General features: G+C 71.4%; 56 protein-coding genes (1 of these 56 cut by a window edge). 17 read left to right on the top strand and 39 right to left on the bottom strand.

Going from position 1 to position 54,829, the window contains the following annotated elements; genetic code table 11:
- The 6 genes from AB0D85_RS43110 to AB0D85_RS43085 all read right to left on the bottom strand — a co-directional run.
- Positions 1–1,104, bottom strand: partial view of a SpoIIE family protein phosphatase gene (locus tag AB0D85_RS43110; RefSeq protein WP_362333637.1) — the start only. It extends 1,260 nt beyond the left edge of the window; only the first 1,104 of its 2,364 coding nucleotides appear in the window; its start codon is at positions 1,102–1,104; its stop codon lies off the left edge, out of view.
- Positions 1,105–1,165: 61 nt separating this feature from the next.
- Positions 1,166–1,633, bottom strand: a complete 468-nt coding sequence (locus AB0D85_RS43105; RefSeq protein WP_362333634.1) for a redoxin domain-containing protein — start codon at positions 1,631–1,633, stop codon at positions 1,166–1,168.
- Complete coding sequence (locus AB0D85_RS43100; RefSeq protein WP_362333631.1) at positions 1,634–2,011, bottom strand: hypothetical protein; 378 nt, start codon at positions 2,009–2,011, stop codon at positions 1,634–1,636.
- Positions 2,012–2,078: 67 nt separating this feature from the next.
- Entirely contained in the window at positions 2,079–3,521 is a 1,443-nt protein-coding gene (locus AB0D85_RS43095; protein ID WP_362333628.1) for a family 43 glycosylhydrolase, read from the bottom strand.
- Between the two features lie 37 nt (positions 3,522–3,558).
- On the bottom strand, positions 3,559–5,043 hold the full coding sequence (locus tag AB0D85_RS43090; protein WP_362333625.1) for a family 43 glycosylhydrolase: 1,485 nt from the start codon (positions 5,041–5,043) through the stop codon (positions 3,559–3,561).
- A gap of 171 nt (positions 5,044–5,214) precedes the next feature.
- A complete protein-coding gene (locus tag AB0D85_RS43085; protein ID WP_362333622.1) occupies positions 5,215–5,739 on the bottom strand; it encodes a MarR family transcriptional regulator in 525 nt (174 codons plus the stop codon).
- Between the two features lie 92 nt (positions 5,740–5,831).
- On the opposite strand from AB0D85_RS43085, the gene AB0D85_RS43080 reads away from it, so the two are divergent.
- The gene (locus tag AB0D85_RS43080; RefSeq protein ID WP_362333619.1) at positions 5,832–6,770 is read left to right on the top strand and encodes an alpha/beta hydrolase fold domain-containing protein; all 939 of its coding nucleotides are present in this window, start codon (positions 5,832–5,834) and stop codon (positions 6,768–6,770) included.
- 102 nt (positions 6,771–6,872) lie between these two features.
- On the opposite strand, the gene AB0D85_RS43075 is transcribed toward AB0D85_RS43080, so the two are convergent.
- From AB0D85_RS43075 to AB0D85_RS43055, 5 genes are all read right to left on the bottom strand, one after another.
- Entirely contained in the window at positions 6,873–7,925 is a 1,053-nt protein-coding gene (locus AB0D85_RS43075; RefSeq protein WP_362333616.1) for an Ldh family oxidoreductase, read from the bottom strand.
- Positions 7,926–7,944: 19 nt separating this feature from the next.
- Entirely contained in the window at positions 7,945–9,654 is a 1,710-nt protein-coding gene (locus AB0D85_RS43070; protein ID WP_362333613.1) for a thiamine pyrophosphate-dependent enzyme, read from the bottom strand.
- A gap of 13 nt (positions 9,655–9,667) precedes the next feature.
- Complete coding sequence (locus tag AB0D85_RS43065) at positions 9,668–10,528, bottom strand: amidohydrolase family protein (protein ID WP_362333610.1); 861 nt, start codon at positions 10,526–10,528, stop codon at positions 9,668–9,670.
- 152 nt (positions 10,529–10,680) lie between these two features.
- The gene (gene lhgO / locus AB0D85_RS43060) at positions 10,681–11,880 is read right to left on the bottom strand and encodes an L-2-hydroxyglutarate oxidase (protein ID WP_362333607.1); all 1,200 of its coding nucleotides are present in this window, start codon (positions 11,878–11,880) and stop codon (positions 10,681–10,683) included.
- Positions 11,873–13,333: an aldehyde dehydrogenase family protein gene (locus AB0D85_RS43055; protein WP_362333604.1), complete on the bottom strand. Its 1,461-nt coding sequence runs from the start codon at positions 13,331–13,333 to the stop codon at positions 11,873–11,875. The genes lhgO and AB0D85_RS43055 overlap by 8 nt, the downstream gene beginning before the upstream one ends.
- A gap of 188 nt (positions 13,334–13,521) precedes the next feature.
- On the opposite strand from AB0D85_RS43055, the gene AB0D85_RS43050 reads away from it, so the two are divergent.
- Positions 13,522–13,809, top strand: coding sequence for an antibiotic biosynthesis monooxygenase (locus AB0D85_RS43050; RefSeq protein WP_362333601.1), 288 nt, complete (start codon positions 13,522–13,524; stop codon positions 13,807–13,809).
- Between the two features lie 86 nt (positions 13,810–13,895).
- Here the strand turns inward: AB0D85_RS43050 and AB0D85_RS43045 are convergent, their stop codons facing one another.
- The 9 genes from AB0D85_RS43045 to AB0D85_RS43005 form a co-directional block, all read right to left on the bottom strand.
- Positions 13,896–14,891, bottom strand: a complete 996-nt coding sequence (locus AB0D85_RS43045) for a methionine synthase II (cobalamin-independent)-like protein (RefSeq protein WP_362333598.1) — start codon at positions 14,889–14,891, stop codon at positions 13,896–13,898.
- Positions 14,892–14,895: 4 nt separating this feature from the next.
- Positions 14,896–15,372: a heme-binding protein gene (locus AB0D85_RS43040; RefSeq protein WP_362333594.1), complete on the bottom strand. Its 477-nt coding sequence runs from the start codon at positions 15,370–15,372 to the stop codon at positions 14,896–14,898.
- Positions 15,369–16,154, bottom strand: coding sequence for an alpha/beta hydrolase (locus AB0D85_RS43035; protein ID WP_362333592.1), 786 nt, complete (start codon positions 16,152–16,154; stop codon positions 15,369–15,371). Before AB0D85_RS43035 ends, AB0D85_RS43040 begins: the two co-directional genes overlap by 4 nt.
- A 25-nt stretch (positions 16,155–16,179) precedes the next feature.
- Positions 16,180–16,551: a VOC family protein gene (locus AB0D85_RS43030; RefSeq protein WP_362333590.1), complete on the bottom strand. Its 372-nt coding sequence runs from the start codon at positions 16,549–16,551 to the stop codon at positions 16,180–16,182.
- Positions 16,548–17,318, bottom strand: a complete 771-nt coding sequence (locus AB0D85_RS43025) for a fumarylacetoacetate hydrolase family protein (RefSeq protein WP_362333587.1) — start codon at positions 17,316–17,318, stop codon at positions 16,548–16,550. The genes AB0D85_RS43030 and AB0D85_RS43025 overlap by 4 nt, the downstream gene beginning before the upstream one ends.
- Positions 17,315–18,763 (bottom strand): NAD-dependent succinate-semialdehyde dehydrogenase, encoded by a 1,449-nt coding sequence (locus AB0D85_RS43020; RefSeq protein ID WP_362333584.1) that lies wholly within the window; start codon positions 18,761–18,763, stop codon positions 17,315–17,317. Before AB0D85_RS43020 ends, AB0D85_RS43025 begins: the two co-directional genes overlap by 4 nt.
- A 20-nt stretch (positions 18,764–18,783) precedes the next feature.
- On the bottom strand, positions 18,784–19,704 hold the full coding sequence (locus AB0D85_RS43015; protein WP_362333581.1) for a VOC family protein: 921 nt from the start codon (positions 19,702–19,704) through the stop codon (positions 18,784–18,786).
- Between the two features lie 103 nt (positions 19,705–19,807).
- A complete protein-coding gene (locus AB0D85_RS43010) occupies positions 19,808–20,719 on the bottom strand; it encodes a LysR family transcriptional regulator (protein WP_362333578.1) in 912 nt (303 codons plus the stop codon).
- Between the two features lie 108 nt (positions 20,720–20,827).
- Positions 20,828–21,391 (bottom strand): carboxymuconolactone decarboxylase family protein, encoded by a 564-nt coding sequence (locus AB0D85_RS43005; RefSeq protein ID WP_362333862.1) that lies wholly within the window; start codon positions 21,389–21,391, stop codon positions 20,828–20,830.
- A gap of 211 nt (positions 21,392–21,602) precedes the next feature.
- Between AB0D85_RS43005 and AB0D85_RS43000 the strand changes: the two genes are divergently transcribed.
- The 3 genes from AB0D85_RS43000 (at position 21,603) to AB0D85_RS42990 (ending at position 23,531) form a co-directional block, all read left to right on the top strand.
- Complete coding sequence (locus AB0D85_RS43000; protein ID WP_362333575.1) at positions 21,603–22,007, top strand: cupin domain-containing protein; 405 nt, start codon at positions 21,603–21,605, stop codon at positions 22,005–22,007.
- A 128-nt stretch (positions 22,008–22,135) separates the two neighbouring features.
- Positions 22,136–22,579 (top strand): SH3 domain-containing protein, encoded by a 444-nt coding sequence (locus AB0D85_RS42995; RefSeq protein WP_362333572.1) that lies wholly within the window; start codon positions 22,136–22,138, stop codon positions 22,577–22,579.
- Positions 22,580–22,772: 193 nt separating this feature from the next.
- Positions 22,773–23,531 (top strand): DUF2690 domain-containing protein, encoded by a 759-nt coding sequence (locus AB0D85_RS42990; RefSeq protein WP_362333569.1) that lies wholly within the window; start codon positions 22,773–22,775, stop codon positions 23,529–23,531.
- 58 nt (positions 23,532–23,589) lie between these two features.
- Here AB0D85_RS42990 and AB0D85_RS42985 read toward each other — a convergent pair whose 3' ends face one another.
- From AB0D85_RS42985 to AB0D85_RS42955, 7 genes are all read right to left on the bottom strand, one after another.
- Positions 23,590–24,915, bottom strand: coding sequence for an aromatic acid/H+ symport family MFS transporter (locus AB0D85_RS42985; protein WP_362333566.1), 1,326 nt, complete (start codon positions 24,913–24,915; stop codon positions 23,590–23,592).
- A gap of 261 nt (positions 24,916–25,176) precedes the next feature.
- The gene (locus tag AB0D85_RS42980; protein WP_362333563.1) at positions 25,177–26,127 is read right to left on the bottom strand and encodes a catechol 2,3-dioxygenase; all 951 of its coding nucleotides are present in this window, start codon (positions 26,125–26,127) and stop codon (positions 25,177–25,179) included.
- Positions 26,108–27,238 carry a 4-oxalomesaconate tautomerase gene (locus AB0D85_RS42975; RefSeq protein ID WP_362333560.1) on the bottom strand — a complete coding sequence of 377 codons (1,131 nt, stop codon included), beginning with the start codon at positions 27,236–27,238 and terminating at the stop codon, positions 26,108–26,110. The genes AB0D85_RS42980 and AB0D85_RS42975 overlap by 20 nt, the downstream gene beginning before the upstream one ends.
- Positions 27,235–27,948, bottom strand: a complete 714-nt coding sequence (locus AB0D85_RS42970) for a 4-carboxy-4-hydroxy-2-oxoadipate aldolase/oxaloacetate decarboxylase (RefSeq protein ID WP_362333557.1) — start codon at positions 27,946–27,948, stop codon at positions 27,235–27,237. The genes AB0D85_RS42975 and AB0D85_RS42970 overlap by 4 nt, the downstream gene beginning before the upstream one ends.
- Positions 27,945–28,733, bottom strand: a complete 789-nt coding sequence (locus tag AB0D85_RS42965; protein ID WP_362333554.1) for a PIG-L deacetylase family protein — start codon at positions 28,731–28,733, stop codon at positions 27,945–27,947. The genes AB0D85_RS42970 and AB0D85_RS42965 overlap by 4 nt, the downstream gene beginning before the upstream one ends.
- 65 nt (positions 28,734–28,798) lie before the next feature.
- Positions 28,799–29,449 carry a GntR family transcriptional regulator gene (locus AB0D85_RS42960; RefSeq protein WP_362333552.1) on the bottom strand — a complete coding sequence of 217 codons (651 nt, stop codon included), beginning with the start codon at positions 29,447–29,449 and terminating at the stop codon, positions 28,799–28,801.
- A 118-nt stretch (positions 29,450–29,567) separates the two neighbouring features.
- Positions 29,568–30,425: a LysR family transcriptional regulator gene (locus tag AB0D85_RS42955; protein ID WP_362333549.1), complete on the bottom strand. Its 858-nt coding sequence runs from the start codon at positions 30,423–30,425 to the stop codon at positions 29,568–29,570.
- 146 nt (positions 30,426–30,571) lie between these two features.
- Here AB0D85_RS42955 and AB0D85_RS42950 point away from each other — a divergent pair, with 146 nt between their 5' ends.
- Positions 30,572–31,378: an EamA family transporter gene (locus AB0D85_RS42950; RefSeq protein WP_362333859.1), complete on the top strand. Its 807-nt coding sequence runs from the start codon at positions 30,572–30,574 to the stop codon at positions 31,376–31,378.
- A 99-nt stretch (positions 31,379–31,477) separates the two neighbouring features.
- On the opposite strand, the gene AB0D85_RS42945 is transcribed toward AB0D85_RS42950, so the two are convergent.
- The 4 genes from AB0D85_RS42945 to AB0D85_RS42930 all read right to left on the bottom strand — a co-directional run bounded on the left by AB0D85_RS42945 (position 31,478) and on the right by AB0D85_RS42930 (position 35,164).
- Positions 31,478–32,638 (bottom strand): FAD-dependent oxidoreductase, encoded by a 1,161-nt coding sequence (locus AB0D85_RS42945; protein WP_362333547.1) that lies wholly within the window; start codon positions 32,636–32,638, stop codon positions 31,478–31,480.
- Complete coding sequence (locus tag AB0D85_RS42940; RefSeq protein WP_362333544.1) at positions 32,635–32,832, bottom strand: ferredoxin; 198 nt, start codon at positions 32,830–32,832, stop codon at positions 32,635–32,637. The genes AB0D85_RS42945 and AB0D85_RS42940 overlap by 4 nt, the downstream gene beginning before the upstream one ends.
- A gap of 32 nt (positions 32,833–32,864) precedes the next feature.
- Positions 32,865–34,091 (bottom strand): cytochrome P450, encoded by a 1,227-nt coding sequence (locus AB0D85_RS42935; RefSeq protein ID WP_362333541.1) that lies wholly within the window; start codon positions 34,089–34,091, stop codon positions 32,865–32,867.
- Between the two features lie 347 nt (positions 34,092–34,438).
- Positions 34,439–35,164 carry a response regulator transcription factor gene (locus tag AB0D85_RS42930; protein WP_362333538.1) on the bottom strand — a complete coding sequence of 242 codons (726 nt, stop codon included), beginning with the start codon at positions 35,162–35,164 and terminating at the stop codon, positions 34,439–34,441.
- Between the two features lie 298 nt (positions 35,165–35,462).
- On the opposite strand from AB0D85_RS42930, the gene AB0D85_RS42925 reads away from it, so the two are divergent.
- Positions 35,463–36,503 (top strand): zinc-binding dehydrogenase, encoded by a 1,041-nt coding sequence (locus tag AB0D85_RS42925; protein WP_362333535.1) that lies wholly within the window; start codon positions 35,463–35,465, stop codon positions 36,501–36,503.
- On the opposite strand, the gene AB0D85_RS42920 is transcribed toward AB0D85_RS42925, so the two are convergent.
- Entirely contained in the window at positions 36,487–37,143 is a 657-nt protein-coding gene (locus AB0D85_RS42920) for a TetR family transcriptional regulator (RefSeq protein ID WP_362333532.1), read from the bottom strand. The genes AB0D85_RS42925 and AB0D85_RS42920 overlap by 17 nt on opposite strands.
- 211 nt (positions 37,144–37,354) lie before the next feature.
- On the opposite strand from AB0D85_RS42920, the gene AB0D85_RS42915 reads away from it, so the two are divergent.
- The 6 genes from AB0D85_RS42915 (at position 37,355) to hemC (ending at position 45,384) form a co-directional block, all read left to right on the top strand.
- A complete protein-coding gene (locus tag AB0D85_RS42915; RefSeq protein ID WP_362333529.1) occupies positions 37,355–38,833 on the top strand; it encodes an MFS transporter in 1,479 nt (492 codons plus the stop codon).
- Positions 38,834–39,078: 245 nt separating this feature from the next.
- Entirely contained in the window at positions 39,079–41,280 is a 2,202-nt protein-coding gene (locus AB0D85_RS42910) for an MMPL family transporter (RefSeq protein ID WP_362333526.1), read from the top strand.
- Between the two features lie 131 nt (positions 41,281–41,411).
- The gene (locus tag AB0D85_RS42905) at positions 41,412–42,623 is read left to right on the top strand and encodes a sensor histidine kinase (RefSeq protein WP_362333522.1); all 1,212 of its coding nucleotides are present in this window, start codon (positions 41,412–41,414) and stop codon (positions 42,621–42,623) included.
- The gene (locus AB0D85_RS42900) at positions 42,620–43,306 is read left to right on the top strand and encodes a response regulator transcription factor (protein WP_362333519.1); all 687 of its coding nucleotides are present in this window, start codon (positions 42,620–42,622) and stop codon (positions 43,304–43,306) included. Before AB0D85_RS42905 ends, AB0D85_RS42900 begins: the two co-directional genes overlap by 4 nt.
- A gap of 93 nt (positions 43,307–43,399) precedes the next feature.
- On the top strand, positions 43,400–44,359 hold the full coding sequence (locus tag AB0D85_RS42895; protein ID WP_362333856.1) for an ATP-dependent DNA ligase: 960 nt from the start codon (positions 43,400–43,402) through the stop codon (positions 44,357–44,359).
- A gap of 89 nt (positions 44,360–44,448) precedes the next feature.
- Complete coding sequence (gene hemC / locus AB0D85_RS42890; RefSeq protein WP_362333515.1) at positions 44,449–45,384, top strand: hydroxymethylbilane synthase; 936 nt, start codon at positions 44,449–44,451, stop codon at positions 45,382–45,384.
- A gap of 97 nt (positions 45,385–45,481) precedes the next feature.
- Here hemC and AB0D85_RS42885 read toward each other — a convergent pair whose 3' ends face one another.
- From AB0D85_RS42885 to AB0D85_RS42870, 4 genes are all read right to left on the bottom strand, one after another.
- Positions 45,482–46,012, bottom strand: a complete 531-nt coding sequence (locus AB0D85_RS42885) for a hypothetical protein (protein WP_362333512.1) — start codon at positions 46,010–46,012, stop codon at positions 45,482–45,484.
- A gap of 195 nt (positions 46,013–46,207) precedes the next feature.
- Complete coding sequence (locus tag AB0D85_RS42880) at positions 46,208–47,059, bottom strand: ABC transporter permease (RefSeq protein ID WP_362333509.1); 852 nt, start codon at positions 47,057–47,059, stop codon at positions 46,208–46,210.
- Positions 47,019–47,846 (bottom strand): ATP-binding cassette domain-containing protein, encoded by an 828-nt coding sequence (locus tag AB0D85_RS42875; RefSeq protein ID WP_362333505.1) that lies wholly within the window; start codon positions 47,844–47,846, stop codon positions 47,019–47,021. Before AB0D85_RS42875 ends, AB0D85_RS42880 begins: the two co-directional genes overlap by 41 nt.
- The gene (locus AB0D85_RS42870; protein WP_362333501.1) at positions 47,843–48,298 is read right to left on the bottom strand and encodes a MarR family transcriptional regulator; all 456 of its coding nucleotides are present in this window, start codon (positions 48,296–48,298) and stop codon (positions 47,843–47,845) included. The genes AB0D85_RS42875 and AB0D85_RS42870 overlap by 4 nt, the downstream gene beginning before the upstream one ends.
- A 278-nt stretch (positions 48,299–48,576) precedes the next feature.
- Here AB0D85_RS42870 and AB0D85_RS42865 point away from each other — a divergent pair, with 278 nt between their 5' ends.
- Entirely contained in the window at positions 48,577–49,371 is a 795-nt protein-coding gene (locus tag AB0D85_RS42865) for an RNA polymerase sigma factor SigF (RefSeq protein WP_362333498.1), read from the top strand.
- Positions 49,372–49,378: 7 nt separating this feature from the next.
- Here the strand turns inward: AB0D85_RS42865 and AB0D85_RS42860 are convergent, their stop codons facing one another.
- The gene (locus tag AB0D85_RS42860; RefSeq protein WP_362333495.1) at positions 49,379–49,696 is read right to left on the bottom strand and encodes an ANTAR domain-containing protein; all 318 of its coding nucleotides are present in this window, start codon (positions 49,694–49,696) and stop codon (positions 49,379–49,381) included.
- A 128-nt stretch (positions 49,697–49,824) separates the two neighbouring features.
- Between AB0D85_RS42860 and AB0D85_RS42855 the strand changes: the two genes are divergently transcribed.
- On the top strand, positions 49,825–50,637 hold the full coding sequence (locus AB0D85_RS42855) for a VOC family protein (protein WP_362333492.1): 813 nt from the start codon (positions 49,825–49,827) through the stop codon (positions 50,635–50,637).
- On the opposite strand, the gene glgX is transcribed toward AB0D85_RS42855, so the two are convergent.
- Positions 50,606–52,780, bottom strand: a complete 2,175-nt coding sequence (glgX, locus tag AB0D85_RS42850; RefSeq protein WP_362333489.1) for a glycogen debranching protein GlgX — start codon at positions 52,778–52,780, stop codon at positions 50,606–50,608. The two genes, AB0D85_RS42855 and glgX, sit on opposite strands and share 32 nt — an antisense overlap.
- 23 nt (positions 52,781–52,803) lie before the next feature.
- Positions 52,804–53,307, bottom strand: a complete 504-nt coding sequence (locus AB0D85_RS42845) for a pep a2 (protein WP_362333486.1) — start codon at positions 53,305–53,307, stop codon at positions 52,804–52,806.
- A 302-nt stretch (positions 53,308–53,609) separates the two neighbouring features.
- Between AB0D85_RS42845 and AB0D85_RS42840 the strand changes: the two genes are divergently transcribed.
- Together AB0D85_RS42840 and AB0D85_RS42835 are read left to right on the top strand one after the other, a co-directional pair.
- The gene (locus AB0D85_RS42840) at positions 53,610–53,903 is read left to right on the top strand and encodes a DUF5133 domain-containing protein (protein WP_362333483.1); all 294 of its coding nucleotides are present in this window, start codon (positions 53,610–53,612) and stop codon (positions 53,901–53,903) included.
- A gap of 102 nt (positions 53,904–54,005) precedes the next feature.
- On the top strand, positions 54,006–54,829 hold an 824-nt coding region (locus tag AB0D85_RS42835; RefSeq protein ID WP_362333480.1), incomplete at its 3' end, for a maltotransferase domain-containing protein.

The following is a 54,829-nucleotide window of genomic DNA, read 5'->3' as shown; positions in this document are numbered from 1 at the left end:
CAGCGTGCCCCGGGCCTGCAGGGGTACGGCGATCATGGAGTGGACGCCCCGGCGGTGGTCCCGGCCCTGGGGCGCACGGGCGTTGCGCTCCTCGACCCAGCGGCGGAACTCGGGCTCGCCGGCCTGGCTGACCACCGCCCGCCTTTCCCGCAGCGCCCGCGCCGGCGGTGACTCCGCCAGGTGCACCTCGGTCTCCCCCAGCCGTACGGCGGCCTCGGGGGTGCCGTCGGTCACGGAGCCGTGGGCGACCCGGCGCAGCATGATGTCGCCCTCCGGGACGGTGGGCAGTTCCTCGGTGCCGAGGACCCAGTCGAGGAGGTCGACGCTGGCGAAGTCGGCGTACCTGGGGACGAGGAGTTCGACGAGTTCCTCGGCGGTGCGCACCACGTCGAGGGTGGTGCCGATGGAGGTGGCGGCCTCGTTGAGGAGGGCGAGCCGCAGCCTGGCCAGGTACTGGTCGGTGCTGTCGAAGGCGGCGAGGGCGACGGCGGTCAGTTCGCCGGCGGGGTCGCGCAGGGGCCACATCTCGATGCTCCAGGCGTGGTCCCGGTTGAGGGCGGGGGCGCCGGTGAAGCTCTCGTAGCGGACGGGCCGGCCGGTCTCGACGACCTGGCGCAGATGGCGCAGGAAGCCCTCGCTGTGCGGGGCCTCCTCGACGGTGTCCGGGAAGTAGCGGCCGAGCAGGGCTTCCTCGGGGACGCCCATGACATGGCAGGCCGCGTCGTTGGAGCGGAGGTAGTGCTGGCGGGTGTCGAAGACCGACATGGACATGGAGGCCTGCTGGAAGGCCTGTCCGGCCAGGGTGGGGTCGGCCTGCCAGGGCGGGTCGGCGGTGAGCACGTATCCGGTGGTCCCGCCGTCGGGGCCGAGGACCGGGCAGGCGGTCAGGGCGAGCTCCATCCGGCGCCCGTCGGCGTGGCGCAGGGTGACGGTCCCGGAGCACGCGGCGAGCGCCGCCGCGGGGACCTCGTCGGCGAGGAGGTCGGCGGCGGGCCGGCCCACGACCTCCTCGGCCGTCCGTCCGGTGAGCACCCGCGCGCCCTCGCTCCACCCCGTCACCCTGCCGAGGGCATCAATGATCGCCGCCGCCGCGACACGCTCCATACGCCCCAGGATGGGACCTATGTCCCGGAGCATCAAGCGCGCGGGCGGGGGACCGGTCCCTTCAGCCCTGGTGGTCCCGCAGCGCTGCCAGCGCCCGGTCGGCGTGGGTGTTCATGCGCAGTTCGCTGCGGACGACCTCCAGGACGGTGCGGTCCTGGGCGATGACGAAGGTGGCCCGCTTGGTGGGGACGAGCGCGATACCGCGCTTGACGCCGAACCGCTCACGGACGGCGCCGTCGGGGTCGGAGAGCAGCGGCATGCCGAGCCCGTGCTTCCCGGAGAACTCCTGCTGGCGCTCGACGCTGTCCCCGCTGATCCCGACGGGCCGGGCGCCGGCGGCCGCGAACTCGGCGGCGAGGTCCCGGAAGTGGCAGGCCTCGGCGGTGCAGCCCGGCGACAGGGCGGCCGGGTAGAAGAACAGCACCACCGGTCCGTCGGTGAGCAGCTCCGTGAGCGTGCGGGTCGTACCGGTCTCGTCCGGCAGTGCGAAGTCCTCGACCTTGCTTCCGACCTCGATGGATCCCGCCATCTATCGGCCCTCCTCGTTGCGTGCGACACCACGCGCCCACAGCACCAGGGGGATCTGGAGCGGCAGACGGGCGAGCGCCGCGGTCCTGAGCGGCTCGGGCCGCTTCTGCCAGTCGACGGCCATCTTCACATTGGCCGGGAACACGCCGACGAAGAAGGCGGTGGCGGCGCGTGCCGCCACCGCGCGGGTGCGCGGCAGGGCGATCCCCGCGGCCAGCGCCAGCTCCACGGCCCCGCTCCCGTACGTCCACGCCCTCGGCGGCCCCGGGAGCGCCCCGGGGATCGTGGCGTCGAACGACTTCGGCGCCGCGAAGTGCGCGACCCCGGCGGCGGCCAGCAGCCCCGCCAGCAGCAGGGGTGAACGTTCGGACCGGGACACGAAGCCTCCTCTGACGACCTGCCGCCGGATATTACCCGGCGGTACAGGCCGTCTCCCTCACCGGGTCCTACTCCAGGTAGTAGGTGGCGTCCTGCTGGTCCAGTGCGGTGCTGATCGTCCGGACGTAGAGGAGGTTGTCGTAGTGCCGTACGTACCGGCCCGGGTAGTTGTACGACTCCAGGGAGACCCCGGCCGGGTCGGCGAGGCCCGCCCGCTGGTAGAAGGAGGCGTCGCTGCGGAAGCCGGCGGTGCCGTCGTCCTTCTCCACCCACACCTCGAAGTTCTTGTGGCGCAGGTAGTAGCCGGGGTAGTTCGCCGACTCCAGGGAGACCGTGCCGGTGCCGGCGAGTCCGGTGACGATCCGGAACTGGGAGTCGGCGAGGTTGGTGACGTTCGCCTCGGTCTTCGCGCGGAAGTCGTAGTGGCGGATGTAGCGGTCCGGGTAGTTGTACGAGGAGAGGCGGACCGGGGTGACGCCGTCGGCGACCGGGATGCCGAAGTTCGGGGTGCCGTCCGCGTTCCAGTAGATCTTCTGCAGACGGGTGCGGCGGTTGGGGTCGTTCAGCGGGTCGCCGGTGATGTCCTTGTAGCTGCGGTCGTGGTAGACGAGGATGTCGGACTTTCCGTCCTCGGAGACGGTGAACGAGTTGTGGCCGGGCCCGTACTGCGAGGTCGAGGCGTTGGTCTTGAAGACGGGCGTCTGGCTCTTGCTCCAGGAGGCGGCGTCGAGCAGGTCCGCGGAGGCGGACGCGGTGAGCATGCCGAGGCAGTAGTTGGCGTCGGTGGCGCTGGCGGAGTAGGTCAGGAAGACCTTGCCGCCGTGCTGGATGACGGCCGGACCCTCGTTGACCTTGTAGCCGATCGTCTCCCAGGAGAGCGTGGGCCGGGAGATCTCCACCGGGGTGCCGCTGATGGTCCAGGGGTTGGCCATCCTGGCGATGAACAGGCTGGTGTTGTTGTCCTCGGCGGGGTTGCGCTGCGCCCAGGCCAGATAGCGCACGCCGTTCACGACGAAGGTCGTGGCGTCCAGCGAGAAGCTCTCCCAGGTGGTGGTGATCTGGCCCTTCTCTGTCCAGGTCCCGGTGAGCGGGTTGGCGGCGTCGGTCTCCAGGACGTACATCCGGATCGCCCACACGTCACTCGTCGAGCCCGCGGCGAAGTACACGTACCACTTGCCGTCGATGTAGTGGATCTCCGGCGCCCAGATGTGGGCGCCCATGACGCCGCTGGCGTGCTTGGTCCAGATGGTGGTCTCCGGGGCGGTGGAAAGGCCCTGGAGGGTGGTGGCCCGGCGCAGCACGATGCGGTCGTACGCGGGGACGGTGGCGGTGAAGTAGTAGTAGCCGTCGGTGTGCTTGTAGATCTGCGGGTCGGCCCGCTGTTCGGCGATCGGGTTGGTGAAGGTCACGGCGGGAGAGGCGGGGACGGCCGCGTGCGCGGGGGTGACGGTCAGGACGAGGGCGAGGACGGCGAGGACGGCGGTCAGCGTCCGGCCGACGATACGTCTCACGGTGCGGGTGGTTCCTCTCGGTGTCGGCTGGCGGGGGTCAGGTCGTGGGAGTGAGGCGCCACTGCTGGCAGCTGTTGTCCAGCCAGGTCCACTGGCGTACGTCGGTGCCGTCGGCGGTCCCGCAGTTCGCGACATCGGCGACCTTGCCGCTGTTGGCGTTGGCGATCCGGACGTGGTCACCGCCCGTGTAGATCAGCCGGAACTTCTGGCAGGAGTTGTTCAGCCAGGACCACTGGCGCAGGTCGGCACCGTCGGCGGTGGAGCAGTCGGCGGTGTCCAGGACCTTGCCGGTGGCGACGTTGACGAGCCGGCTGGTGTCGTCGCCCTGGTCCTCCACCCGCCACTTCTGGTTGGCACCGCCGTTGCAGGTCCACTGGAACACGTTGGTGCCGTCGGCGGTGTTGCCGCCTTGCACGTCAAGGCACTTGCCGCTGTTGCGGTTGACCAGGGTGTACGCGGTCGGGGTGGTCGCCGTCTCCCCGGCGGGCCCGGCCAGCGTGGTCCCCGTCGCGACGGGTGTGCCGAAGTTGGGAGTTCCGTCGGCGTTCCAGGTGAACTTCTGCGCCCGGGTCGTACGGGCGTTGCCGCAGCCGCCGCTCGCCGAGCTGTTGGCGTGGTAGACGATCCAGTTCTCGGTGCCGTCCGGCGAGCTGAAGAAGCCGTTGTGGCCGGGGCCGTACACGCCGTTGGCGTCACTGCGCTGGAAGACCGGGGACGGCGACTTGGTCCAGGAGGCGGGGTCGAGCGGGTCGGTGCCGGTGAGTTCGAGCAGGCCCAGTTTGTAGTCGGCGGTCTGGCAGTAGCTCGCGGAGAAGGTGAGGAACGTTCTGCCGTTGTGGTACAGCGGTTCCGGGCCCTCGTTGACCGCGGCGCCGGAGGTCTCCCAGCTCAGCGTGGGCTGCGAGATGACGGTGAAGGTGGCACCGCTGACCGTGTACGGGTTGCTCATCGGCGCGATGACCAGGCTCTGCGCGCTGCCGCCGACGAAGCCGCTGCCGACCAGGTACGGCTTGCCGCCGTACGTCAGCACGCTCGGGTCGATGAGCCAGCCGCCCGGGGTGAGGTTGGAGCCGGTGAGCTCATTCTTGTAGGTGTACGGGCCCATGGGGTCGCTGCCGGCGCTCTCCAGCACATGGGTCCGCTGGGTGTCGCAGCAGGCGGCGCCGGACCGGCCGGCCACGTAGTACAGGTACCAGTGGCCGTCGAAGTAGTGGAACTCCGGCGCCCACATGTTGGCGTTGCGCCCCGCGATGGTGTCGGACCACACCTGGACGCTCGGCGCGGTCGCCAGGCCCGCGAGCGTGGGCGACCTGCGCATCAGGAGTTCGTTGGTGAACGTCGTACTGATCAGGTAGTAGTTGCCGTTGTAGTACTCCAGCCAGGGGTCGGCGCCTTTCTGCGCCTTGACCGGGTTGGTGAACGGGCGGCCGTCGGCCGCCGCTGCGGGCTGCGTGGTCACGAAGGACGCGAGTACGGCGAGCAGCGCCACGACGAGCACGAGCCAGGGGCGGGTGCGGATCACGGGAGTCCCTTCCGGCGGCCATATCGTTCGGAATCCCGAACAACGTACGGAACTTCGACCAGAAGGTAAGCGTGTGGCAATGACACGTCAATGGTTTGGACGTGTTGGGCTGAGTTTCAAGAGGCTTGAGGGGGCGGTGCGTTGACGTCGCCGCACACGACCGCCCGCGACTCAGGCCGAGGTCACCGTCTCGCCGGCCTCCTGGCCGGACTCGTCCTCGGCCGCGTGCGTCAGGAAGTCGTCGACCATGCGGTGGAAGAGCGTGGCCAGTTGGCGCAGCTCCTCGGGCTTCCACTCGCCCAGCGCCAGCTGCATCCCGCGCGCCCCGGCGTCCCGGACGCGGTGGACGGCCTCCCGGCCGGCGTCGGTGAGCTCGATCCGCTGGGCGCGGCGATCGTCGGGATCGGGGACGCGGGTGACGTAACCCGACCTCTGCAGCTGCTGCACCGTACGCGTCACATGGGACGCCTCGACGCCGAGCCGCTGCGCGAGCTCCCCCGGACGCAGCGGCTCGGAGTCGGCGACCTGGCGTAGCAGGGCCACCGCGGCACGGTCCAGCGGGACGCCCGCGAGGGCCATCAGCCGCTCGTGCTGCCGGGCCCGGGTGCTCAGATAGGTGATGCGCGTCAGGGCACGCTCGATCTCGATGACCTCGGAGGTGGCGGCAGGGACGGCGGGCAGCGGTTCTGTGGACATACCGGCCAGTTTACCATATCGTTGCGTAACTCAAGTAAGTTACTGCGTGGGTTTACGCACACTACTGCTCAGCGACCACCGATCGGAGCCGTATGTCCCTCCTGGCCCGCCCTTCGATCGCCGCTCTCGGCGCGAAGACCCTGCAGCGGCTCACCCTCCTGGCGAGCAGGCGCCCGAGCGGTCCGGGCTCCGACGCCTCCTACCACGCCCGGTTTCCGGAGGTTCCGCGCAGAGTACGGCAGGTGACCGTCCCGACGTCCGTCGCCCCGGCCCGCGCCACGGTGTATCTGCCTCCCTCCGCGGATCCCGCGCCCCCGGTGCACGTCAACTTCCACGGCGGCGGGTACGTCATGTCGCTCACCGAACTCGACGACCCGCTCTGCCGCTGCCTCGCGGCCGAGGCCGGGGTGGTCGTGGTGAACGTCGACTATGTCGTCGCCCCGCAGCACCCCTTCCCGGCCCCGCCCCGGCAGGCCTACGAGGTGGTCCGCTGGGTCGCCGAGCACGCCGCCGAGCAGGGCTGGGACGGCTCCCGGCTGACCGTGGGCGGACAGAGCGCGGGGGGCGGACTCGCCGCGGCGGTGGCCCGGCAGGCACTGACGGAGGGCGGCCCCTCGATCGCGCTCCAGGTGCTGCACTATCCGCCGCTGGACCTGGTGACGAACGCGGCGGACAAACAGGCCGCCGTCGCCAGGCCGATGCTGCGGCCCTGGATGGCGGAGGTGTTCGACACGGCGTACGTGCCGGAGCCGAAGAGGCGTGCCGATCCCCTGGTCTCCCCCGCGCACCCGTCGGACACGGCCGACCTGACGGGGATCGCCCCGGCACTGGTGATCACCGCCGAGTACGACCTCCTGAGGGCGGAGGGCGAGCGGTACGCCTCACGGCTGGGGGCGGTGGGCGCGCTGGTCGAGCATCACGAGGTGGCGGGGGCGGACCACGGGTACGACGGGAAGGACGAGGTGAGGGCGCGGGAGGTCTATGCGCTCATCGCGCGTCATCTGCGGGCGATACAGGGGCCGGGCGCCTGAGAGCTCGGGGTGTGCTGTGTGTGGGCGACCGACCGTTGTCTGTGGCTGGTCGCGCAGTTCCCCGCGCCCCCAAGAGGCGCGGACGAACCGTCGCTCGCACAGCTAGCCGCCGAGCTTCGGCGCAGTTACGCCCAACTTGTCGGCATGCTCGGTGAGTTCGCGCCACACCTTCGGTGCCACCGGAATCCCTGTCTCCCCCCGCTCCTCGGCCACCGTCGCGCTCCGCTCCCCCGGGTAGAACACGCCCTCCGCGTTCTCGGCGGCCGGCAGATGCTTGAGAGTGGCCAGGGTGTCGTCGACCGCGGCGACGAAAGCCTCCGGGGCGCCGAAGGCCGCCGGGTCCACGGCGATGAGCAGGGCGTTCTGGCGGTGTGTGCGGTCGCCCGTGTGGAAGGACGTGAAGATCGGTGCGCCGACGAGGACGCTGGTCAGCAGTTCGAAGGCGAGGGACATGCCGGAGCCCTTCGCGCCGCCCAGCGGCAGGGGCATCACCGCCTGTTCCGGGTCGGTCGTCGGCGTGCCGTCCTCCGTCGCGGCCGCGCCCTCCGGCAGCGGGGTGCCGGTCGCCCTGGCCTGGCGGATCTTCCCGAGGGCGATCGTGGCGGTGGCCATGTCGAGGAGGAGGGGGGCGTGTTCACGGGCCGGTACGGCGATGGCGAGGGGGCTGGTGGCGACGGCCGCGCCCTTGACGCCGGTGTAGCCCATGTTGGGCATGCCGGCCACGAACGCGAGCCCGACCAGGCCCTGTTCGGCGATCCGGGACACGTAGTAGCCGATGGCGCCCGTGTGGACCGTGCGCCGTACGCCCACCGAGGCGATACCGGTGGCGCGGGCCCGGCGTACCGCCTCGTCGGCCGCCGCGGTCAGGGCCACCGGGCCGGGGGCGCGGTCGGCGTCGAGGACGGCCGCGGCCGGGGTCGTCGACTCGATCCTGATCTCCGGCGCCGCATTGGCGACGCCCTTGGCGAGCAGGTCCAGGTACGCGGGGACGCGGGCGGTGCCGTGCGAGTCGACGCCGCGCCGCGCGGCCCAGACGAACACGTCGGCGGTGGTACGGGCGTGCTCGGCGCTCAGGCCGCCCTTCTCCAGGAGGGCGGCGGAGAAGGCACGCAGATCGTCGGCGGGCACCAGGATCCTGGTCGGGGTGTCGGGCATGGTGGTGGGCTCTCCTGGGCTAGCGGGTGACGAGGACGTCGACCACGGCGGTGGTGCCCTCTTCGACGGACTTGAGGGCCCGTCGGAGGGCGGGCGCGAGCTCGTCCGCGGTGTCGACGGTCTCGGTGTGCATGCCGAACGGCTCGGCGAACGCGGCGAGCCGGGGCAGCCGGTGCAGATCGGTGCCCAGCCACTCGCCGGTCTCGGCGGCGGCGCCGTCCGGGTAGAAGCGGCGGTGGTTGAGGTTCATCGATTTGTAGACACGGTTGTTGAACACCACGATCAGCAGCGGCAGTTCGTACGCCTTCGAGGCGTCGTACGAGGGGATCACCGGGTTGTAGGCGAAGGCGCCGTCGCCGATGGTGAGGACCACGGGCCGTTCCGGGGCGGCGAGTTTGACGCCGAGGGCGACCGCGATGCCCTGGCCGAGGCCGCCCTGGACGTAGAAGTAGGAGTCCGGTTCGGCGGTGCGCAGATGGCGTCGGACGGCCTGGCTGTGGGTGATGGTCTCGTCGACGACGACGCCGCTGTGGCCGTCGAGCAGCCCCCGCAGGGTGGCGGCGACCAGCACCGGGTCGACGCCCGGGGAACCGGGGTCCTCGCAGGCCTTGGTCTCGGCCCGGGCGAGGGCGCCGGTCTCCTCGGAGTACCGCGTGTGCTGGGCCGCGCGGCGCTCGGCGACGGCCGTCTCGTCGAGGTCCTTCGCCCGCTTGGCCAGCTGGCGCAGGGTGTTGGTGACGTTTCCTTCCAAGTACGTGTCGGCGAACAGCACTTGGTAGACGACGTGCGGGCGCTGCGGGACCTCGTCGATGACGACGATCCTCGCCTTGGCGGGGCGGCGGGAGGGCGGGTAGAAGGGCGCCCGGCAGTTCACGAGGAGGATCAGGTCGGCCGTGTCCATCCAGGGGCCGATGTCGCTGCCGGCGTGCAGCGGGTGGGTGCGCGGGAAGTTGCCGCAGACCGCCGAGTCGGGCTCGACGACCGGGATGTGCCAGGCCTCCGCGAAGGCCAGCAGCGCCTCGAAGCCGCCCGCCTCACGCCCCGCCGTCTCCGTGACGATCACGGGGTTGACCGCCTCGCGGATCAACTGCGCGACCGGGTCGACCTCTTCGGGCGAACTGTGCGTGGAGCCGGGTGGCACGACGGGCTTGGCCTCGCGGCCGTCCCACTCCTCCAGGAGGATCTCCAGGGGGATGTTCAGGTACGCCGGTCCGGCCGGGGCCCGCCAGGCCAGTTCCGCCGCTCGGGTGATCATGGTGGGCAGGGTGTGCACGCTGGCGGCCTCGGTCGACCACTTGGTGAACGGCCGGGCGACACCGTGCGGGCCGCCCACGATCGACAGGTTCCGGTACCACTGGCCGCCCGGGTCGTGCCCGGGGGCGTCGCCGTACGTCGTCGACTCCGACGAGGCGACCACCATGGGCACACCGGCCAGCAGCGCGCCGTGCACGGCCATCGAGCCCTGGAGCAGGCCCGGCGCCGCGTGCAGCAGCACGCCCTGCGGACGGCGCTCGATCAGCGCGTACCCGGTGGCCATGCCGACCGCGACCGTCTCATGGGTCAAGTCGAGGTATCCCGGCGCGGGTTCGCCGTCGCGGTGGCGGCGGGCGAGCGACTCCCACACCGGGGCCCATTCGGATCCCGAGGAGCAGAAGACATGGTCGGCACCCGCCGCGTTGAAGGCGGAGACGACGGCGTCGCCGCCGTGGATCCGTGGGGTGTTGGTCATCGCCGGTGTTTCCTCAGCCCTCGATCGGCCAGTTCAGGACCTCGGAGATACCGCGGCCCATGATCCATTCAAGCTCCTCGGGCGTGAAGTCCCAGTGTTTGGTGAACTGCTCGATCGTGTCGGTGTAGGTGATGCCGTGGCCGAGCAGCCGGGTGATGTCGGTGCCGTAGAAGCAGCGCTGCGGGCCCATCCTGTCGACCATCTCGCGCACGTACTTCTGGATGTTGCCGTTCGGGAAGGGCTGCGTGGAGTAGCCCGGCAGCGCCGACACCTTGACGTAGATGTTCGGGTGGACGTGCAGGTCGGCGGTCTCCTGGACCCAGTAGCCGATGGCGTCGTCCACGCAGCGGGCCATGATGCCCATGTGGTCGATGATGATCTTCAGCTCGGGGTGCTTGGCGGCGATCTCGCCCAGTTCGCGCTTCCAGATCGGGGCGTGGACCATGGTCGGGATGCGCAGTTCCTCGGCGAGCGGCCAGTACCAGTCGTTGGTGCCGTCGATCATCCAGTTGCGGTCCTGCGGCCGGTGGAAGGTCAGCCGGGTGCCCTTGACGTGCGGGTTCTGGGCGAAGTCCGCGAGCATGGCCCTGCCCTCCGCGGGCTTGTTCTGCGGGATGCGGGCCATGATGCCGAAGCGGTCCGGGTGGGCCTCGCAGGCCTCCAGGGCGTAGTCGATGCGGTCGCCCTCCCAGGACGGCGGCAGGATCAGCGCCCGGTTCACGCCGGCCTCGTCCATCAGCTCCAGGGCCTCCTCGTAGGAGAAGGGGTCCTCGCGGTGGCCGTTGAGACGGATCCGCTCGCGGGCGCCGGGCACCCAGGGGCGGTCGGGGGTCTCTTCCTTCCAGATGTGGATCTGCGTGTCGACGACGAACATGGCGCGGACTCTTTCTCTCGAAGGGGGTCTCGGGGTGGTGCGGAAGGAACGCTAGGCGGCCGGAGAGGTCTTGCGCAGAGCCGGGAGCGCAAGCTGTTGTTGCACGTAAGTGCCCTGTTCACAGCGCACTTCCGGCTGCCGGGGCGCACGGTTCAGGAGCCGTCGAAGACGGCCGCGGTGATGTGTTCGGCGATCGCCATGGAGGCCGTGGCGGCCGGCGAGGGGGCGTTGCGTACGGCGGTGATCCGGCCGGCGCGGTGGATGCGGAAGTCGTCGACGAGAGTGCCGTCGCGGTCCAGCGCCTGCGCGCGTACGCCGGCTCCGCCGCGCACCACGTCATGGACGCCGACCTCCGGGACGTACCTCCTGGCGTCCTTCATGAAGGCGGCGGTGGAGAAGGAGCCGCGGTACTCCTTGATGCCGGTACGCCAGTGCCGGCGGGCCATCCGCCAGGCGCCGGGGTAGGCGGCGAGGGCCAGCAGGTCCCTCGGTGACACCGTGCCGCGCCGGTAGCCCTCCTTGGCGAGGGCGAGGACGGCGTTGGGCCCGACCTCCACCGAGCCGTCGACGCGCGGGGTGAAGTGCACGCCGAGGAAGGGGTAGCGCGGATCCGGCACCGGGTAGACGAGACCGCGTACGAGATGTGTCCGGTCCGGCCTGAGCAGCATGTACTCGCCGCGGAACGGGATGATCCGGGGTTCCGGCCGGTCCCGGGCGAGCGCGGCGACGGTGTCGGACTGCAGTCCGGCGCAGAGGATCAGCCGGTCCACGCGTACGCGTTCTCCTGCCGAGGCGACTTCGATCCCGCCCGGCACGGTGGTGAGGGAGGTGACCGGACAGCCCAGCCGTACCTCGCCTCCCGAGTCGACGACGTCCTTGGCGAAGGCACGGGCGATCGCCGGGTAGTCGGTGATCGCGGTGCGCGGGGAGTGCAGGGCCGCGATGCCGCCGACGTGCGGCTCCAGTTCCTTGATCTCCTCCCGGGAGAGCTTCCGCAGCTCCGGCACATGGTTGTTGCGGGCCCGCTCGTACAGGTTCCGCATCCTGCCGAGTTCGTCCTCCCGTACGGCGACGACCAGTTTGCCGATCTCGTCGTACGGCAGCTGCCGGTCCCGGCAGTAAGCGCGCAGCAGGGACACGCCCCGCACGCACAGGTCGGCTTTCAGGCTGCCCGGTGGGTAGTAGATGCCCGCGTGGACCACGCCGGAGTTGTGGCCGGTCTGGTGTCGGGCGATCTCCTGCTCCTTCTCGAGGACGACGACCCGGGTGCCGGGGCGGCGCAGGGCGATCTCGCGGGCCGTGGCGAGGCCCACGATGCCGGCGCCGACCACGCCGACCGTCTCGTCAGCCATCGGCCCGCTCCGGGGCACCGACGTTGACGGCCACCGTCTTGACGCGCGTGGAGAACCTCAGGACTTCCTCGCCCTGTTCCTTGTAGCCCGTACCGGAGTCGTGGAAGCCGCCGAACGGGAGATGGACGTCCCAGCCGGTGGTCGTCGTGTTGACCGCGACCTGTCCGCACTCGGCCTCGTCGGCGAAGCGGTACGCGTGGGATAGGTCGCGGGTGAAGACGGCGGCGGCGAGGCCGAAGCCGGAGTCGTTGACCGCCTCGACGGCCGCGTCGAAGTCGTCGACCGCGCGGACGGCGAGGACGGGCCCGAAGACCTCCTCGCGCCAGACGGCCATCTCGGGGGTGACGCCGGCGAGGACGGTGGGGCGTACGTAGCAGCCGTGGGCCCGTTCGGTGTCCGGCCCGCCCCCGGTGAGCACGGTCGCGCCCTGGTCGAGTGCGCGGGCGAGATCGGCGAGGACGGAATCCCGCTGCTGCGGGCCGGCCAGCGGGCACAGTGTGGTCGCCGGGTCGCTGCCCGGGCCGACCGTCAGCGACTCCACCTCCGCGACCAGCAGCGCGACGAACTCGTCGTACACCGGCCGCTCGACGACGACCCGGCTGGTGGCGGTGCAGCGCTGCCCGGCCTGGCCGAAGGAGGCGGCGACCACGGCCTGGGCGGCGAACGGCAGATCGGCGTCGCGCAGCACCACCGACGCGTTCTTGCCGCCGAGTTCGCCCTGGAAGCGGACGTTGCGGTCGGCGAGGCGGCGCCGGATGCGGTTGCCGACGGCGTTGGAACCGGTGAAGGTGATGCCGGCGATCCGGGGGTCGTCGAGGAGCGCCTCCTCGATCTCGGCGGTCCGGCCGGTGACCACGTTGAGCACCCCGGGCGGCAGCCCCGCGTCGTGCAGGGCGCGGGCCAAGTGCAGGCCCGACAGCGGGGTCTCGGTCGCCGGCTTGAACACGGCCGCGTTGCCGGCGGCGAGCAGCGGGGCGAGTTTGCGGGCCGGGGTGATCAGCGGGTCGTTCCAGGGGCTGATGACGAGGATCACGCCGATGGGCTCGCGCTGGGTGTGGGTGCGGTGGTTCGGCCGTACGTCGTGCAGGAGGGTGCCGTAGCCCTGGCGGGCCAGGCCCGCGTAGTAGTCCAGGAAGTCGGCGGCCTTGAGGGTCTCGCCGGTCGCCTCGGCGCGGGTCTTGCCGTTCTCCGCGGTGACGTCGGCGGCGATCGCACCGACGCGCTCCCGGATCAGCCGGGCCGCCTCGGTGAGGACGCGGGCCCGTTCGAAGGGGCTGGTGCGCTTCCAGCCGGCGAAGCCGCGCTCGGCGTGGTCGTGGGCCCGGGTGACGTCCTTGGCGGACAGCGCGGGAACGCGGGCGAGGGGGACGCGGACATCGGCGGGGTCGTGGACGTCGATCCATTCACCGGTCGTCACCCACTCCCCGCCCAAGAGGGTTTCCAGGGTGCGCATGGAGATCACTTCCTTTGTCGTCCGCGATGTCGCCCGTGCGGGCCGGATGCGACAACACACCATGTGGGAGGGGGTCCACCAGCCCTGTGAGGGCAGGCATAGATTGCGCCGTGCGCGGGTCGGCGGTCGCATGATCCATGCTGGAATCGGCGAACCGGACACGTCCTGAGGAGAAGAGGAGAAGTCACATGGCATACGCAGTCGTCGCCCGATACCGCTGCGCACCGGCCGACGCGGCCGCGGTGCACGCCGCGCTGCTCAAGGCCCGGGCGGCCACCCGCACCGAGCCCGCGAACCTGATGTACGAGGTGCACGCGGTGGAGGGCGAGCCCGGTGGGTTCCTGCTCTACGAGCGGTACACCGATCGGAACGGCTTCGAGGCGCACAAGGCGGCCGACCACTTCAAGGAGGTTGTGATGGGGGTGGTGTGGCCGTTGCTGGAGGAGCGCACGGTTACTTTTGCGGAGGTGCTCTAGCGTCTGCCGGGCTTGGGTGCGTCTTGGGGCGCGGGTGATCTGTGGCTGGTCGCGCAGTTCCCCGCGCCCCTACAAGCAGGGGCGTTCTAGAACTCGTTGCCCCAGACGTACCGCGCGATCGTCTCGACCAGGACGAGCTTCTTGCGCTGGTCCTCCGCGCTCAGCAGGGGCCGCGAAGCCACGTCCGCGAAGCCCCTCGACGGTGATACGGCCCCGTCCTCCAGGTCCTTGAACTCGCCGGCCGCGTCGATACGGGACATCACGGTGTCGACGTCCTCCGGTTCGGGCACCGTCGCGTCGACGACTCCCAGGCAGAAGTCGCGGTCTTCCGGCAGTGCCCTGAGCAGGTCCAGTTCGGCCGGCGTGCCCTGGTCGAACGGCAGGACCCAGCGGTCGGCGCCGATGCCGGCGCACAGCTGCTCGGCGCGGGACCGGTCCAGTTCGGCCGGGGCCGCCCAGCCCGGTGCCATGGCGATCCGGACGCCCTCGGGGCGTTCGTCCAGCCGTACCGCCGACGCGTCCACGGCCAGCGCGTCCTCGAAGGACAGTGCGCCCGGGTCGGCCGGGTCGGTGTTCAACTGGCCCAGCAGCAGCGGGTTGTTGAGCTGGATCAGCCGGACGCCCTTCGACACCAGCAGCCCGATCTCCGCCCGGATGATCTCGGCCAGTGCCTCGCCCAGTTCCCGGGCCGAGGACACGCCGAGGCCCGGCTGGAACGTGGTGGCCGCGAGATACGCCGGTGAGGGCAGCGCGGCCTTCGGGGCGATCACCGTCAGAGCGGCGAGGCGAGCCACCCAGTCCGCGAGCAGCGGGCCGCCCGCCTTCGGGAGGGACTCGGCGACCCAGCGGACCAGGCCGTCGGGACCGGTTTCCTCGGTACGGCGGAATCCCGACACCGCGTCGAAGACCGCGCCGCGAAAGTCCTCCCGGGGGAAGTCGCCGTCGGTGACGACGGTGGAGCGCAGTTTGCGCTGATACGCCACCGCGTCCTGGACCGCCTGCTCCACGCCGGTCGCGGCGAGGCCGACCGGGCGGACCAGGCTGCCGTGGTGGTCGATGCGGTAGTTGAACGTGTCCGCCATGGTGTCAGTCCTTTCCGCCGGTGAATCCGGTGACGCCGGTGACGCCCCACGCGGCGAACTCCAGCTCGTAGCCGAGGGCCTTCAGGACCTCCTCGGCGATCCGCTGGTCCTCGTCCGCGGTACCGCCGGCGATGCCGAGCCCGCCGATGATCTCGCCGTCCTTCTTGATGGTGACGCTGCCCTCGGCGGCCATGATCGGCAGGGCGGCGCCGGGGAGTTGGGAGAGCTGGGCGAAGAACACGGGCTGGCTCTCCTGCCACTTCTTCAGCATCGGGCCGGGCCGCTGCATGACGGCCGCGGTGTAGGCCTTGGCGCGGGCGATGTCGGGGGTGAGCGGACGGGCGCCGTCGGGACGGCGGATGGCGATCGGGAAGCCGCCCGCGTCCACGACCGCGACGCTCACCGCCTTGCCGATCTCCTGGGCGCGCTGATGGGCGGCGCCGATGATCTCCTCGGCGGCGGCGAGGGTGAGGCTCGTCATGCTGCTTCCTTCGGTGCGGTGAGGGTGCGGCGGAGGCGGGCGACGGCCGCGTTGTACCGGTCGGGCGCCTCCCAGTACATGGAGTGCGGGGCGTCCGGGACGATCTCCAGATGCGAGCCGGGCAGCAGTTCGTGGGCTCGGGTGACCGTCTTGACGCTGAGCACGGCGTCCTTCTCCCCCGCCAGGAAGGCGACCTTGACGCCGGAGGCCCGGATCTCCTCCAGGGTCGGGCCGTCGGTGTCGAGGTTGCGCAGGTCCTGCATCCTGGCCACGTTGAACGTGCCCATCTGCTGGAAGAGGAAGGTGAGATCGGCCCGCTCCCGCTGGAACGATTTAGTGAGCAGCCGGTCGATGACGGGCAGCTTCACGGCCTGGGCCCGGTCGGCGGCGGCCAGTTCCTTCAGTTCGGGGTGGCCGATGCCGCCGAGGGAGTGGCCGAGGACGACCGAGGAGACGCGCTCGGGACGCAGCAGGCCGGCACGGAGGGCGGCGACGGATCCGATGGACTGGCCGACCAGCATCGCGTCGGTGATGTCCTCCCGGTCGAGGACGGCGACGACGTCACCGGGGAAATCCTGGCCGTCGAACTCCGCCATCGCCGAGTCGGACTTGCCGAACCCGCGCAGGTCCACGGTGACGACGGTGAACTCCTCGCGCAGTGCCGTCACTTGCTGCCACCAGGCGGCGTGATGTCCGCCGCTGCCGTGCACGAACAGGATCGCCGGGCCGCTGCCGTGGCTCTCGTAGTAGATGGAGGTGCCGTCGGAGTCGGCGAGGGGCATGGGGTGAACTCCCGTACTGATGTGCTTAGTTGGGGCGGCGGCCGTGGTGGACGAGCTCGATCATGGTGTGGTCGGGGTCGTGGATGTAGCAGAACTTGGACTGGTTCTCGGGGCGTTCGATCGGCCGGGTGTGCCGGATGCCCAGCTCCTTGAGGTGGGCCAGGAAGTCGTCCCAGTCGTCGACCTCGACGGCGAAGTGATAGGGCGCCATGCGCTCCATCTCCTCGACGGGCGTGAAGTGCAGATCGAAGACGCCCCGGGTCATCAGCACCACGCGGGTGTTGGACTTGGGCTGGATCCGCTTCATCCCGAAGACCTTGGCGTACCAGGCGGCGGTCCGGTCGGGGTCGGTGGTGGGGAAGTTGACGTGGTGGATGTAACGCGGTTCCGCGCTCATGATTGGTTCCCTTCCAGGTGTACGGGGTTGGACAGCACGCCGATGCCGCTGATCTCGATGTCCACGGTGTCGCCGGGCTCGATCTGGCAGGTGGACTCGGCGCCCATCCAGAGCACGTCACCGGGGTGCAGGGTGAGGTGCCTGGTCATCTCGACGATGTAGTCGAAGGGGTCGAAGACCATGTCCCCGGTCGGGAACGCGGCGCGGATCTCGCCGTTGACGCGCAGGGTGGTGGTCTGGGCGAGGGCGTCGACGTCGGTCTCGATCCAGGGGCCCATGGGTTTGAACGAGTCGCTGTTCTTGCTGCGCCAGAACGTGCGGTCCTGGTGCTGCCAGGTGCGGGCGCTGACGTCGTTGCCGACGGTCCAGCCGAACACGGCTGCACGGGCCTCGTCGTGGTCGGCGTGCCGGACCGTACGCCCGATGACGGCGACGAGTTCGGGCTCGGCCTCGAACCGGCCGGTCACCTCGGCGGGCCGGACGATCGGCGAACCATGGCCGGTGAGCGCGTTGTTGGCCCGGTAGCCGACCTCGGGACGCTCGGGCGTCGGGGCACCGGCGTGCTCGATGTGCCGGGGGTAGTTGTGGCCGACGGCGTAGAACACGCCCGGCACGACGGGCGGCAGCCAGACGGCGTCCGCCGCGGGGACCGTGCCGAGGACGTCGAAGCCGCCCTCCAGCGGCGAGCCGGAGAGCAGTTCGACGTCCGTCTCCCCCACCCGCCCCCAGACCGGCCGGCCGTCGACGGACACGCGTGCGTACCTCATGGCGTCAGCAGATGGGAGACGCGCTTGGTGACCAGGTAGGCGTCCAGTGCCTCGGGTCCGCCCTCCCGGCCGTACCCGCTCTCCTTGACCCCGCCCGAGGGCGCCTCGTGCACCGAGCCCCCGCAGTGGTTGAGGGAGAGGATGCCGGCCTCCAGCCCGTCGGAGAGCTTCTCGGCGGTGGCGGCCGACCTGGTGAAGCCGTAGGCGGCGAGGCCGTACGGCAGCGAGTTGGCGGTGGCCAGGGCGTCGTCGAGATCGGTGAACGGCACGATCGGCGCGAGGGGCCCGAACGGCTCCTCGGACATCAGGTCCGCGTCCGCCGGTACGTCGGTGAGGACGGTCGGCGCGAAGAAGTAGCCGGGGCGGTCGAGGCGTTCGCCGCCCGTGAGCACGGTCGCGCCCTTGTGCACCGCGTCGGCGGTCAGCCGTTCCACCGACCGCAGCCGGCGCTCGTTCGCGAGGGGGCCCATGGTGGTGCCCCGGTCCAGGCCGTCGCCGACCACGACCGACTCGGCGGCCTTCACGAACTCGGCGGTGAAGTCCTCGACGAGGGACTCGTGGACGAGGAAGCGGCTGGGCGAGGTGCACACCTGGCCGGCGTTGAAGAACTTGGCCTGGGCGGAGCGCCGGGCGGCCTGTCCGGGGTCGGCGTCGGCGCAGACGATCACCGGGGCGTGGCCGCCGAGTTCCATCAGGGACGGCTTCATGACCTTGCCGGCCTCGGCGGCGAGGAGCTTGCCGACGGGCACCGAGCCGGTGAAGGCGATCATCCGGGTGACCGGGGAGGCGATGAGGTGGGCGGACACCTCGGCGGGCTCGCCGAAGACGAGGTTCAGCACCCCGGCGGGCAGGCCCGCGTCCGCGTAGCACTCGACGAGGGCGACGGCCGTCGCCGGGGTCTCCTCGGAGGCCTTGATGATCAGCGAGCAGCCCGCCGAAAGGGCCGAGGAGATCTTGCGGTTGGGGCCGCCGACCGGGAAGTTCCAGGGGACGAAAGCGGCGACCGGGCCGATGGGTTCGCGGCGGACGGTGAGGAGCGTGCCGGGCGCGGCGGGGATGATCCGGCCGTACGCGCGGCGGGCGTCCTCGGCGTGCCAGCGCAGGGTCCCGGCGGTGCGCTGTGCCTCGCCGGTGGCCTCGGCGAGGGTCTTGCCCTGCTCCAGGGTCATCACCCGGGCGATCGCGGGGGCGCGTTCGGCGATGAGGTCGGCGGCGCGGTCGAGGATCGCGGAGCGCCGGGCGACGGAGGTCGCGCGCCACACCTTGAAGCCCTCGGCGGCCGCTTCGAGGGCGCGGTCGAGGTCGGCGGCGGTGGCGAGGGGGACCTCGCCGATCGTCTCCTCGGTGGCGGGGGCGACGACTGGGGCGGTCCGTCCGGTGCCGCCCTGGCACCATTCGCCCGCTATGTACATGCGGACGGCGGGGTAGCCGTGGTCGGTGGTCATGAAGGGGTGGCCTCTCGGGTTCAGGACGCGGTGGGGGCTTCCTGGTCGCGGTTGGTGCGCAGGGCCCAGATGTGGTGCGGCGGAGTCGTCTCGTGGACCCGGGTGCCGTATTTCTCGTCGGCCCGGTCCATGTCGGCGGCGTACTCGACGCGGCCGCCGCTCGGGGCGTGCAGGAAGCGGAAGACGTTGGAGCCGATGGTGTGCCGGCCGAGCCTGCGGGCCTCCCGCCAGCCGTGCTCGATCATGTAGTTGCCGCCCTCGATGACGTCGTCGAAGCCGGGCACCTCGTAGGCGATGTGGTTGACGCCCGCCCTGTCGGGGCGGTGGCAGAGCAGCATGGTGTGCTGGTCGTCGTCGCCGGGGGCCTGCAGGAAGACGCCCATGGGTTCGACCACGTCGGTCGGGCGGAAGCCCAGCCGGTCGGCGTAGAAGCCGACGGCCCGCTCACGGCCCTGCTGGGGGATGTTGAGGGCGACATGGCACATGCGCAGGGGGCGGACCCGGGTGATCGGCTCCAGGGCGGTGTTCCAGCGGTCGACGGTGCCGAGGGTGTTGGCGGGGCGGGGCGTGACGGCGGCGGGCCTGGGGCGGGCCAGGGTGAGGCCGACGCCGAAGCCGGTCTCGTCGACGGTGTGGTGGACGCCGTCGGCGCTCTCGCGGACCTCGCGGTCCCGGCCCGCCTCCGCCACCAGCCGCTCCAGTTCCCCGGGCGTGTCGACACCCCAGACCACCTCGCGCAGCGTGGGTCCGTCCTCGACGGGGGCCGGCAGCAGCGGGCCCGGCAGCGTGTCGAGGTGGAGGGTCTGGCCGGTGCGGGTTTCGAACACCGCGTGCTCGTCGGTCCGTTCGGCCGGGAACAGCCCGAAGTCGTCGTAGAACCGGATGCATGCACCGAGGTCGTCGATGCCGTAGGTGACCGATTCGATTCTCTGGATTCCCATGGATTCCTCGTTTCCGGTTCGCTCGCGAGCGTAGGTTTCGGCTCACGAGGGCCTCAATGGGCTGAGCTCTACGGAATGCGCAATCGTTTGTTGCGGACTGCGGCTACGACCGGATCGTGGGAATCGGGTTCTGCGAGAACCACTCGGCGAGGAAGTCCAGGAAGACGCTGATCTTTCGTGGGGTGTCCTGCCCGGGACCGTAGATCGCGTACAGCGGGCGGTCGGGTACGGCGAGGCCGGGCAGCAGCACCTGGAGGGCGCCGGAGACGAGGTCGTCGTAGGCCGGGCGCTGGGGCAGCAGGGCGATGCCCCGGCCGTGCACCGCCGCCTTCTGCAGGGCGATGTAGGAGTTGGACGAGAACGCGATGCTGCGGATCTTGTGCAGGGTGCTGGCGTGTCCGTGGCCGATCCGCCACACCGGGTCGTTGACGTGCACCAGGCAGTCGTGGGCGGCGAGGTCGTTGGGGTGGGCGAGCGCGCCGCACCGCTCGATGTACTCCTCGGAGGCGCACAGCACGAACGGCAGCGAGGCGATCTTCTTCAGCCGGACGCTGGAGTCCCTGAGGTCCCGGGTGTGGAACGCGACGTCGAATCCGCTGTCCAGGAAGTCGTAGGTGCGGTCGGACATCCCGCCGAGTTCGAAACGGACCTGGATCCTCGGATGCGCCGCCGAGAACGCGGCAATGGCGTCCCCGAGGTCGAGGCTGCCTATCCACTTGGGGCAGATGACGCTGAGGGTCCCTTCGGGCCGGTCGTGGAGCTGGGCGATTCCGGCGTCCTCGGCCTCGATCTCGTCCAGAATGCGGGCGGCGAATTCGGCGTACCGCCGGCCCGGCTCGGTGAGGCTCACGGAGCGGGCGGTGCGGTTGACCAGGCGGACGCCGATCTGCCGCTCCAGCTCCGCCACGTGCCGGGACACCAGGGAGCCGGACGAGCCGAGTTTCTTGGCGGCTCCGCTGAAACTGCCGACCTGGGCGACGGTGACGAAGCTGTGCATGAGGAGCAAGCGATCCATTTTTCCTCCGAACGCGCGTGCGGCTCGCGCCGGTCACCCACACAAATCGAATGTCGGCAATGTTGTCAACGTCTCTTCACTTAAAAGATCAGCCCACGTTTCTCATGGTCAGACCGGAGATCGAGTCCCGTCCGGGGCGATCCGGCCGTAGCCGCGGACGTCCGGGAACGGCGGCTCCCTGTCGGCCTGGAGGTCCACCTGGAAGGTGTTCAGGCACATGCCGAGCATGGTGAAGTTGCCGAGCGCGCCGATGGTGTCGACGAGCCCCCTGGGGCCGAAGTGCTCCAGGGCGCGGGCGAAGGTCTCGTCGGTGACGAAGTGCTCCTCCAGGACCTCCCGGCAGAACTGGTAGAAGGCCTGGTCGGCCGCGTCGTCGAAGACCGCCTCGCGCTTCTCGGCGATGGCCCGGACGGCGTCCTGCGGGATGCCGGCCTCGACCGCCTGGCGGACATGGGCGTTCCAGGAGTACTGGGCGTCCCAGTTGCGGGCGGCCATCAGCAGCGTCAGTTCGCGCAGGTGCTCGGGGAGGCTGCAGTCGAACCGGGCGAAGGCGCCCAGGGACTCCGCGCGTTCGCACATCTCGGGGCTGTGCAGCCAGACCCGGAACGGGCCGCGCACGGCGCCGCGGCGGCCCGCGATCCGGGCGGCCAGCTCCTGCTGGCGCGGGTCCATGTCGTCTTCACTGAGAACGGGGAGCCTCATGGGGCCGGTACCTGCCTTTTCTCTCCGGCGGCCGTGGGATGCCAGCTGACGCTACCGCCGGATCCGGGAACCTCACCCCTCCCGGCGCGCAAGGTAAAACTGCACGCCAGAGGGCACCCCTCGGCCCGCGCACGGCCTACCGTCGGTCGGCGTACCGCGTCGTAGTGGAGAGGAACCCCGGTTGACCACGATCATCAAGGCCGCGTCCGTGCCCCTGCTCGACCGGGGCGGTGCGGTCCTGTCGACACCGCTGATCACCACGCCGTCGGCGGGCGGGGAGAACCTCATCACGAGCGGGATGAGCGTCTACCCGGTGGGCTCCGGCGCGCCGTTGCACTCGCACAACTGCGACGAGCACGTGACCGTCCTGGAGGGCGAGGCGGAGGTCTGGGTGGACGGCGAGGTGACGCGGCTGGAGCGGTTCGACACCACGTACGTCCCGTCCCCCGTCCCCCACCTGTTCCGCAACGTCGGTGACACCCCGTTGCGGATCCTGTGGGTGTACTCGTCGGGTCATGTCACCCGGACCTTCACCGAGACGGGAAGGACGGTCGAGCACCTGTCCGCCGAGGACCAGATGGGCTGAGTCCCGTCCCCTGGGACGTCCCACCCGTCCCCGGGCACGCCGGGACGACATGGTGACGCCTCGTCACGGCAATCCTCCGAATCGTGATCACGCTTCGTGGTCACGAGCACGACAGCACGGAGGTTTCCATGTCCCGACGGATCCTGAAGAGCGGCCTGCTGGCCGCGGTCGCGGTGTTCGCGTTCCTGCCCACCGCGGGAGCCGCCACCGCGAGCGCCGCCACCCCGATCCCCGCGCCCCAGGGAATCGTGCAGCAGTTCTACAACTACAACGCCGCCCCGGCCCCGGTGGTCCACCGCTACCACCACCGGCACTACACATACCGCACGCACCGCACGTTCCGCACCGTGGGCCGGGTGACCACGCGCCACACGCGGCTCAACGTCCGCTCCGGCCCGGGCACCCGCTACCGCGTGGTGGGCCACCGCCACAACAACCGGCTCATCGGGCTGACCTGCAAGACGTACGGCGGCTCGGTGCGCGGCAACCACGCCTGGTACCGGCTTTCCCACCACAAGGGGTACGTCGCGGCCCGCTACGTCCGGGTCGGCCGCGCCGTCCCGTGGTGCTGACGGGTCCGCCCCGCCGCGCTTCGTGACCGTACAGGCCTGTTCGGGAACTCGGGGTTCCCGAACAGGCCTTCGACATGCTCCTCGATTCACCGCCTTCACACCTGTTCGCCGATTGCGGGCCCGGTCCCCCTGGGAAGTCATTCCGACAACAGGGGCGAAACGCCCATAGCGTAATGAAGTCGAGGCACGCGACATGCGGCACCCCGAAGGAGCGACCCCCACCCCTGCGGACGAGTCGCCGGCGGCGAAACTGCGCGAACTGAAGGAACGTACCGGCCTGAGCCTGGCCGCACTGGCCGCCCGCACCCCCTACAGCAAGTCCGCCTGGCACCGCTATCTCTCCGGTGCCAAACGGCCACCGCGCCCGGCCGTGGAGGCCCTGGCCCGGCTCGCGGGCGCCGACCCGGCGGCCGTACTGGCGCTGTGCGAGGCCGTGGAGGCGCCGCCGGCCGCCGAACCCTCCCAGCCGAAGCCCCCGGCCCGGCGGCGGTGGCTGCCGCTGACCGCACTGGCACTGCTCACCGTGGCCGGGGTGACGGCGGCGGCCGTGACCGTCTCGGACCGGCGCGGCACACCGGGTGCGCAGCCGGTGTCGGGAGCGCCCGGCTGCCATGGCCGGTCCTGCCAGGGCGTGTTGCCGGACACCGCGGCGTGCGCCCGGGACGCGCAGACCAAGAGCGCCGTCACCGACACCGGGTACGACGTCCGGCTGCGCTGGTCCCCCACCTGCGGCACCGCCTGGTCCGAGGTGCGGCTGCGCGCCCCGCACGCCCGCGAGGTCTCGGTCCGGGCCGGGCAGAACGTGCTCTCCGCGAGCTATCCCGCCGAGAACTCCGTCGGCTACACCAGCCCGATGCTCGCGGTGGCGACGCCCCGGGGGGTGGAGGCGTGCGCCGAGGTCGGGGGGCAGCTGGCGTGCACGGGGCTCGAGGCGCAGCCGGACGACGAGTAGCAGAAAAGGCGCCGCGCCCGTGGAAGGGGCGCGGCGCCGGACCGGTCGGGGGCACCGGTCAGTGTGCGGCGACCAGTTGGTCCCGGTCGCTGCCGGCCTGCGGCTGCCTGGCCGAGCGCAGGGCGGCGATGCCGATGAACACCATCGAGGAGACGCCGGCGAGCGCGAAGGCGGTGAAGCCCCAGTCGCCGTTGCCCGCCGCGAGCAGCTGGCCGCCGAGCCACGGGCCGAAGACGGCGCCGAAGCGGCCCATGCCCGAGGTCCAGCCGACGGCGGTGGCGCGGTTGTCCGGGGTGGAGCGGATGGAGACGGTCGCGTAGATCATCGTCTGGGCGCTGTTGAGGAAGACACCGGTGAGGAAGACGACCACCGTGGTCACGCCCATCGGCATGTGGACGCTGAGCAGGTAGACGCCGGCGGCGGTGAGGGCGAACCAGACGGCCGAGATGCGCGGGGCGCCGAACCTGTCGGCGGCGCGGCCGGCCGCCAGCATGCCCACGATGCCGCCGAGGTTGAAGACGACGACGAAGGTCAGGGCGTTGGCGAGCGCGTAGCCCTCGGTGCGCATCAGGGTGGGCAGCCAGGTGGCGACGCCGTAGACCAGCAGCAGACCGCCGAAGGAGGCCAGCCAGTAGAGCAGGGTCTGGACCCACTCGCCGCCGCGGAACAGGCCGAGCAGCGCGTCCCAGCGGTCGGCTGCGGTCTTCTTGGCGGCGACGGCGGGCAGTTCGACCTCGTAGCGCTCGGCGAGGGCGCCGGCCTCCTCGGTGCGGCCCTTGGCGACCAGGAAGCTCAGCGACTCCGGCAGGAGCCTGATCAGGACGGGGACGAAGAGCAGCGGGAGCACGCAGACCCAGAAGGCGGAGCGCCAGCCGACCGGCTCGACCAGCCACTTGGCGACATAGGCGGAGAGGATGCCGCCCGCGTGGTGCGCGGTCATCAGCAGGCCGATGGTGATGGCGACCCGGCCGCCCTTGGCATAGTCGGAGACCATGCTGATCGCGGTCGGCAGCAGACCGCCGAGGCCGACGCCGGCCAGGGTGCGGCCGAGGCCGAAGACCGCGAGGCTGCCCGAGATGGCGCAGATGCCCGAGGCGAGGGAGAACAGCGTGACGCAGCCGATCATCAGCTGCTTGCGGCCGATCCGGTCCGCTACCGTGCCCGCGGTCAGGGCGCCCACCAGCATGCCGAAGGTGGCGTAGGAGCCGAGGTCGCCCGCCCGGTCCGGGGTGAGGCCGAAGGTCTTGGTCTCCAGCAGGTGGGGCAGCACCGAGCCGTAGATGAACATGTCGAGGCCGTCGAAGAGGACGGCCAGCCAGCACAGACCGACGACGAGCAGAGCCAGTTTGCTGCCGCGGGCGGACAGAGCGGGGGAGGAGGACATCTTTGTTTTCCTCTCGTCCAGGGGGCGTTCCCTGGAGGGGATCAATGAGCGGGCCGCGCGGCTCGTGCGGCTGACCCTTGGTGCGCTAGACGTTAAGGACCGGGATCCCGGAACGTCAACACTTTTGTCAACAATCTCAGCAACAGTCCGGGCGCCAGTCGTCCCACTCTGTGCGCACAGCAAAACCCCAGGTGGCAAAGGGGGCAGACGACGCGTGCCGACGCGTCACCCACCCCCGTATGACCGGAATCGAAGCCCTGATCAGCCCACCGGAGGCGTCCCGTGGGTGTGGAAGGACTCGATCGTCCGCAGGCCCCAGGCCTGCCCCTTGGCCCGTTCGGCCTCGGTCCAGGTGATCAGCGGCCAGTCGGGCGCCAGCACCAGCCGGGTGAGCGGGTTGCACAGCTCGATGCGGTTGCCCCCCGGCTCGTAGACGTAGAGGAAGAACGTCTGCTGGATGGCGTGCTTGTGGGGGCCGGTCTCGATGAACACACCGGTGTCGATGGCGAGATCGGCCGCGCGCAGGATCTCCTCGCGGGTGTCGGTCGCGAAGGCGATGTGGTGCAGCCGCCCCTCCGAGCCGGTCCAGTCGGAGGTGTACACGACGTCGTACGACTTGTTCGTGAAGGTCAGCCAGCGGGCCGCGATCTTCCCGGTGTCGAGCCGGATCTGCTCGGTCGGCCGGGCGCCGAGGACCTGTTGCTGGAACTCGGCGTTGGCGAGCACGTCGGCGGCCAGGAAGTTGATGTGGTCCAGGCGGCGCACGCCGACGCCCCGGTTGGGCTTGGCCTGCGGCTGGTTCTTCAGCGCCGGCTTCAACTCGTCGGGGGCCCGGTAGTACTCGCTCTCCCAGTAGAGGGCGTGCTCGTGGCCGTCCGGGTCGGTGGTGACGTAGAGCTTGCCGAGTCCGGGCTCGTCCTCGGCCCAGTGGCCGGTGCCGCCCGCCTCCTCGACCGCCCTGACCCGGCGGTTCAGGGCCTCCTCGCTGGAGGTGCGCAGCGCGAGCCGGCCGAGGCCGGGCTGGTCGCGGGCGGTGAGGACCAGGCTGTGGTGCTCGTAGTCGTCGAAGGTGCGCAGATAGACCGTGTCGCCGTCCTGGCCGTTGACGGTCAGTCCGAGGTAGTCGGTGAAGAAGGCGACGCTGGCGTCCAGGTCCGGGGTGAACAGCTGGGCGTGGCCGATATGGGCGATGTCACCGAGGGGCGGAGTCATCGTTGCCTCCTTGGGGTCGTGCGGGTGTGGGGGTGGTGCCGACGGACCGCGGGAAGACGGTGCCGTCGAAGATCTTGCGGGCGGTGCGGACGACCGCGGTGCGGCGGGCGGCCGGCGGGGTGCCGTCGGAGCCCGGGTCGACGCTGGTGTCGATCTCCAGGAATCCGGTGGGGTGTTCGATACGGATCCGGTCGCCGTGCTCCGGGAGCCGGGCTATCCCTTCCCCCACGCCGCCGGGCAGCCGCAGCCCCGCGGCCACGCTCGCGGCGCCGAGGACGCCGATCGAGGTGTGGCAGCGGACGGGGATGAAGGTCCGGGTGCTGACCGCGCCGCCCTCGCGGGGCGGGGCGAGCAGGCTGAGCTTGGGCACGGTGGCGGTCTCGACGTCCCCGAGGCCCATCAACTTCCCCGCCGCGAGCCGGATTTCGTGCAGCCGGTCGGCGAGCGCCAGGTCCTCCTCCAGGTCCTTGGGCTGCTCGTACCCGGTGACCCTGAGGTCGCCCGCGGCGATCAGCACGGTCGGCATGCCGTTGTCGACGCAGGTCACCGCCGTACCGGCGACGGTGTCGCGGACGTTCCCGGTGGGCAGCAGCGGGCTCTCCCCCGGCGGGAACTCGATCACCACCGGGGCGGCCGTGCCGGGCACGCCGGAGATCTCGGCGTCCCCGGTGTAGTCCACGCGCCCGCCGGGCGTCGGGAAGGCGGCGATCGCCAGCTCCCCCGTGTTGAGCATCCGGATCCGTACCGAGGTCTCGCCGTCACCGGGGGCCACGAGCCCCCGTTCCACGGCGAACGGGCCCACTCCCGCGAGGATGTTGCCGCAGTTCTGACGGTCGGTCACTTCCGGCCGGTCGACGGCGACCTGGAGGAAGAGGTAGTCGACGTCCGCCTCCGGGTCGTCCGACACCGAGACGACCGCCACCTTGCTGGTGAGGGGGTGCGCCCCGCCCAGCCCGTCGATCTGGCGCGGGTCGGGGCTGCCCACCACCCGCAGCAGCAGCTCGTCGCGGGCGGCGGGGTCGGCGGGCAGGTCCTCGGCCAGGAAGTAGGCGCCCTTGGAGGTGCCGCCGCGCATCAGCATGCAGCGCACCTCCGCGGGCCCGGCGGTCATGTGGCGTTCTCCCCGTGCCCCGCGTACTCCTCGTACGTCCGGTACTCGACGCCGAGCCGCTTCAGGGTCTCGCGCAGTCCGTAGCGGTCCAGACCCAGCTGGCCGTCGATGAAGGCGGCGCGGGTCGCGGCCTCCTTGGCCTCGCGGGCCGCGGACTTCTCCACCGTCTCGCGGGCGCGCTCCCGGGGTACGACCACGACACCGTCGTCGTCGGCGAGGATCACGTCACCCGCGTGGATCACCTGGCCGTCGATGGCGATCGGCACGTTGACCGAGCCGCCGGTGGCCTTCACCGTGCCCTGCGAGGAGACCGCCCGGGACCAGGCGGCGAAGCCCATGTCCCGCAGCTCCTGGGTGTCGCGGATGCCGGTGTTGAGGACGACCCCGCGCACCCCGCGCTGCTGCAGCGCGGTCGCGAACAGCTCGCCGAACAGCCCGTCCGTGCAGGGCGAGGTGGTGGTGACGACCAGGATGTCGCCCTCGCCGCACTGCTCGACGGCCGCGTGGATCATGAGGTTGTCGCCGGGCCAGCTGAGCACGGTGACCGCCGTGCCCGCGACGCGCACGCCTTGCTGGACGGGCCGGATCTCCGGGCCGAGCAGCCCGGTCCGCCCCATCGCCTCACTCACGGTGGCCACACCGAAGCCGGCCAGCCCGTCGACGTCCTTGAGTTCCGCCTTCGGCGGGTCGGTGACGATCACGCCGCTCATGCCAGCTCCTTCGCGATCTGCGGGAAGGGGCGCATGAACGCCTCGGCCATGGTGGTGTGCGCCAGACCCAGGTTGGGGCCCGCGTTGCGCTTGAGCTGGACGCCCCGGCGGACGGCGAGGTCGGTGTAGTAGGCCCACAGGTGCTGCTGGGCGCCGAGGCACTCCATCGCCTTGCGCTTGGTCTCCCAGACCTCGGTGATGTCGAGGAGGACCTCGGGCCTGAAGCCGCTCATCTCGGGCTGGTGCGGCTCGAAGTAGAAGACCGGCGGGGCGCCGATGATGTCGCCCTCGCCCGGGTAGCCGATGGCCTGGGCGAGGATGCGCGCCTCCAGGGCCATGCGGTTGGCGGCCGGGTGGTCGCCGTTGTAGGGGTCGTCGACGGGGTGGGTGAGCACGACGTCTGGCTGGGTCTCGCGGTAGACGGCGACCAGTCGGTCCGTCAGCTCGGCGGAGGCGACCAGGGGGTAGTCGCCTGCGTCGAAGAAGCGGACCTCGGCGCCGAGAGCGGCGGCGGCCTTCTCCGCCTCCTCCCGGCGTATCGCCTTGATCTCCTCGAGGTTCCTGCCCTCGCGCCACGCCTTGGCGGACTCACCGCGCTCGCCGAAGGTCAGACACGCGATGGTGACCTTCTCGCCCCGGGACGCGGCCAGGGCGATGGCTCCGCCCGCCCGCCACACGAAGTCCCCGGCGTGCGCGGTGACGACCAGGGTGGATCGCGGTGGGGATGGGGGTCCCCCCGGTCGAGCGAAGCCGAGACTGGGGGAGGGCGCGTTGGCGTGGGTCATTGCAGAAATCTCCTTGGTGGACAGGTGTGCGCCCACCCACCCCGGGCGTCGTACGAAGCGCCGCGTCAGTCGCTCAGCGCGTCGATCACGCTCGTGAGGTGGGCGCGGACGGCCGCCTCGGCCGCCTGCGGGTCCCTGGCCCTGATCGCCTCGATCATCGCCAGATGCTCATTCAGGGAATGCTGCGGACGCCCCGGGCGCAGCGCCAACTGGAAGCGGTGGCGCACCAGTTGGGCGTTGAGTCGCTCCAGCAGTTGCACGGCGGTCTGCTGGCCGGAGATCTCCCGGATCCGGTCGTGGAGCGAGTGGTTGAGCTCGGAGTACGTGACCGGTTCGCCGTCGGCGACGGCCTTGGTCATGGCCGCTCCGAGGTCCGCGAGCTCGGTGAGCTGCTCGTCGCTGGCCGCGACGGCCGCCTTGGCCGCGCACAGTCCTTCCAGGACCATGCGGCACTCCGTGATCGCGACGGCTTCCGCCACGGTCACCACCCGCACCCGCGAGCCGCGGTTGCGGATCCGCTCGACCAGTCCCTGGGCCTCCAGATCGATCAGCGCCGCACGGATGCTGGCCCGTGTCACACCGAACTCCTCGGCGAGCTCGTTCTCCACCAGCCGCTGGGCCGGGGCCATCTCGCCGTGCAGGATCGCCTGCCGCAGCAGCGCGAGCGCATGCTGCTTGGCCTGCTCCCCGGTGGTCGGACGGGCTTCTTTCGGCATCGTGCCCTCCCTGAGTGAGTGCCTGTCGAACGTAAATCTAGCCAAACAAGATTGTCAACAATTTTGTCTGCCGTATTGCCGCCGAGCTTCCCGCGCACGCGACCCGGCGGACGGGTGCTCAGCCGCCGCGGTAGAGCTCGGTGAGCAGTTCCACGACGGCCTGCCGGTCCGGGTGCGGATCGTCCCGCCACCAGGCCAGCCGGACGGCGACCGGTTCGGCGTCCCGGACCGGACGGTAGACCACGCCGGGTCTCGGGTACTGGTTGGCGGTCGACTCGGCGGTCACACCGAAACCGCGCCCGGCGGCGATCACGGTGAGCCAGTCCTCGACGTCATGCGTCTCCTCGACGACGGGACGCGACTCCGGCGGCCACAGCTCGGGCGTGGTGGTGCCGGTGCGCCGGTCGACCAGGAGGATCCGCCCGCCGAGATCGGCGAGCCGTACGGACCGGCGCCGCGCCAGCGGATCGTCGGCGGCCACCGCGCACAGCCGCCGCTCCAGCCCCACGATGGCCGTGTCGAACCGCCGGTCCTCCAGGGGCCGCCGTACGACCGCGAGATCGCAGGCGCCCTCGCCGAGCCCGGCGGACGCCGTGTTCACACGGACGAGCTGCAGGTCGATGCCGGGATGGGCGGCGGTCCACCGCCGCTGGAGGGCCACCGTGTGCCGCCCCACCGCCGACCACGCGTAGCCGATGCGCAGCCGGGTGTGCCCCGAGGTGGCCTCCTGGACCAGGTCGGCGGCGTCCGCCAGCACCCGCCGGGCCCGCTCCACCACCCGCAGCCCGGTCGCCGTCGGCGTCACCTCGCGCGAGGTCCGCCGCAACAGCCGTACGCCGAGGACCCGTTCCAGCCCGGCCAAGGTCCTGGACACGGCCGCCTGGGACACCCCCAGGGCGATCGCCGCGTCGGTGAAGGTGCCCTCGTCGACGATGGCGACGAGACAGCGCAGCTGCCGCAGCTCCAGCTCATCCATACGACAAGCGTATAGATCCCCGGAGCCATGCATTTTGCGCAAGCGCCTGCCGGGCGGACTCTGCTGTCATGCGACGAGCTCTCGAAGGCCCCGCGACCGCGGTCCCCCCTGCGGTACCGGCCCCCGCGCAGGGGCGGTCGGCCGCCGTGGCGACCATGTTCGCCAGCGGCCTGTCCAACCAGACCGGCGCCGCGATCGGCTCGCTGGCCTTCCCGGTCCTCGGCCCGCTCGGTGTGGTGGCGGTACGGCAGTACGTGGCCGCGCTGGTCCTCGTGGCCGTCGGCCGCCCCCGCCCGCGCGACTTCACCTGGCGGCAGTGGTGGCCGGTGCTGCTGCTGGCGGTGGTCTTCGGCACGATGAACCTGACCCTGTACACCGCGATCGACCGGATCGGCCTGGGCCTGGCGGTCACCCTGGAGTTCCTGGGCCCGCTGAGCATCGCCCTGGCCGCGTCCCGCCGCCGGCTCGACGCCGGGTGCGCGGTACTGGCTGCGGCGGGGGTGGTGGTGGTGATGCGCCCGCAGCCCTCGACGGACTACCTCGGGATGGCGCTGGGCCTGGTGGCCGCGTGCTGCTGGGCGTCGTACATCCTGCTGAACCGCCTCGTCGGCCAACGCGTACCCGGGGCTCAGGGGTCGGCTGCGGCCGCGACCGTCTCGGCGCTGACGTTCCTGCCGATCGGGATCGTGGTGGCGGTACGGCACCCGCCGACGGCAGGCGCGGTCCTGTGCGCGGTGGCGGCAGGAGTCCTGTCGTCGGCGGTCCCGTACCTGGCCGACCTCCTCACCCTCCGCAGGGTCCCGGCCCAGACCTTCGGCCTGTTCATGAGCGTCAACCCGGTCCTGGCGGCGGTGGTCGGCTGGGTGGTGCTGGGACAGGGCCTGGGGGTGCCGGAGTGGGCAGGGATCGGTGCGGTGGTCGCTGCCAACGCCGTGAGTCTCGCGCCCCGCTAGGGGCGCGGGGCTGTATCAACATGCGGCTCCGCCGCGTGGGCGCGACCAGCCACAACCGGCCCGCAGCTCCCCCACAACCGATCCCGCCCTCCTCCAGCGTCAGCTCACCGCTTCCTTCCAGGCCGCCCCCACCGCAATCGCCTGCCGCCACCCCCGAATCACCTTCGGCGGCACCCCCACCGCAAGCACCCCGCTCAACCGCTCCCCCGTCCGATACGCGGCGACGAACCGCCCCTCCGCCAACTCCCCCTCCACGACCCGCACTTCCTCGTGGCCCCGCAGATACCCGTACGCCTGGATCTTCATCTCGTACTGGTCGGACCAGAAATACGGCACCGGTGAGAACGCCTTGCGCGCACCGGGATTGAGGAGATTCCGCGCCGCGGCCATGCCCTGCTCCGCCGCGTTCGTCCGATGCTCGATACGCATCGAGACGCCGAACAACGGGTTGTACCACCGGGCCACGTCCCCGGCCGCGTACACATCCCGCGCGGCCTCGCAGTACTCGTCGCAGACCACCCCGTCCCCCACGGTCAGCCCGCTGTCGGCGAGCCACTCCGTGTTGGGCAGGGAGCCGATCGCGACCAGCACCTCGTCGGCCTCGATCTCCTCCCCGTCGGCGAGCCGCACCCCGTCCTCGGTCACCTCGCTCACGGTGACGCCGGTGCGCAGGTCCACGCCCCGCTCCAGATGGGCCCGGGACAGCACCCGCCCCACCTCCTCGCCGACCGCGTGCGCGAGCGGCACCGGCGCCGGTTCCAGCAGGGTCACCTGCGCCCCCAGCTTCCAGGCGACGGCCGCGGCCTCGGCGCCGAGGAACCCGGCGCCGACCACCACCAGCCGCTGCCCCGGCCCGAGCCGCTCCCGCAGGGTCAGCGCGTCGTCGAGGGTGCGCAGCACATGCGCGCCCTCTCCCGGCAGCCGGCGCGGCCGCACCCCCGTGGCCACGATCAGCCCGTCGTAGGGCACCTTCGAGCCGTCGGCCAGACGTACCGTACGGTCCGCCACGTCCAGCCCGGCCGCCGCCACCCCGAGCCTCAACTCCAGTCCCAGGGAGTCCAGTTCGGTCGGCGCCCGCAGTGACACCCGCTCCGGCGCCCACTCGGCCGACAGCACCTGCTTGGACAGCGGCGGCCGGTCGTACGGCGCGTGGAACTCGTCGCCGACGAGGGTGAGGGTGCCGTCGTACCCCTCGCGGCGGAGCGTCTCGACCGCCGCGAGCCCGGCGGCCGAGGCGCCGACGACCACGATCCGGTTCATCGGGCGGCCAGTCGGATCGCCGCGGCCGGGCAGATCGCCACGGCCTCGCGCACGGCGTCGAGGGTGTCACCGGCCGGGTTCTCGTCGATCACGAAGGCGATGCCGTCCTCCTCCCGCTGGTCGAAGACCTCGGGGGCGACGAGCACGCACTGCCCGGATGCGACGCACTTCGGTTCGTCCAGTTCGACATGCATGGTGTTCTCCTTGTTTCTCGTGGGGGGTTCGGTCACCAGGTGACGGGGAGTTCGTAGACGCCGTACACGCCACCGTTGTGCTTGAAGGGCAGGTCGTCGATGTCGGCGGCGAGCCGGAGGGTGGGGATACGGCGGTAGAGGGTGCCGTAGACCACCTGGAGTTCCATCCGGGCCAGTGGCTGGCCCAGGCACTGGTGGACGCCGAAGCCGAAGGCGACATGGCGGCGGGCGTCGCGTGTCAGGTCGAGGCGGTCGGGGTCGGCGAAGACCTCGGGGTCGCGGTTGGCGATCTCGTTGGGCATGATCACGCCCTCGCCGGCCCGGATCACCTGCCCGCCCACCTCGATGTCCTCGAGGACCGCACGGCGCCTGCCGCTGTGCACGATGCTCAGATAGCGCAGCAGTTCCTCGACCGCGGCGGCGACCGCCCTGGGGTCGTCGGTGTCGCGCAACAGGGCGAGCTGCTCGGGGTGTTCGAGCAGGGCGAGGGTGCCGAGCGCGATCATGTTGGCGGTGGTCTCGTGCCCGGCGAGCAGCAGCAGTACGCCCATCTGGGCGGCGCCCAGCCGGGTCAGCTCGCCGGCCTGCACCCGGGCCACGAGCCCGGAGAACAGGTCGTCGGCGGGGTGCTCCATCTTCTCGCCCATCAGCCGGTCGAGGTACTCGGCCAGCCTGCCGTGGGCGGCCGTCCGGTCCTCGACAGGGGTGTCGCGGCTGATGAGCAGCCTGCTGTTCTCCTGGAAGAAGTCGTGGTCGTCGTAGGGGACGCCGAGCAGTGCGCAGATGACCAGCGAGGGCACCGGGAGCGCGAAGGCCTCGACCAGGTCGACGGGGTTGGGCCCGGCCAGCATCTCGTCGATCAGGTCGTCGACGATCTTCTGCACGGCGGGCCGCATGGCGTCGACGCGCTTGATCGCGAACGGCGCGGTGACCATACGGCGCAGCCGGGCGTGCTCGGGGTCGTCCATCATGATGAAGCTGGCGTTGTTCCCGCCGTTGGTGACCGGCATCTGCAGCGGGTATCCGGGCCGGGTGAGATCGGCGCTCAGCCGGGGGTCGAGCAGCAGGGCGCGCTGGTCCGCGTACCGGGTGAGCAGCCAGTAGTCCTTGCCGTCCCAGAGCCGGACCTTGGTGAGGGGTCCCTCCTCCTGGGCGGCGGTCAGCGCCGGAGCCGGGTCGAAGGGGCAGCCGGCGGCCCGGGGCATCGGGAACGCGGGGGTCTGCGCGGCCGGGCCGGGGTCGGTCAGGGTGTCGGCCATCTCAGTCTCCTCGGGGTGGGGGACTCCGCTCGCTGCGGAGCGCCGGGACGATGGGTACGAGGCCTCGATAAGCACATGCAAACAGCCTGGACTGACCGCTTCCGGTCAGTTTCCTGACAACAAGCTGACGTGGCCCAGATCACGCGACGGCACCATTGCCGTAAACCGCACATCCATGGCAGACACCCCGAACTCCTTTACGTGAAACCGGCTTTGACGCGGAGAGGAACACCGCACACCTACCCGGTGACGGGCCGTCCCCCACCCACTCCCCCGGCCGGACGCCCGCCGCCGGACAGTCGACAGGACACACTGCGCATTTGCTCCCGAAGTGCATTGCGAAGCGTTCATACGTCTCCCGACGACTCGCCGAGCCAGTAGCCGAAGCCCCGCCGGGTGTGGATCAGGGCGGGCCCGCTCCGGTCCACCTTGCGGCGGAGCCGGGAGACCAGTTGCTCGATGGCGTTGTCACCCCGGAACTCGCCCCAGACGTAGCGGCTGATCTGCTCCTTGGAGAGCACCTTGTGGGCGTTGGCGAGGAGGTGGCGCAGCAGCCGGTACTCGGCGGGCGTGAGGTGTAAGACGCCGGCGTCCCGGTGGGCCCGGCAGGTGGCGTCGTCGAGGACCAGGTCGGCGTAGTGCAGCGCGCTGTCCGGGCGGGCACCGGCGCCCGCACCCTGGAGCAGCACCTTCACCCGGGCCAGGACCTCGGGGATCCGGAAGGGTTTGGTGACGTAGTCCCGGGCGCCGGTGCCGAGTTCGGGCACGATCCGGGCGAGTAACTCACTGGCGGCCAGCAGGAGGACGGGCGGCCGGTAGTCCGGCTTGAACCGGCCGCCCTGGCCGAAGTCGCCGAGGCCGGGCAGTTCGGCGTCGATGACGACCAGGTCGAACCGGTGCTCCGCGAGCCGCCGGGCCACCTCGGCGCCGCGGTCCGCGACAGCGATCCGGTAGCCCGCCAACTCCAGTGTGGTGGCGAGGAGTTCGGCGGTGTCCGGGTCGCCGGTGGCGACCAGGAGGTGCTGTCCGCTGCCACGGGCCAGCACCTGGGACACCGGGGAGCTGCCGTACATGAGGTGACCGTTCGTTCGAGGGCACGGGCAATTCGCTTGCTTGACTCAAGTAAGCCACATGTGCTTGCCTAACTCAAGTAAACGGGGTCGCCTTGAGCGGAGGCCGCCCCGAGGGCCTGCCCGGCGGACAGGCCCGGGCGCCGGACCCGTGGGGACGGGGGCCGGCGCAGTCCCCGGGCCGGGTGCCGGCTCATTCCCCCAGCCCGGCACCCGGCCCGGGGACACCTCCCTGCCGTACCACCACAGGGCAGGCCGGAGGGCCTGCCCGACAGCACATCCAGAAAGCGAGAGTCACCCCATGGCCACGATGAAGTCCGTACAGACCGCCGGCGTCGGCCGGATCGAGGTCGTGGATGTCGAGCGTCCCGTGCCCGGCCCGAAGGACGTGCTGCTGAAGATCCGCGCGGGCGGTATCTGCGGCACGGACGTGACCTTCCTGCACATGGGCGGCATGCCCGCCCGCGCCCACCTGGGCGGCGACCTGGTCCCCATCGCGCTGGGCCACGAGCCCGCCGGCGAGATCGTCGAGGCCGGAGCCGAGGTCACGGACCTCAAGGTCGGCGACCGGGTGGTGGTCAACCCGCAGGACGCGCCCACCGGGATCATCGGCTGCGGCGGCCGGTACGGCGCCCTCAGCGAGTACCTGCTGATCGAGAACGCCGAGGCCGGCCGGAGCGTCACGGTGTTCCCGGACACCGTGCCCTTCGCCGTCGCCTCCCTCAACGAACCGATGGCGGTCTCCCGGCACGCCGTCAACCGCTCCGGGGCCGCGCCGGACGAGAAGGTCGTCGTCTTCGGCGCGGGCCCGATCGGCCTCGGCGCCGCGATCTGGCTGAAGCTGCGGGGCGTCAAGCACGTGGTCGTCGCCGACGTCATCCCGTCGCGGCTGGAGAAGGCGCTGGCCGTGGGCGCGGACGCCGTCATCAACTCCGCCGAGGAGGACGTCACCGCGCGGCTGACCGAGCTGCACGGGCAGAGCGCCAACGCGCTGGGCCAGCCCCGCCCCGGCACCGACGTCTTCATCGACGCGGCCGGCGCCCCGGCGGTCTTCAACACGGTGGTGGCCAACGCCAAGTGGCACGCGCGGCTGGTCATGGTCGCCGTGCAGAAGAAGGGCGAGATCGACCTCGGCGGGATGCTGCGCAGCGAGCTGACGCTCGTCGCCTCGCAGGGCTACCCGACCGAGATATTCGAGGTCACCCCCGAACTGGTCGAGCACCACGAGCGGTTCGCGAAGCTGATCAGCCACAGCGTGCCGTTCACCGAGGTGGACCGCGCCTTCGAGCTGGCGCTCACCCCGGGCGCCGCCGAGAAGGTCGTCGTCACGTTCGACGCGTAGCGGTGACGGGCGCCAGCCACAGCCCGAGGAGCGCGTCGGTGAGTCCGGTGGCCGCCTCGCTCCAGGTGGCGCGGGGGGTGGCGGTGCCCTCGGCCAGGGCGCGCTCGCGCTCGGCACAGGTGTGCAGGATCAGCGTGCGGGCCATCTGGCCGCGTTCGGCGCGGACCTCGGCGGGCAGTTCGGGCAGCCGTCGGCCGAGCCCGGCGACGGCCTCGCGCAGCGAGGGCGAGGCGAGGGACTCCTCGACCATGATGTCGTAGAGGGCCGGGTCGGTCGCCACCTGGGCGCAGAAGCGCGCGTACCAGGTGGGGCTGCCCAGGCCCGCGAGGTGCTGGGTGATCGGGCGGACCAGGCAGTCCACCCAGTCGCGGATGTCGTCGGAGTCGCCGACCGCGGCCAGCAGACCGACCCGGATCTCCTCGATCACCCCGAAGTGCCGGGCGGCGATCGCGCGGACCAGGTCGGCCTTGGTGCCGAAGTGGTAGCCGACGGCCGCGTTGTTGCCCTGGCCCGCGGCCTCGCTGACCTGGCGGTTGGACACGGCGTAGACACCCTGTTCGGCGAAGAGCCGCTCCGCGGTGCCCAGGATGGCCTCCCGGGTCGCGCCGGCCTGCTCCGCCCGTGCCGTCCTGCCCGCCATGTCCACCACCGCTCCGGGACCGCGCACCGCCCGGCCCGGCCGGTCCCGCGAGCCGTACCGGGGCCTCGCCCGGGGCGGCGAGGTCCAGCCGAAAGAGCCTACGCGGTGGTGCCGTCCGGTGCGGCCGGGACATGCCAGTAAGGTAAGTCAAGCGACTGACTTAAATTGCGCTCCGGTCGCTCCCTGTCCTGCCTACGGAGGCCCTGTTTCCATGTCCGAAGCCCCTGTCCGGCCCGCCGCGTCCGCGAGATCCGCGGAACCGAACCCGAACGCGGTGGTGGCGGTGCTGGCTCTGGCCGGTATCACCGTCTCGCTGATGCAGACCCTGGTGATCCCGATCGTCCCGGAGCTGCCCAAGTACCTGAACGCCTCCGCGTCCAACGCGGCCTGGGCGGTGACCGCGACCCTGCTGGCCGCCGCCGTCGCCACCCCGATGGCCGGGCGCATCGGTGACATGTTCGGCAAGCGGCTGATGCTGCTGATCAGCCTCGTGCTGCTGGTCTCCGGCTCGGTGGTGGCCGCACTCAGCGACTCGCTGGTCCCGATGATCGTCGGCCGGGTGCTGCAGGGTCTGGCGTCCGCCGTGGTCCCGCTGGGCATCAGCATCATGCGCGACGAACTGCCGCCGGAGCGCCTCGCCGGCTCGACGGCGCTGATGAGCGCCTCGCTGGGCGTCGGTGGCGCGCTCGGGCTGCCGTCCGCGGCCTTCATCGCGGACCACTTCGACTGGCATGTGCTGTTCTGGACCTCGGCGGCCCTGGGTGTCGTCGCGTTCGCGCTGGTCATGATGCTGGTGCCGGAGTCCAAGGTGCGCTCGGGCGGCCGCTTCGACGCGGTCGGCGCGCTCGGCCTGGCGGTCGGCCTGGTCTCGCTGCTGCTCGCCGTGTCCAAGGGCGCCGACTGGGGCTGGGCGAGCGGCACCACGCTCGGTCTGTTCGCGCTCGCGGTCGTGGTCCTCGTCGCCTGGGGCTTCTTCGAGCTCCGCACCACCCAGCCGCTGGTCGACCTGCGCACCACGGTCCGCCGCCAGGTGCTGTTCACCAACCTCGCCTCGATCGCGTTCGGCTTCTCGATGTTCGCGATGTCGCTGGTGCTCCCGCAGCTGCTCCAGCTGCCGACCCAGACGGGCTACGGCCTCGGCAGGTCGATGCTGACGGTCGGTCTGGTGATGGCTCCGCAGGGTCTGGTCATGATGGCCTTCGCCCCGGTCTCCGCGGCCATCACCAAGGCCAGGGGTCCGAAGGTCACGCTGATGATCGGCGCGGTGATCGTCGGCGCGGGCTACGGCCTGAACATCCTCCTGATGTCCCAGGTCTGGCACCTGGTCCTGGTCTCCTGCATCATCGGCGCCGGTGTCGGCTTCGCGTACGGCGCGATGCCCGCGCTGATCATGGGTGCCGTCCCGGCCTCGGAGACGGCCGCCGCGAACAGCCTCAACACGCTGATGCGGTCCATCGGCACCTCGGTGGCCAGCGCCCTCGCCGGGGTGATCCTGTCCCAGATGACCATCAGCCTCGGCGGCTACACCCTGCCCTCCGAGAACGGCTTCAAGGTCGTCATGGCGATCGGTGCGGGCGCGGCCGCCCTGGCCTTCGTCCTCGCCTCCTTCCTGCCCGGCCGCCGCCCGGCGGACACGGAGCCCGTCGCCGTGGAGACCGCCGCCGAGCCCTCGGCCGAGGCGGTGCACTGACCGGCGGTTCTCCGGAAACCCGCCGTGGAGCGGGCCGCCCCCTCGTCGGGCGGCCCGGTCCACGGCTTCGGCGTACCTGCACGGCCGCCGGCCGTGAGCTGTCGCCCGGCGGGATGACATGGGCGGGCGTGAGTACTGCGTACTCAGTAGCGGGGATTGTCGGCAGCCGCACGACGACGGGACGGGGTGGCCTCGGCGAGTCTGGGCCGGTCCCCGAGAACTGCAGATGTGGAGATCTCCGTCCCGTGGCTTCCTTCCTCTATCGACTGGGCCGGCTGGCCTTCCGGCGGCGCTGGTTCGTGACCGCACTGTGGGTGGCCGTACTGGCCGCCGTCGGCTTCGCCGCCGTCAGGGCGCCCGAGGCGCCCGACACCGGTTCGTCCATGCCCGGGATCGAGTCCCAGCGGGCCTTCGACCTGCTCGGCGAGCGCTTCCCGGGCTCGGCGGCGGACGGCGCGAACGCCAGGATCGTGTTCGTCGCCCCCCAGGGCGAGAAGGTGACCGCCGGCGCCAACCGGGCGGCCATCGAGACCCTGGTGACCGAGGCCGCCGACGGCGCGCAGGTCGCGAGCGCGGTCAGCCCGTTCACGGCCAAGGGCGTGAGCACGAACGGTACGACCGCCTACGCCAACATCACCTTCAAGGTGACCGCGCACGACCTCACCGACGCGGCCAAGCAGCATCTGGAGAAGGCGATCGACGAGGCCCGCCACTCGGGGCTCACCGTCGAGGTCGGCGGCACGGCCCTGGCCACCCAGCCCGCGGCGGGCGGCTCCGCCGAGGCCATCGGCATCGCGATCGCCGCCCTGGTACTGCTGCTGACCTTCGGCTCACTGGCGGCGGCCGGGCTGCCCCTGCTCACCGCCGTCATCGGCGTCGGCATCAGCATGGCCTCGATCCTGGCACTCGCCAAGGCGCTCGGCCTCTCCTCCACCACCGGCACCCTGGCCACCATGCTGGGCCTCGCGGTCGGCATCGACTACGCGATGTTCGTCGTCTCCCGCTACCGCGAGGAACGCGCCAAGAGCCGCACCGCGCAGGAGGCGGCCTCGCTGGCCGCCGGTACGGCCGGTTCGGCGGTCGTCTTCGCCGGACTCACCGTCGTCATCGCGCTGGCCGGGCTCTCGGTGGTCGGCATCCCGATGCTGACGAAGATGGGCCTGGCCGCGGCCGGTGCGGTGGTGGCGGCGGTGCTGATCGCGCTGACCCTGGTCCCGGCCCTGCTCGGCTTCTGGCCCAACGCGGTCCTCTCGCGCAGGGCCCGCAGGACGGGTCGTATCGAGGAGAGCGGCGAGAACAACGGCGGCAGCCGCTGGGCCCGGTTCGTGCTGCGCCGCCCGCTGATCGTGCTGCTGCTCGGGGTGATCGGGCTGGGCGCCCTGGCCCTCCCGGTGCGCGACCTCCAGCTGGGCATGCCCGGCGACGAGGTGAAGCCGACGTCCACCACCGAACGCCGGGCCTACGACGACCTGGCGACCGGGTTCGGACCGGGCTTCAACGGGCCGCTGACGATCGTCGTCGACGGCAAGGGGGCGACGGACGTCAAGGGCGCCGTCGCCACGATCACCGAGCGGATCAAGGACACCGAGGGCGTGGTCTCGGTCTCCGCGGCGCGGTTCGACACCGCGGGCGACACCGCGGTGTTCTCGGCGGTCCCGGCGACCGGCCCGAGCGACGAGCGGACCAAGAAGCTCGTGCACGCGATCCGGGGTGAGCGCGCGGCCGTGGAGACCGGCACCGGGGCGACCTTCCTGGTCACGGGCACCACGGCGGTGAACATCGACGTGGCCCAGAAGGTGCAGGACGCGCTGGTGCCGTATCTGCTGGTCGTGGTCGGGCTCGCCGTGGTGCTCCTGCTCCTCGTGTTCCGCTCGCTGCTGGTCCCGCTGAAGGCGGCGCTCGGCTTCCTGCTGTCGGTGCTGGCCTCGCTGGGCGGGGTCGTCCTGGTCTTCCAGCAGGGGCACGGCGCGAGCCTGCTGGGCGTGGAGTCGACCGGGCCGATCATGAGCCTGATGCCGATCTTCCTGGTGGGCATCGTCTTCGGACTGGCCATGGACTACGAGGTGTTCCTGGTGTCGCGGATGCGGGAGGCGTACGTCCACGGGGACCGGCCGGCGCAGGCGGTCGTCAGCGGCTTCCGGTACAGCGCCCGGGTCGTGTTGGCCGCCGCGCTGATCATGATGGCGGTGTTCTCCGGGTTCATCGGCGCCGGCGAGTCGATGATCAAGATGATCGGGTTCGGGCTCGCCTCGGCCGTCCTGCTCGACGCGTTCGTCGTACGGATGGCGATCGTCCCGGCGGTGCTGGCCCTGCTGGGCCGGTCGGCCTGGTGGCTGCCGCGATGGCTGGACCGGCTGCTGCCGTCCATCGACGTGGAGGGCGAGGCGCTGAGCCGTACGGTGCCCGCGCCGGCCGGTGACGCCGCTCCGGAACCGGCTCGTACATGACCCTCTCCCCTCCCCCGGGGGCCGCTCGCGTCGCAGTGACGCGGGCGGCCCCCGTCCGCCTCGTGCGCTTCGCCCGCCTCGTGCGCCGGACATGGCCGACCATGGTCACAGGAGACCGAGCGGAGCGACCGATGAGCACCCCCTGGCAGCGCTACGCGGACGAACACACCCGGACCGTCGACACGATGACGGTGGTGCTGCTGTTCGCCGCCTTCCTGTTCGGCAGCGAGATCACCATGAGCAGCGCGGACCGTCCGCACGCCGTCGCGGCGACCATCGCCCTCGCCGCCGTCGGCTGCCTCGCGCTGTTCTGGAGCCGCACCCATCAGCGCGTCGTCACCGCCGTCGTCGCGATGTGCACCGCGGCCGCCGCCGGGCTCGGCCACCTGCCCACCCCGCTGCTGCTGGGCGCGCTGATGCTGGCGCTGTACCGGCTGGCCGTGGTCACCGACCGGCCCACGGCCCGCCGGTACTACTTCGGCACCCTCGCCCTGGTGGTGACGGTGGCGATGGTCTTCGACCCGGTGGGCATCCCCTGGCCGCTCAAGACGATCGGCCCGGCCGCCTGGCTGCTGCTGCCGGTCTTCGCCGGCAACGCCGTGCGCCTGCAGAGCGCCTACCTGGAGGCCGTACAGGCGCGGGCGGAGTACGCGGAGCGCGGCCGGGAGGAGGAGGCGCGGCACCGGGTCGCGGAGGAGCGGATGCGGATCGCCCGGGAGCTGCACGACGTGGTGGCCCACCATCTGGCGCTGGCCAACGCCCAGGCCGGCACGGCGGCCCATCTCTCGCGCACCCATCCCGACCAGGTGCACGCGATCCTCGGGGATCTCGCCGGTACGACCGCCTCCGCGCTGCGCGAGCTCAAGGCCACCGTGGGGCTGCTGCGGGCGACCGACGACCCCGATCTGCCGCTCGCCCCCAGCCCGGGCCTCGCGCAGCTGCCGGAGCTGACCGAGGCCTGCGAGTCCGCCGGGCTCACCGTGCACGTCAGCGTCGAGGGCACCCCGCGTCCGCTGACGGCGGGCGTGGACCTGACGGCGTACCGGATCGTGCAGGAGGCGCTGACCAACGTCACCAAGCACGCCTCGGCCGAGGCCGCGTACGTCCGGATCGGCTGGACCCGCGACCGGCTGACCCTCACGGTCACCGACGACGGCACCGCCACCGCACCGGCCTCCCCCACCCCCGGACACGGCTTCGGGCTGATCGGGATGCGCGAGCGGGCGCAGTCGGTCGGCGGTGCCTTCGCCGCCGGGCACCGCGACGGGGGCGGCTTCGAGGTCACCACCCAGCTGCCGCTGTACCCCAGCGCCACGGAACCGCAGGGAGAACGGACCCCATGACCATCCGCGTGCTGCTCGCCGACGACCAGGCCCTGCTGCGGGCCACCTTCCGGATCCTGATCGACTCCTGCGACGACCTGGAGGTGGTCGGCGAGGCCACCGACGGCGCCGAGGCGATCGCGCTCACCCGTGAACTGCGGCCCGACGTCGTGCTGATGGACATCCGGATGCCCGGCACCGACGGGCTGGCCGCCACCGCCGCCGTCTGCGCCGACCCGGAGCTGTCCGACGTCCGGGTGCTGATCCTGACCACGTTCGAGGTCGACGAGTACGTGGCGCAGGCCCTGCGGGCCGGGGCCAGCGGCTTCCTCGGCAAGGACGTGACCGCCGAGGCGCTGCTGGCCGGCATCCGTACCGTGGCCTCCGGCGAGTCGCTGCTCTCCCCCACCGCGACCCGCACCCTCATCACCCGGTTCCTGGCCACGCCCGCGCCCGGCGCCCGGCTCGCCGCCCCCGAGCAACTGCGTGTCCTCACCGCGCGCGAGCGTGAGGTGACGGCGCTGGCGGCGCAGGGCAGCTCCAACGAGGAGATCGCCGGGAAGCTGTTCGTCTCCCCGCTGACCGTACGCACCCACATCCACCGGGCGATGACCAAGCTGGACGCCCGCGACCGGGCCCAACTCGTGGTGATGGCCTACCAGTCGGGGCTGGTGCAGCCCCCGCCGCCCGCAGGCGGCGCGTGAGGCCTGTTCGGGGGAACCGGCGCCGGAAGGCGCGTGCGGCGGTCGCGCCCGGTCCACATCTTCTGCGTGACCGCCCTGCCGCTGATCCCGCCCATGCTCGCCACACCCGGCAAGCTGCCGTCCGCCGCGCAGGACAGCCGGTGGGCCTACGAGACCAAGCAGGACGGCCAGCGCGCGGTCGTCTATCTGCCCGGTGACGGGAGCGTGCTGCTGCGCGCCCGGTCCGGCGAGGAGATCACCGGCGCCTATCCCGAACTGCGCCCACTGGGCGAGGTGCTGGGCCGGGTCCCGGCGATCCTGGACGGCGAGGTGCTGGCCCTCGACGAACACGGCCGCGCCGACTTCCAGTTGCTGCAGAACCGGATGGGCCTGGCCCACGCCCCGGCGCGCGCGGCGCGGCTGGCGGCGCGCACCCCGGTCCATCTGGTCCTGTTCGACGTACTGCATCTGGACGGCGACCCGCTGCTGCGGGTGCCGTACACGCGGCGGCGGGCACGCCTCGAATCGCTCGCCCTCGACGGCCCGTACTGGTCGACGCCGGGAGCCGTCGTCGGCCACGGCCCCGAGGCGCTGCGGGCCACCCGGGAGCACGGCCTCGAAGGTCTGGTCTGCAAACGGCTGGACTCGGTGTACGAACCGGGGGTGCGGTCCCGCGCCTGGATCAAGATCCGGAACATGCGTACCGAGGACGTGATCGTCGGCGGCTGGCTGCCGGGCCGGGGACGGCTGACCGGGCTGCCGGGCGCGGTGCTGGCCGGCCAGCGCTCCGCCGGCGGACGGCTGCGGTACGTCGGCGGGGTGGGCACCGGCTGGAGCGAGGCCGAGCGGACCGAACTGGCCGCGCTGCTGCGGGCCGCCGGGACAGACGTGTGCCCCTTCGACCCGGTCCCGGCGGTGGCGGGCGCGCACTGGGTGCTGCCCCGGCTGGTCGGCGAGGTCGCTTACAGCACCCGTACCCGGGCGGGCCTGCTCCGCCAGCCGTCCTGGCTGCGGCTGCGCCCTGACCTCACACCGGAGGAGTCGGCGGCGGACCTGCCGCGGGACGTCGGCTGAACCACGGTGCCCGCCGCACCGGGTGACCACGGCGGCGGCCGACAGGATGTCGGAATCCACGGTTGACGGGAAGGTCTATCGTGTCTTCTATGTCGGTCCCCGAGCTGATCCGAATCGTCTCCCGCGACTCGCCGATGGCCCTCGCCCAAGTGGCCCGTGTCCGTGCCGAGTTGGCCGCACTTCACCCGCAGCTGCGCACCGAGGTCGTACCGGTGAAGACGACCGGTGACAAGTGGCTGGGCGATCTGTCCCAGGTGGAGGGGAAGGGGGCGTTCACCAAGGAGGTGGACGCCGCGCTGCTGGCCGGCAAGGCGGATCTCGCCGTGCACTGTGTGAAGGACGTGCCCGCGGACCGGCCGCTGCCCGCCGGGACGATGTTCGCGGCGTTCCTGAAGCGGGACGACATCCGCGACGCCCTCGTCCACCCGGGCGGACTGACGCTGGACCGGCTGCCGGCCGGTACCCGGATCGGCACCTCCTCGGTCCGCCGGGTCGCCCAGCTGGCGGCCACCCATCCGCATCTGGAGTGCGTGCCGTTCCGGGGCAACGACAACCGCCGGCTGGAGAAGCTCGCCGCCGGGGACGCGGACGCGCTGCTGCTCGCGGTGGCGGGCCTGGAGCGGATCGGCCGTACGGACGTGATCAGCGAGGTGCTGGACCCGGAGACGATGATGCCGCCCATCGGTGCGGGCATCCTCGCGCTGCAGTGCCGGGAGGGCGACAGCGAGGTGATCGACGTGGTGAGCGGGCTCGGTGACCCGGACACCCACCGGGAGGCCACCGCCGAGCGGATGTTCCTGCATGTGCTCCAGGGGCACTGCAACAGCCCGATCGCCGGGTACGCCCGGGTCGACCACGCGGGTGAACTGTCGCTGCGCGCCTGTGTGTTCACCCCGGACGGCAAGACCCGGCTGAACGCGCACGAATGGGCGGGCCGTCTCGACCCGGCGACGCTCGGCACGTCGGTGGCGGTGGCGCTGCTGCGGCAGGGTGCGCGGGAGATCATCGACGGCATCCCGCACTAGGCGCTTCGCTGGAGGAGCCGCGCCGGGTGCTTGTTCGTCTGCTGCGCCGTTGTGGCTGGTCGCGCAGTTCCCCGCGCCCCTTACGGGGCGTTGTTGCTCAGGGAGTTGTAGGGCCGGGCTCTGTCTGGTCCTTGAGGAAAGCGCTCACCTGGTGGGACAGGCTGCCCGGGCCGGCGGTCTGGCAGGCTGTGGCGGTGGTCGACTCCAGGACGCCGATGCCGCCCGCCCACAGCCGGCGCTCGGTCCACTCCTCGTCGACGCGCAACTGGACCTGGACGTCCACCTGGGTCAGGGCGGCCTCCGGACCGGCCGCGTAGAGGACGGCGGTGGCGCGGCGCAGCGGGTAGACGTCGAAGCCCTCGATGAACTGGGAGTTGCGCCAGTCGATGAACGCGCCCTCCCCGTCGGTGCCGACCCGTACGTCGATCTGGCCGTCCTCCAGCTGGACGCTGAAGTGGCTCGAGCCGCGGTTCTCGATGGTCACGCGGACACTGAAGTACGTCAGCCCGGCCGCGGCGTCGTCCCGGCCGCGGGGCGGCTCGGCCTCCTCCAGGCGGTGGACGCGGACCCGCAGACCGGCATGCTCGTCGTACTCGTGCCAGTCCCCGACCACGTTCGGCTCGTACACAGTGCCCCTCTCGACCTCCGCTGTTTATCTGTGCTCTCAGCGCACTGTCAAATGAGCAGAATGCGCTGTGGCCAGGGGGTTCGCCCGCTTTGATCGCTGATCAAGCGTTGCGCAGCGGTTATCCCGCCCCGGGGCTCCGGGGCGGGTCACGGCCGCGTGCCGCACATCACGTCGACGCCTCACACCCGGGCAAGATCAGCGGGCCAGGCGGCCCAGCAGCGAGGAGGCGGCGGCGATGCCGAGGGCCGCGGCGACCGCCAGCACGCCGAAGTCGAGGGCGAGATGCGCGGGCGTGCCGAGCAGCAGTCCGCGCAGGGCGTCGACCTGGTAGCTCAGCGGGTTGGCCTTGCTGACCGCCTGGAGCCAGCCGGGCATGATCGCCACGGGGTAGAGGGCGTTGGAGCCGAAGAACAGCGGCATGGTGATCGCCTGGCCGATGCCCATCAGCCGGTCGCGGCTGAGGACGATGCCCGCGATGCTCATCGACAGGCAGGAGAAGAAGGCGGAGGCGAGGACGACGGCCAGGCCCACCCCGAGCAGTTTCAGCGGGTTCCAGGTGAGCGCGACCCCGAGGATCGCGGCGATGACGATCACCACGACGGCCTGGATCAGGGACTTCACCCCGGCCGCGAACGCCTTGCCGGTGATGAGGGCCGAGCGTGGAGTGGGGGTGACGAGGAGCTTGTTGAGGATGCCGGCGTCCCGCTCCCAGATGATCTGGATGCCGTAGAAGATGGCGATGAACATCGCGGACTGGGCGATGATGCCGGGCGCGAGGTAGTCGATGTAGGGGATGCCGCCGGTGGGTATCGCCTTGATCCGGGTGAAGGTCTGGCCGAAGATCAGCAGCCAGAGGGCGGGCTGGATCGCGCGGGTGTAGAGCTCGGTGCGGTCGTGGCGGAGCTTCTGGAGTTCGACGGCGCACATCGCGACGACCCGGGCGGGCAGCAGTCGCCAGCCGGAGCGCGGCTGGGGCGGGGTCAGCAGCAGGAACGCCCCCGTGCGCTCAGCCGACACGCTTCGCGGTGCGGCGGGTGCTTCGGACATCGCGGAAACCTCCTGACCGGTCGTCGAGGCCGCTGCCGGCCACGTCGCGGAAGACGTCTTCGAGGGTGGGCAGGGTGTCGCCACCCCGCCGTTCGGCGAGGCCGCGCCTGAGTTCGGCCGGGGTGCCGAGGGCGCGGATACGGCCGCGGTGCATCAGGCCGACCCGATGGCAGTGCTGGTCGGCCTCGTCCATGTAGTGGGTGGTGACGAGGACGGTCATGCCGGTGGCCTCGCGGACGGCGTTGATCTGGTCCCAGACGCTGGTGCGGGCGATCGGGTCGAGGCCGATGGTGGGCTCGTCGAGGATCAGCAGCCGGGGTGCGCTGACCAGGGCCTGGGCCAGTTCGAGGCGGCGGACCATGCCACCGGAGTAGGTGCCGGCCAGCCGGTCGGCGGCCTCGGCCAGGTCGACGGCCTCCAGGGCCTGGGCTACCCGTTCGGCGCGTTCGCGCCGGGGGACGTCGAAGACACGGGCGAACAGGGCGACGTTCTCCCGTCCGGTGAGCCCGCTGTCGGCGGACAGCTGCTGCGGGACGTAGCCGAGCAGCCGTCGTACGGCCATCCGGTCCCGGCCGGTGTCGTGGCCGAAGACACGGACCATTCCGGCGGGGACGGGCAGCAGCGTGGTGATACAGCGGATGGCGGTGGTCTTGCCGGCGCCGTTGGGGCCGAGCAGTCCGAAGACCTCCCCCTCGCCGACGGTCAGGTCGAGCCCGTCCACGGCCCTGGTCTCCCCGAAGGAGTACGAGAGCCCGGTGCAGGCGACTGCGGTGGTGTCCGGCGTCATGATTCCTCGGCCTCCTCGTGCAGGGTGACGGCCAGCCTGCGCAGCGCCGGCAGTGCCGCGCTCAGCGCCGCCCGGTCGGCCTCGTCGAGCCGGGCGACCCGGCCGGCGACGAGTTCGGCGCGGCGGCGCTGCCAGTCGGCGAGGCGCTTGGCGGCGGCGTCGGTGAGCAGCAGCCGGGCGGCCCGGCGATCGGCGGGGTCGGTCTCCCGGAGCAGGTAGCCGTCCTTGACGAGCTGGTTGACCAGGGTCGAGACCGAGTTGCTCGCCAGGTACAGCTCCTTGGCGGCGTCCGAGATGCCGATCCCGGGCCGTGACTCGACGAGGCGCAGCAGCTCGACCTGGGCACCGCGCAGCCGGGGCAGGACGAGCCCGCGGCGCAATCGGCGGCGGATCAGCCTCTGGATGCCGACCAACGCGTCGGCCAGCTCTTCCGGAAAGGTCTCCGATTCCACATCTCGAAGATTACCTCTGCTACAGAGGTATCTCCTCCCAAGAGGGAGTCAAGGACGGCCACCGAAGGGAGGCTCGGAAAGAATGAGACCAATCTCACCTTTTCTAGTGAATTGTTTACCTTTGCTCCATTCAGGGCATCCGTAGCCCAGTGCTTCGGACCGGAGGCACGTGCGTGGGAGTCGGCTCTCGCCGGCCGCCCCGTGTCCTCCCCAGGGTCCGAGCGCGTTCCTCCCACGGTGTCCGTCCACCCAGCATCTGTTTCGGGGAGGTGCGCGCCATGCGTGCCACCGCCTGCACGACCACACCCCATCCGCACGACGACGCCCCTGACACGGCCGAGGACTTCGCCCGGCTGGCCGCACTGCCCGAGGGCCCGGAGCGCCGGGCGCTGCGGGACACCCTCGTCGAGGCCTGGCTGCCCATGGCCGAGCGGATCGCCGTGCGTTTCCGCGGCCGCGGCGAAGCACTCGAGGACCTCTACCAGGTCGCCGCGCTGGGGCTGGTGAAGGCCGTCGACCACTACGACCCGGCGCGCGCCCGCGCCTTCGAGGCGTACGCCGTGCCGACGATCACCGGCGAGATCAAGCGCCACTTCCGGGACCACATGTGGACCCTGCACGTCCCGCGCCGGGTCCAGGAGCTGCGCAACCGGGTCCGGGCCGCCCTCAAGGAACTGGGCCAGACCACCGCGGGGCGCGCGCCCACCGTCGCGGAGATCGCCGAGAAGGCCCAGCTCACCGAGAGCGAGGTGCGCGCCGGGATGGAGGCGCTGGACTGTTTCTCGGCGCTGTCGCTGGACGCCGAGGTGCCCGGCGGTGACGGCTATGCGCTGGGCGACACCCTGGGCGGCCCCGACCCCGGCTACGACCTGATCGTGGACCGCGCCGCGGCGAAACCCTGTCTTCGGAACCTGTCCGAGCGTGACCGGCTCATCCTCTATCTGCGGTTCTTCCGCGGTATGACGCAGAGCCGGATCGCCGAGCAGCTGGGCATCTCGCAGATGCATGTGTCCCGCCTGCTCAGCGCCTGTTTCGACCGGCTGCGCGAGGAGCTGCTGGCCGAGGCCGGCTGAGGCCCGCTCACTCGACGGGCGGTGCGCCGGGGATCTGGGTCGGACCGTACCGTTCCAGGGCCTCCGCGAGCTCGACACGGATCTCCTCGGGCATGTCGCCGGTGCGCCCCCAGACGAGGATGAGGTCCGCGACGTTGCGCAGCCTGATGTTGGTGTGCTGCGAGACCTCCTTGAGCACCTCCCACCCCGCGTCGGGCGTGACCCGGCCGAGCGCGACCACCATCCCGATGGCCTGGTCCACCACGGCGTGGGAGGCGACGGCTTCCTTGAGCTGGTCGACTTCCTCCTGGAGGCGGAAGATCCGGTCCGGCTCGCTCTCGCTCACTCCCCCATCGTCGTCACTCGCCTGGGCCAGTGCCACCGGGGTACTCGGCAGGCGGCTCTGCCGCTTCCGGTTGGAGACTGGTGTCAGACCGGTGCGCCGGCCGGCCCCGACACCAGGACACGAGTGCCATGAACAACGACACGCCTTCCCCCGGCCCCACGAAGAAGAGAGACGTCGTCTCCACACATTCGGTCTTCGGAGCCCCCTGCTGGGTGAGCCTGACCAGCCGCGACCTCCAGGCGACCGAGGACTTCTACAGCGCCGTGCTCGGCTGGCGATGGCGCAGCGTCCGGCTCGGCGACCACTTCCGGATCGCCCTGGCGGACGGGGTACCGGTCGCGGGCATCGCCGCGGTCGCCGCGATGTGGCAGATGGCGGTGGCCTGGACGCCGTACTTCGCCGTCCCGAACGCGGACGAGGCCGTCGCCCGGGCCCGTGAGCGCGGCGGCACACCGGCGGTGGGGCCGCTGTCCTTCCCGCCCGGCCGGGCGGCACTGATCGCCGACCGGGACGGCGCCGTCTTCGGCATCTGGGAGGGCGACCTGGTCTCCAACTGGGAGACCTGGCGCCGGGCAGCCCCGACCTTCATCCGCCTGCACACCCGCAACGCCTTCGACTCGGCGATCTTCTACGGCGAGGTCCTCGGCTGGGCCTCCGACAGGGAGGGCTGCTGCGAGGTGGAGTACGAGGGCGGCGAGGTCGTGCTGCGCAGCCGGGGCGATGCCGTGGCCCATATCGACTCGGGCGCGGTGGAGGCGGCGCCGGATCCGACGGTACGACCGCACTGGCAGGTCCACTTCGCGGTCAACGACGTCGGCGAATGCGCGCGGGCGGCCGAGAAACACGGCGGCAGCGTGCTGAGCGAGAAGGACACGGAGGCGATCCTGCGCGACCCGGACGGGGCCCAGTTCACCGTGACGGTACGCCCGCTTCTCCCCTAGTCCCCCGCCTGGTCCCGCGCCCCGGCCGGTCCTTGCCGCGGGACGGCCGGGACAGCAGGACCAGGCTGCGGGCCTCGACGCGCAGGCGGGTGGCCGCCTTGCGTTCGCGTTCGTCGGGGATGCCGTCGGGGTCGGCGGTGTCGATGAGGGTCGTCCAGCGTTCGCCGTAGGAGTCGTCGGGCAGGCGGAAGTCGACCGTTTCCCAGTAGCCGTTGAGGAGCAGCAGGAACGAGTCGTCGACCAGGCGCCGCCCGTAGGGGTCGCGTTCGGCGATGGCGTCGCCGTTGAGGAAGACGCCGACCGAATGGGCGTCGGGGCGCTGCCAGTCCCGGGCGGTCATCTCACGGGCGTCGGGCAGCAGCCACACCAGGTCGGGCAGCGGCTGCCCGGGGTGCATGGCGGTCTCGCCGCGGAAGAAACCGCGCCGGCGCAGCACGGGATGGACGGCGCGCAGTCCGATGACGTACCGGGTGAACTCGGTGAGGGTCCGCTGCTCCTCGGTCAGCTCCCAGTCGGTCCAGGAGACTTCGTTGTCCTGGCAGTAGGCGTTGTTGTTGCCGCCCTGGGTGCGGCCGAGTTCGTCGCCGTGGCCGATCATCGGGATGCCCTGCGAGAGCAGGAGCGTGGCGAGGAAGTTGCGTTGCTGGCGGGCCCGGAGTTCGAGGACGGCCGGGTCGGTGGTCCCGCCCTCCGCGCCGCAGTTCCAGGACCGGTTGTGGCTCTCGCCGTCCTGGTTGCCCTCGCCGTTGGCCTGGTTGTGCTTGTCGTTGTACGACACCAGGTCGCGCAGCGTGAATCCGTCGTGCGCGGTGACGAAGTTGACGCTCGCCCGCGGTCGCCGCCTGCTGTGCTGGTAGAGGTCGGAGGAGCCGGTGAGCCGGGAGGCGAACTCGCCGAGCGAACCCGGTTCGGCCCGCCAGAAGTCCCGTACGGCGTCCCGGTACCGGCCGTTCCACTCCGACCACAGCGGCGGGAAGTTGCCGACCTGGTATCCGCCCTCCCCCACGTCCCAGGGTTCGGCGATGAGCTTGACGCGGCTGATGACCGGGTCCTGCTGGATCAGGTCGAAGAACGCCGAGAGCCGGTCCACCTCGTGGAACTGCCTGGCCAGCGTGGCCGCGAGGTCGAAGCGGAAGCCGTCGACGTGCATCTCGGTCACCCAGTACCGCAGCGAGTCCATGATCAGCTGGAGCACGTGGGGGTGCCGCATCAGCAGGCTGTTCCCGGTGCCGGTGGTGTCGTAGTAGTGCGCCCAGTCGCCGTCGACCAGCCGGTAGTAGGAGGCGTTGTCGATGCCCCGGAACGAGAGCGTGGGGCCCATCTCGTTGCCCTCGGCGGTGTGGTTGTAGACCACGTCGAGGATCACTTCGAGGCCGGCCGCGTGCAGCGCCTTCACCATCGCCTTGAACTCGTTGACCTGCTGGCCCCGGCTGCCGAACGCGGCGTACGCGTTGTGCGGGGCGAAGAAGCCGATGGTGTTGTAGCCCCAGTAGTTGGACAGTCCCCGGTCCTGGAGGACGCCGTCCTGCACGAACTGGTGGACCGGCATCAGTTCGACCGCGGTGACGCCGAGCGAGGTGAGGTGCTCCAGGACCGCGGGGTGCGCGAGCCCGGCGTAGCTGCCCCTGAGCCGTTCGGGTACCTCCGGATGGGTGGCGGTGAGGCCGCGGACATGGGCCTCGTAGATCACCGAGTCGGAGTACGCCCGTCTGGGCGGCCGGTCGTCGCCCCAGTCGAAGTAGGGGTCGGTGACCACGCCGAGCATCGAGTGCCCGGCGCTGTCGGCCGGGGCGGGCCCGCCCGGAGTGCGCTCGTACAGCGAGGCGTGGTTGTCGATCTGGCCGTCGACCGCCCTGGCGTACGGGTCGAGGAGCAGCTTCGCCGGATTGCAGAGGTGGCCGAGGTCCGGGTCCCAGGGACCGGTGACCCGGTAGCCGTAGCGCTGTCCTGGGCCGATCCCGGGCAGATAGGCGTGCCAGACGAACCCGTCGACCTCGCTCACCGGCACCGGGCGCTCGGTCCCGGCGTCGTCCACCAGGACCAGTTCGACGTGCTCGGCGACCTCGCTGAACAGGGCGAAGTTGGTGCCCTGCCCGTCGAAGGAGGCCCCCAACGGGTAGGGGTGCCCGCTCCACACGGGCACCCCTTTCCGGGACTTCCTCGCCGTCACCGGGCGCCCGCCAGGACGCCGTCGGCGGGTTCGGCCAACTGGGCGACCGGGACGGCGCGGGGCACCCGTAGTGTCCGGCGCAGGCTGGGCGCCGGCGCGGTCGGGACCAGCGGGACGCGCTCGCCGGACCGGGCCCGCTGCGAGAACCAGATGATCTTGCTGCCGGTGTCCGGGGCACAGCAGCCCCAGCCGTCGCTCATGGCGGCGATGTGCGCCAGGCAGGAGCGCAGATCCTGGTCGGGACGGAGATCGCGGTCGTCGTCGCCGATCGCGGTGATGAGGTGCTGCCCGTTCCACCACATCTCGATGGACGTGTGTTTGTCCGTGGCGTGCTGGTCGATGGCATGCAGCAGCAGTTCGGCGCCGCCGCAGACGGGGTCCACGAGATTGTCGAGATCCCAGTAGCGGAGATGGGCGGCCAGTATGCGGCTGACCTGTCCCACCCGTTCCGGGCTGACCTCCACGTCGAGGTGGTAGTAGCAGGGCACTGCGGTCTTCATTGTCGCTTGCTCCTCACCGGCGAAGCTCCCGCTCCCCTCACCCGGAAATCCGTTCCGGACGCGCAGCGTGAGCGCTTGATCGCTCCTGAGTCACCTTCACTGTGAGGTCGCTACGCCATTCGTGCAACACGAGAGCCGCACGGGGTCGTTGAAGATCCAACAAGACGCTCGGTCATCGCACATGCACCATGAGTGAAAGCCTCGATTCGCCGTAACGGCTCCGTGCCTCTCCGTGCCCGGACGCTCCCCCGAACGTCGGGGACACGTGCCCACTCGAGAGCGTCGGAAGGAACGACACGGCCATGCTGCTACCCGCGAAGGCCGAGGTGGCCCGGCAGCTGCGGCGCTACCGGGCGTGGGAGCGAGTGATGCTCGCCTCGCCGCAGGACCGCGAGGTGCGCTCCACCTTCGAGGACTCGGGCTACACGCTGTGCGTGCTGATGGGCAAGCGCTGCGCCCGGGAGGCGGTGGAGGCGGCCGAGCGCTATCTGCGCACCAGCCTCGTCACCTACTTGCGGGAACAGGGCGGGCGGGCCCAGCTGAGCGAGAAGGTCCGCCGGGCGCCCCCGTCGGACCGGAGCTCCGCGAGGCAGTGATCCCACAGGCGGACCCCACGGGAAGACACCGGTCTTCCGGCACACTACGGACCGCGGAGCCGGGCCCCGGGCCCGGCTCCGCGCACGGCGGAGGTGAGACCCATGAAGGCGACTGAGGCCATCGGCCGTGTTCCGGTGCGGGACGTCCGGCCGGCCGTGGAGTGCGGGCGGCGCCCGGCGAAGGCGGTGCCCGGCGAGACCTTCCAGGTCACCGCGACCGTCTTCCGGGAGGGCCATGACGCCGTCGCCGCCAACGTGGTGCTCCGCGACCCCGAGGGCCGCCCCGGCCCCTGGACCCCGATGCGGGAACTGGTCCCCGGTACCGACCGCTGGGGTGCCGAGGTCACCCCGGACGCGACGGGCCGCTGGACCTATCACGTGGAGGCCTGGAGCGCCCCGCTCACCACGTGGCGGCAGCATGCACGGGTGAAGATCCCGGCGGGGATCGACACCGGCCTGGTCCTGGAGGAGGGCGCGGAGCTCTACGAGCGCGCGGCCGCCGGAGTTCCCGGAGGCCCGGAGCGCGAGCGGGTGCTGACGGCGGCGCGGGCCCTGGGCGACGACGGGCTCCCCCTGCACACCCGTCTGGCGTGCGCGCTGGCTCCCGAGGTGGACGAGGTCCTCGCCCGGTACCCGCTGCGGGAGTTGGTCACCGCCTCGGAGCCGCTGCCGCTCCTGGTCGAACGCGAACGGGCCCTGTACGGCTCCTGGTACGAGTTCTTCCCCCGCTCGGAGGGCACGCCCGAGCAGCCGCACGGCACGTTCCGCACGGCGGCCCGCCGGCTGAAGCCGATCGCGGAGATGGGCTTCGACGTCGTCTACCTCCCGCCCATCCACCCGATCGGGACCACGTTCCGCAAGGGGCCGAACAACACCCTGACCCCCGGGCCGGACGACGTGGGCGTGCCCTGGGCCATCGGCTCCCC

The organism is Streptomyces sp. NPDC048277 (assembly GCF_040652235.1).
GTDB lineage: Bacteria > Actinomycetota > Actinomycetes > Streptomycetales > Streptomycetaceae > Streptomyces.
The sequence above is the reverse complement of the archived record's forward strand: the minus strand, read 5'-3'. Positions and strand labels throughout refer to the sequence as shown.

Excerpts from the sequence above, each read along its gene's own strand:
- AB0D85_RS43105 (WP_362333634.1), bottom strand. The coding sequence starts at position 1,633 with ATGGCGGGATCCATCGAGGTCGGAAGCAAGGTCGAGGACTTCGCACTG.
- AB0D85_RS43085 (WP_362333622.1), bottom strand. The coding sequence starts at position 5,739 with ATGTCCACAGAACCGCTGCCCGCCGTCCCTGCCGCCACCTCCGAGGTC.
- AB0D85_RS43080 (WP_362333619.1), top strand. The coding sequence starts at position 5,832 with ATGTCCCTCCTGGCCCGCCCTTCGATCGCCGCTCTCGGCGCGAAGACC.
- AB0D85_RS43075 (WP_362333616.1), bottom strand. The coding sequence starts at position 7,925 with ATGCCCGACACCCCGACCAGGATCCTGGTGCCCGCCGACGATCTGCGT.
- AB0D85_RS43070 (WP_362333613.1), bottom strand. The coding sequence starts at position 9,654 with ATGACCAACACCCCACGGATCCACGGCGGCGACGCCGTCGTCTCCGCC.
- AB0D85_RS43065 (WP_362333610.1), bottom strand. The coding sequence starts at position 10,528 with ATGTTCGTCGTCGACACGCAGATCCACATCTGGAAGGAAGAGACCCCC.
- lhgO (WP_362333607.1), bottom strand. The coding sequence starts at position 11,880 with ATGGCTGACGAGACGGTCGGCGTGGTCGGCGCCGGCATCGTGGGCCTC.
- AB0D85_RS43055 (WP_362333604.1), bottom strand. The coding sequence starts at position 13,333 with ATGCGCACCCTGGAAACCCTCTTGGGCGGGGAGTGGGTGACGACCGGT.
- AB0D85_RS43050 (WP_362333601.1), top strand. The coding sequence starts at position 13,522 with ATGGCATACGCAGTCGTCGCCCGATACCGCTGCGCACCGGCCGACGCG.
- AB0D85_RS43045 (WP_362333598.1), bottom strand. The coding sequence starts at position 14,891 with ATGGCGGACACGTTCAACTACCGCATCGACCACCACGGCAGCCTGGTC.
- AB0D85_RS43040 (WP_362333594.1), bottom strand. The coding sequence starts at position 15,372 with ATGACGAGCCTCACCCTCGCCGCCGCCGAGGAGATCATCGGCGCCGCC.
- AB0D85_RS43035 (WP_362333592.1), bottom strand. The coding sequence starts at position 16,154 with ATGCCCCTCGCCGACTCCGACGGCACCTCCATCTACTACGAGAGCCAC.
- AB0D85_RS43030 (WP_362333590.1), bottom strand. The coding sequence starts at position 16,551 with ATGAGCGCGGAACCGCGTTACATCCACCACGTCAACTTCCCCACCACC.
- AB0D85_RS43025 (WP_362333587.1), bottom strand. The coding sequence starts at position 17,318 with ATGAGGTACGCACGCGTGTCCGTCGACGGCCGGCCGGTCTGGGGGCGG.
- AB0D85_RS43020 (WP_362333584.1), bottom strand. The coding sequence starts at position 18,763 with ATGACCACCGACCACGGCTACCCCGCCGTCCGCATGTACATAGCGGGC.
- AB0D85_RS43015 (WP_362333581.1), bottom strand. The coding sequence starts at position 19,704 with ATGGGAATCCAGAGAATCGAATCGGTCACCTACGGCATCGACGACCTC.
- AB0D85_RS43010 (WP_362333578.1), bottom strand. The coding sequence starts at position 20,719 with ATGGATCGCTTGCTCCTCATGCACAGCTTCGTCACCGTCGCCCAGGTC.
- AB0D85_RS43005 (WP_362333862.1), bottom strand. The coding sequence starts at position 21,391 with ATGGACCCGCGCCAGCAGGAGCTGGCCGCCCGGATCGCGGGCCGCCGC.
- AB0D85_RS42995 (WP_362333572.1), top strand. The coding sequence starts at position 22,136 with ATGTCCCGACGGATCCTGAAGAGCGGCCTGCTGGCCGCGGTCGCGGTG.
- AB0D85_RS42990 (WP_362333569.1), top strand. The coding sequence starts at position 22,773 with ATGCGGCACCCCGAAGGAGCGACCCCCACCCCTGCGGACGAGTCGCCG.
- AB0D85_RS42985 (WP_362333566.1), bottom strand. The coding sequence starts at position 24,915 with ATGTCCTCCTCCCCCGCTCTGTCCGCCCGCGGCAGCAAACTGGCTCTG.
- AB0D85_RS42980 (WP_362333563.1), bottom strand. The coding sequence starts at position 26,127 with ATGACTCCGCCCCTCGGTGACATCGCCCATATCGGCCACGCCCAGCTG.
- AB0D85_RS42975 (WP_362333560.1), bottom strand. The coding sequence starts at position 27,238 with ATGACCGCCGGGCCCGCGGAGGTGCGCTGCATGCTGATGCGCGGCGGC.
- AB0D85_RS42970 (WP_362333557.1), bottom strand. The coding sequence starts at position 27,948 with ATGAGCGGCGTGATCGTCACCGACCCGCCGAAGGCGGAACTCAAGGAC.
- AB0D85_RS42965 (WP_362333554.1), bottom strand. The coding sequence starts at position 28,733 with ATGACCCACGCCAACGCGCCCTCCCCCAGTCTCGGCTTCGCTCGACCG.
- AB0D85_RS42960 (WP_362333552.1), bottom strand. The coding sequence starts at position 29,449 with ATGCCGAAAGAAGCCCGTCCGACCACCGGGGAGCAGGCCAAGCAGCAT.
- AB0D85_RS42955 (WP_362333549.1), bottom strand. The coding sequence starts at position 30,425 with ATGGATGAGCTGGAGCTGCGGCAGCTGCGCTGTCTCGTCGCCATCGTC.
- AB0D85_RS42945 (WP_362333547.1), bottom strand. The coding sequence starts at position 32,638 with ATGAACCGGATCGTGGTCGTCGGCGCCTCGGCCGCCGGGCTCGCGGCG.
- AB0D85_RS42940 (WP_362333544.1), bottom strand. The coding sequence starts at position 32,832 with ATGCATGTCGAACTGGACGAACCGAAGTGCGTCGCATCCGGGCAGTGC.
- AB0D85_RS42935 (WP_362333541.1), bottom strand. The coding sequence starts at position 34,091 with ATGGCCGACACCCTGACCGACCCCGGCCCGGCCGCGCAGACCCCCGCG.
- AB0D85_RS42930 (WP_362333538.1), bottom strand. The coding sequence starts at position 35,164 with ATGTACGGCAGCTCCCCGGTGTCCCAGGTGCTGGCCCGTGGCAGCGGA.
- AB0D85_RS42925 (WP_362333535.1), top strand. The coding sequence starts at position 35,463 with ATGGCCACGATGAAGTCCGTACAGACCGCCGGCGTCGGCCGGATCGAG.
- AB0D85_RS42920 (WP_362333532.1), bottom strand. The coding sequence starts at position 37,143 with ATGGCGGGCAGGACGGCACGGGCGGAGCAGGCCGGCGCGACCCGGGAG.
- AB0D85_RS42915 (WP_362333529.1), top strand. The coding sequence starts at position 37,355 with ATGTCCGAAGCCCCTGTCCGGCCCGCCGCGTCCGCGAGATCCGCGGAA.
- AB0D85_RS42905 (WP_362333522.1), top strand. The coding sequence starts at position 41,412 with ATGAGCACCCCCTGGCAGCGCTACGCGGACGAACACACCCGGACCGTC.
- AB0D85_RS42900 (WP_362333519.1), top strand. The coding sequence starts at position 42,620 with ATGACCATCCGCGTGCTGCTCGCCGACGACCAGGCCCTGCTGCGGGCC.
- AB0D85_RS42895 (WP_362333856.1), top strand. The coding sequence starts at position 43,400 with ATGCTCGCCACACCCGGCAAGCTGCCGTCCGCCGCGCAGGACAGCCGG.
- hemC (WP_362333515.1), top strand. The coding sequence starts at position 44,449 with ATGTCGGTCCCCGAGCTGATCCGAATCGTCTCCCGCGACTCGCCGATG.
- AB0D85_RS42880 (WP_362333509.1), bottom strand. The coding sequence starts at position 47,059 with ATGTCCGAAGCACCCGCCGCACCGCGAAGCGTGTCGGCTGAGCGCACG.
- AB0D85_RS42875 (WP_362333505.1), bottom strand. The coding sequence starts at position 47,846 with ATGACGCCGGACACCACCGCAGTCGCCTGCACCGGGCTCTCGTACTCC.
- AB0D85_RS42865 (WP_362333498.1), top strand. The coding sequence starts at position 48,577 with ATGCGTGCCACCGCCTGCACGACCACACCCCATCCGCACGACGACGCC.
- AB0D85_RS42855 (WP_362333492.1), top strand. The coding sequence starts at position 49,825 with ATGAACAACGACACGCCTTCCCCCGGCCCCACGAAGAAGAGAGACGTC.
- AB0D85_RS42845 (WP_362333486.1), bottom strand. The coding sequence starts at position 53,307 with ATGAAGACCGCAGTGCCCTGCTACTACCACCTCGACGTGGAGGTCAGC.
- AB0D85_RS42840 (WP_362333483.1), top strand. The coding sequence starts at position 53,610 with ATGCTGCTACCCGCGAAGGCCGAGGTGGCCCGGCAGCTGCGGCGCTAC.